This is a genomic window from Streptomyces sp. NPDC058637 (genome assembly GCF_042717325.1).
Taxonomy (GTDB): domain Bacteria; phylum Actinomycetota; class Actinomycetes; order Streptomycetales; family Streptomycetaceae; genus Streptomyces.
Genome location: NZ_JBHXRD010000010.1, coordinates 40,939 through 98,347, shown reverse-complemented (window position 1 = coordinate 98,347; position 57,409 = coordinate 40,939). Strand labels below are relative to the sequence as shown.

Sequence of the window (57,409 nt, the reverse complement as noted above, 5' to 3'; positions counted from 1 at the left end):
CAGTTCTCCCGGGCCCGGTCGATCTCGGCCTGCCACAGGGGCAGCGCCTTCTCGTACGTGTCTCCTTCGGCCGGACCGAATCCGCCGTCGTGGCCATCGGGGCCCGGGGCGTGGATCGGATCCACGTCCTCCTGGGCCAGAACCCGGCGGAACCAGGTCCGCTCGACGTCCGCCGCGTGCCGGACGAGACCGAGCAGGGTGACCTGCGACGGCGCGGCGGCGGGCGCGGAGAGCTGGTCCTCCGTCAGGCCTTCGCACTTCTGGGCGAGCGTGGTGCGGTAGAAGTCGAGCCAGCTCTCCAGGGACGTCCGCTCATCGGCGTCCAAGGGGGGCATGAGGCGTTCGGGAGAGCTCATGTCCGCCATCGTGGCACGAGGGTCCGACAGCCGGCCGAAGGAGGGGACGGGGCGACGGACCGTACCCGGGGACTGTCGGTGGCCGCCGCTAACGTGGCGGCACACCCACTCGCCGGCGCCTCGTACCGGGCGTGACGCAGCCTCAGGAGCCAAGCATGCAACCGACGTTCGCCGACTTCTCCGCCACGCCGGTCCGCGTGTCCAACGCCGGGATCAGGTACCGCGACTGCCATGAGACGTCGTCGCACCTGACGATGGGCGCCGACGCGAGCACCGAGCTGGACTTCGAGGTCGACGGCGACGAGAAGATCGTCGAGGTGACGCTCACAATGACCGCGCTGGTCTCCAAGCTGGGCGGGTCCCTGGGATACGCCCCGGTCGACGTGCTGGTGAACGGGGAGGCGCTCGTCCAGGGGCTCACCGTGCCCGGTGGCGGCGACCTCCCGCAGGACAACGTGTTCGCCGTCCCCGGCGAGCTGCTGCGGCCGGGCACCAACACGCTGGAGATACGCACGGCCGTCGGCGCGCGCAGCATGTTCTGGCTGTACCGCGTCACGCTCGACTCCGTGTACGAGCGTGGCCGCTCCGAGCGTGCGATGGCGGCGGAGGCGGCCCGCGACACGGTCTTCTCGTACAGCACGGAGCGACGCGCGCCGTTCACCGAGGCCTGGCGGCCGGGCCCCCGGCTGCTGTTCCACGTCGACCGGGGCGAGCGGTCGCTGCCCGCGCAGCTGGGGTGGCGCGGCGAGGACGGCGCGGAGTCGGCGATCAGCTTCCAGTCGAACATGTCCGACTTCCACGGGCACCACCGTGCCGCCGACGGCACGCTCGCCGAGTTCCGTGGCCGTGTCATCGGGCGCGGGGCGTTCCCGGAGGGGACCGAGGGCGTCCACACGCACCGTTTCCGTACCGAGGAGGGGTGGGGCGGCGACTGGCACGACTCCGGCGAGCTGCGGATCCTGGTGGAGGACGGCTCCGGGCCTGTGGAGCGGGTGACCTGGCGCGACCAGCGGGGCAATTCAGGTGTGGCCGCGCTGCGCGTCGCGGCCGGCCGTTCGGGCGCGGCGGACGCGCCGGACGTGACCGGGCAGGCGACGGTCGTCGAGGTCAGCGACGAGTTCGAGGAGGCCGGGGAGGTCGCGGAGAACCTGCTGCGGGACTCCCGGGCGAAGTGGCTGGCCGGCGACTGCGAAGCCACCGTGGAGTTCGGGTTCGACCGGCCCACCGCCCTCACCTGCTACACGCTGACGTCCGCCAACGACTTCCCGGACCGTGACCCCCGGGACTGGACCCTGTCGGGCTCGCAGGACGGCAGCCGCTGGACGGAGCTGGACTCCCGGACCGGGCAGGGCTTCACCGAGCGCTTCGAGAGCAGGAGGTTCCGGATCGGCGGCGCTCCCGTGGCCTACTCCCGCTACCGCCTCGACATCACCGGCAACGGGGGCGCCGACGAGATACAGCTCTCCGGTGTGAGGTTCGCCGGAATCGCCTCGGACCACTTCAGCGGCTACTACCAGCGGTACGACGAGGGCCCCATCGGATACCGGGGCACGGCCGTCGCCGCCCCGGACGACTCCGCGGAGCGCGAGCGGACGGCCCGCCTCACCGCCGAGCTTGAGCAGGCGGCCCGCAGTCTGGCCGAAGCGGCCCGGTCCGTCGGCAGGCTGGCGGAGTGGGTCCGGGACCGCTGACCGGAGGCGGCTCGTCCGGGCGCGGACGGCCGCGGGGCCTCCGGCCCGCCGGTCGCCCGGCCCGCCGGTACCCCGGCCCCCGGGCCTCGACGCTCGGTCCTGTCACCGCTCGACCCACGCCGCAAGCGGGCCGAGCGGTCCGTCACGCCTCCGGGTAGCGGCGCGGTGTCCACACGATCTGCCGGCCGTCGCCCCGCCGCACCCAACGGGTCTGTGAGGAACCCACGATCAGGATCGTCCGCATGTCGACCTCGGCCGGGTCGAGATCGGCGAGCCGCACCGTACGCACACTCTCCGCGGGGCCGCCCACATCGCGCCCGAGCACCACGGGCGTGTCCGGGGAGCGGTGCTCCAGCAGCAGGTCGCGGGCCTTGCCGACCTGCCAGGTCCGGCTGCGGGAACCGGGGTTGTACAGCGCCAGCACCAGGTCGGCCGTCGCCGCCGCGCGCAGCCGCCCCGCGATGACCTCCCAGGGCTTGAGCCGGTCCGACAGCGAGAGGGTGGCGTAGTCGTGGCCCAGCGGAGCCCCCGCGGCGGCGGCCGCGGCGTTGGCCGCGGTCACTCCGGGCAACACCCGTACCGCTATGTCCGTGTACGCGTCCTGCGAGGCCACTTCCAGCACGGCCGTCGCCATGGCGAAGACCCCGGGGTCGCCCCCGGACACGACGGCCACGCGGCGCCCCCGGCGGGCCAGGTCCAGGGCGAGTTCGGCGCGCTCCGACTCGACCTTGTTGTCGGAACCGTGGCGCTGCTGCCCCGGGCGGACCGGCACCCGGTCCAGATACGTCGTGTAGCCGACGAGGTCGTCGGCTGCGGCCAGCGCCCCGCGCGTCTCGGGCGTCAGCCACAGCGGTCCGGCGGGGCCGGTGCCGACGACGACGACCTCACCCGTGCCGGGGCCCGCGGACGGCGAGGGGCGGGGGGCGTCGATCCGGCTGGGCAGCACGGCGACCGCGAAGTACGGCACCGAGTCGGCGTCCGTGTCCGCCAGGTCCCCGGTGCGCTCCCCGGCCATCGTGGCCCGCTCGACGTACCGCGCCTCGGACAGCCGCCCGGACGCCTCGAACGCGCGGCGCACCGCGGGGAAGGTGCGGCCCAGCTTCATCACCACCGCGGAGTCCGTGGCCGCCAGACGTGCCGTCAGCTCCTCCTCCGGCAGCGTGCCGGGCAGGATCGTCAGCACCTCCTCGCCCTCGACGAGCGGGGTGCCGAGCCGGGCGGCGGCGGCGCTGACGGACGTGACACCGGGGATGACCTCGGTCTCGTAGCGGTGCGCGAGCCGTTTGTGCATGTGCTGGTACGAGCCGTAGAAGAGCGGGTCGCCCTCTGCGAGCACGGCGACGGTGCGTCCGGCGTCGAGGTGTACGGCGAGCCGGGCCGCGGCCTCGGCGTAGAACTCGTCCAGCGCGCCCCGGTAGCCGCCGGGGTGGTCCGTGGTCTCCGTCGTGAGGGGGTAGACCAGCGCCTCCTCGATGTGGTCGGCGCGGAGGTGCTGTGCCGCGATCGAGCGGGCGATGGAGCGGCCGTGACGGGCGGAGTGGTACGCGACGACATCGGCCTCGGCGATGACCTGCACGGCCCGCACGGTCATCAGGGCCGGGTCGCCGGGACCGAGCCCGACACCGTACAGCCGCCCGGCGCCTGTGGTGGTCCGCTGGCTCACGCTCACTCCTCCTCGCTGGCGATCGCGTTGAGGGCGGCGGCAGCCAGGGCGCTGCCCCCGCGCCGGCCGCGCACGATCAGGTGCTCCAGACCGGACGGGTGGACGGCCAGGGCCTCCTTGGACTCGGCTGCCCCGATGAAACCGACCGGTACACCGATGACGGCGGCGGGGCGCGGAGCGCCCTCCTCGATCATCTCCAGCAGCCGGAAGAGGGCGGTGGGCGCGTTGCCGACGGCGACGACGGCCCCCTCCATCCGGTCGCGCCACAGCTCCAGGGCGGCGGCACTGCGGGTGGTGCCGAGCTTCGCGGCCAGCTCGGGGACGGCCGGGTCGGACAGGGTGCAGATCACTTCGTTGTCCGCGGGCAGGCGCTTGCGGGTGACACCGCTGGCGACCATGGCCACGTCGCACAGGATCGGCGCACCGGAGCGCAGCGCGGCGCGGGCGTCGGCCACGGCGTTCGGCGAGAAGGCGAGATCGGTGACGAGATCGACCATGCCGCAGGCGTGGATCATGCGGACGGCGACCTGGCTCACGTCGGCGGGCAGCCCGGCCAGATCCGCCTCCGCGCGGATGGTGGCGAAGGACTGGCGGTAGATCGCCGGTCCGTCCTTCTCGTACTGATGCACAGTGCTGTCGCTTTCTTTCTTCAAGGGGTGCTACGGGTAAGGGGTGTTCAGGCGGTACGGGCGTCCCGCGCCGCCGCGACCGCGGCGGCCAGCGCGACCGGGTCGTCGTGGACCGCCGTCGCGGCGGTGGCCCGGTCCCCCCGCACGTGGGAGATCCGGTGTCCGTCGGGGGTGGCGACCACGTCGATCCACTCGCCGTGCGGATGGCCGCACCGGCGTTCGCACCCGGACCAGTACACAGGGAGCCGTCCGGCCGGTCCGACGGCGGCCCCCGCCTGGGCCCGCACGTCGGCCAGTGACTTCGCACAGCCGGGCTGCCCGATGCACGCGCCGACGCCGGCCCACGGGGAGCCGTGACCGACGATCAGGCCGGCCTCGGAGAGGCTGTGAAGCAGGCCGTCCACACGGTCGGGCGCGACGCCGGTGACGACGGCGCCGCGCCACGGGGTGAGGCGCAGCTCGCCGGAGCCCGACAGGAGCCGCCACTGTTCCCGGTCCAGCCTTCCCAGCGGTACGCCGGCACAGAGCGCGACGTCGCGGCGGCTGCCCCGGACGGGGCCGGGGGCCGGGGGCCGGGCTTCGGACGGGCGGGGGTGCGAGCCGGGGGTGACGGGGACCCGGGCGTTCCGCAGGCGCCGGACGACGTCGCCGGACAGGGGGGCCGCCGCGTCGGCGGGCAGGTCCTTCACCCGCCAGGCGCCGGATTCGCGGGCCGCGTCCAGGAACGCCTCGGCGGCGAGGAGGGCGGCGCGCGGCCCGTCGGCGGCCGGGACGAGGAGGACGGCGTCGGTGTTCCCGACGCGCAGCATCGCGTCGCCGTCGGCGCCGGCCAGCACGGTGAGGTCGGCGCCGAGGGCGTCCACATCGCCGCGTCCGTCGTCGAGCGCGAACAGGAAGCGGCCGGAGAGTGCGGTGGCGCGGTCGCTGCCGCAGACGAGACGGTCCAGTTCGGCCAGCCAGGGTCCGATGTCCGCGGACCCGAGGGAGTCGAGTCCCGAGAGGGGTGAGGCGACGACGTTGCGCACCCGCTCATGGCGTTCGGAGGGCAGCAGCCCCGCCCCGCTCAGCAGCCTTGCCAGCTCCGTACCGCAGTCCGGGGCGAGGCCGCGCAGCTGTACGTTGCCGCGCGAGGTGAGATGCAACTCACCGTCGCCCAGCCGCAGGGCGGCCTCCAGGAGGGCGTCCGCCCGAGTCGCCGTCAGCACCCCGCCGGGTATGCGGACCCGTGCCAGCGCACCGTCGTCCGCCCGGTGCAGGCGCAGTGTCCCGGGGCAGGCGTCACCACTGCTCCGGGTACACGTATCGCCCGGAGACCGGGGCGAGATGGGGGATGCGGACATGGCGGCGAGCATACCCACCGTGACCATCGCGCAGCCCTGCGGTCACTGTGAGCTGCAGGACACCCGGAACCTCCGCCCCAGGAGGGCCGGGTTCCACCGGGGGCCGTCTGGTCACCCCCACCCACCTGCGGCCTACTATGCCTAGCGGCGGTCCGTTCGGCCCGCCATCGCCAGACGGCGACATGGGAGGAAGCCCGGTGAGATTCCGGCGCGGTCCCGCCACTGTGAGCCCGGTCCACGACGACCGGGCGAGTCAGGAACTCCTTTCCCCAAGCTCTCGGCTCCGCTCGAGCAGGGGGACCCCATTCCGACACCGCCCGGGGCGTGGACACCCCGAGGAAGGCTTGACGCCGCATGATTCTGCTCCTGTCGACGTCCGACACCGACCTGCTCAGCGCCCGCGCCTCCGGCGGCCCGGTCGGCTTCCGCTACGCGAACCCGTCCCGGCTCTCCGTCGAGGACCTGCCGCGGCTCCTGGACGGCACCGACCTCGTGGTCGTCCGTCTCCTCGGTGGTGTCCGCGCCTGGCAGGAAGGGCTGGACCAGGTGCTGGCGACCGGCCGCCCGGTCGTCGTCCTCACCGGTGAACAGGCCCCCGACGCCCAGCTGATGGCCGCTTCCACCGTCCCCATCGGCATCGCCGCCGAGGCGCACGCCTACCTCGCGCACGGCGGCCCCGCCAACCTGGAACAGCTGGCACGCTTCCTCTCCGACACGGTGCTGCTCACCGGCCACGGCTTCGACCCGCCCGCCCCGGCCCCCGCGTGGGGCCCGTTGGAGCGGACGGCCCGTGAGGGTGTCACCGGGCCCACCATCGCGGTGCTCTACTACCGCGCCCACCACATGAGCGGGAACACCGCGTTCATCGAGGCGCTCTGCACGGCCGTGGAGGACGCGGGGGCCCGCGCCCTCCCGCTGTACGTCGCCTCGCTCCGCTCGCCCGAGCCCGAACTCATCGACGAACTCCGGGCGGCCGACGCCATCGTGACCACCGTCCTGGCCGCGGGCGGCACCAAGCCGGCCACCGCGTCGGCGGGCGGCGACGACGAGTCCTGGGACGCGGGCGCCCTCACCGGCCTCGACGTCCCGGTCCTCCAGGCCCTCTGCCTGACCAGCCCGCGCGCCGCCTGGGAGGAGAACGACGAGGGCGTCTCCCCGCTGGACGCAGCCACCCAGATCGCGGTGCCGGAGTTCGACGGCCGCCTGATCACGGTGCCGTTCTCCTTCAAGGAGATCGACGAGGACGGCCTGCCCGCCTACGTCGCCGACGCCGAACGTGCGGCCCGGGTCGCCGGGATCGCCGTACGGCACGCCAGGCTCCGGCACATCCCGGCGGCCGAGAAGCGGATCGCGCTCGTCCTGTCCGCGTACCCGACCAAGCACTCCCGCATCGGAAACGCGGTCGGCCTCGACACCCCCGCCAGTGCCGTCGCGCTGCTGCGCAGACTGCGCGCCGAGGGTTACGACTTCGGGCCCGGGGAGGAGATCCCGGGGCTCGTCTCCGGCGACGGCGACGAGCTGATCTACGCGCTGATCGAGGCCGGCGGCCACGACCAGGAGTGGCTCACCGAGGAGCAGCTGGCCCGCAACCCGGTCCGCATCCCCGCGGCCGACTACCGCCGCTGGTTCGCCACACTGCCCGCCGACCTCCGCGAGGCCGTCGAGCGGCACTGGGGCCCGGCCCCCGGCGAGATGTTCCTCGACCGGTCCCGCAACCCCGAGGGCGACATCGTGCTCGCGGCCCTGCGGCGCGGCAATCTGCTCATCCTCATCCAGCCGCCCCGCGGCTTCGGCGAGAACCCGATCGCGATCTACCACGACCCGGACCTGCCGCCCTCGCACCACTACCTGGCCGCCTACCGCTGGATCGCCGCGTCCGCCGACGACAACGGCTTCGGCGCCGACGCGATGATCCACCTCGGCAAGCACGGCAACCTGGAGTGGCTGCCCGGCAAGAACGCCGGCCTGTCGGCCGCCTGCGGCCCCGACGCGGCGCTGGGCGACCTGCCGCTGGTCTACCCGTTCCTGGTGAACGACCCGGGCGAGGGCACCCAGGCCAAGCGCCGGGTGCACGCCACCCTGGTCGACCACCTCGTACCGCCGATGGCGCGCGCCGACAGCTACGGCGACATCGCCCGCCTCGAACAGCTCCTGGACGAGCACGCCCAGATCGCCGCGATGGACCCGGCGAAGCTCCCGGCCGTCCGCGCCCAGATCTGGACGCTGATCCAGGCGGCGAAACTCGACCACGACCTGGGGCTGCAGGACCGGCCCGAGGACGAGGGCTTCGACGAGTTCATCATGCATCTCGACGGCTGGCTCTGTGAGATCAAGGACGTCCAGATCCGCGACGGACTGCACGTCCTGGGCGGCGCCCCGGCCGGCAAGGACCGCGTCAACCTGGTCCTCGCCATCCTGCGCGCCCGCCAGATCTGGGGCGGTACGACCTCGCTGCCCGGTCTGCGCGAGGCGCTCGGCCTCGACGAGTCCGCGGCCACCCGTACCGCCGCCGACGAGACCGAGGAGCGGGCCCGCGCCCTCGTCCAGGCGATGGAGGACGCGGACTGGGACCCGGCCGCCGTCGCCGGCGTGGCCGCCGGACAGCCGCAGGCCGTCGCCGACATCCTCGACTTCGCCGCCCGGGAGGTCGTGCCCCGCCTCGCCGCGACGACCGACGAGCTGGACCACACCGTCCACGCGCTGAACGGCGGCTTCGTCCCCGCCGGGCCGTCCGGTTCCCCGCTCCGTGGCCTGGTGAACGTCCTGCCGACCGGCCGGAACTTCTACTCCGTAGACCCGAAGGCCGTCCCGTCCCGCCTCGCCTGGGAGACCGGCCAGGCCCTCGCGGACTCGCTCCTGGAGCGCTACCGCGCCGACAACGGCGACTGGCCCACCTCCGTCGGCCTGTCCCTGTGGGGCACCAGCGCCATGCGCACGGCGGGCGACGACATCGCCGAAGCCTTCGCCCTGCTCGGCGTCCGCCCCGTCTGGGACGACGCCTCGCGCCGCGTCACGGGCCTGGAGGCGATCCCGTACGAGGAGCTGGGACGCCCCCGTATCGACGTCACCCTGCGCATCTCCGGCTTCTTCCGGGACGCCTTCCCGCACACCATCGGCCTCCTCGACGACGCCGTACGCCTGGCCGCCTCCCTCGACGAGCCCGCCGAGCGGAACTTCGTACGCGCGCACACCCAGGCCGACCTGGCCGAACACGGCGACGAGCGGCGCGCCACCACCCGTATCTTCGGCTCCCGGCCGGGAACGTACGGTGCCGGGCTGCTCCAGCTCATCGACTCACGAGACTGGCGTACGGACGCCGACCTCGCCGAGGTCTACACGGTGTGGGGCGGCTACGCCTACGGCCGCGAGCTCGACGGGCGCCCGGCCCGGGACGAGATGGAGACCGCGTACAAGCGCATCGCGGTCGCGGCGAAGAACACCGACACCCGTGAGCACGACATCGCGGACTCGGACGACTACTTCCAGTACCACGGCGGCATGGTCGCGACCGTACGCGCGCTGAAGGGCACCGCCCCCGAGGCGTACATCGGCGACTCGACCCGCCCCGAGACGGTCCGCACCCGCACCCTGGTCGAGGAGACGTCCCGGGTGTTCCGCGCCCGGGTGGTCAACCCGAAGTGGATCGAGGCGATGCGCCGCCACGGCTACAAGGGCGCCTTCGAGCTCGCCGCGACCGTCGACTACCTGTTCGGGTACGACGCGACGACGGGTGTGGTCGCGGACTGGATGTACGACAAGCTCACCGAGACGTACGTCCTGGACCCGACGAACCGCGAGTTCCTCCAGCAGGCCAACCCCTGGGCGCTCCACGGCATCGCGGAACGCCTCCTGGAGGCCGAGTCCCGCGGGATGTGGGCGAAGCCCGACCCCGCGGTGATCGAGGCGCTGCGCCAGGTCTTCCTGGAGACGGAAGGGGATCTGGAGGGCGAGGACTGAGCGGGCGCCGGGCTTCCGGTAAGGGGTGGAACCGGGAGGTATTGCCGCCCTGCGGTGCCGGGTCCAAGCTGGGGGGATGGGTGATCAGACGGGTCCCACGCCCTCGTCGGTCCGGCAGGCCTTCCGTTTGTTGGAGGCGGCGGGGGCGCACGAGGGCGGTGCGCCCGCGCAGCAGCTGGCGCGGGAGGCGGGACTCGCGCCGGACACCGCCCAGCACCTCCTGGGCGCGCTCACCGGGGACGGCTTCCTGCGAAGACTCGAGGACGGCGGGTACGTCCCGGGCGACAAGCTCTACGCCTCGCACGACGGCGGCCCGGGGCACGGGCTGATGGACCGGGTGCGACCCGTCCTGGCCTCCCTGCGGGACGAGCTGGCGTCCGCCGCGTACCTGACCTTCTACGAGGAGGGCGAGATCCGCGTCGCGGAGATCGTCGACAGCCCGGAGGCGCCGCGGGTCGACCTCTGGGTGGGCTTCGAGGACGCCGGGCACGCCACGGCGCTCGGCAAGTGCGTGCTGCGCGAACTGGACGGCGAGGCGCGTGCCGACTACCTCTCCCGGCACACGCTCCCCGACCTCACCCCCCGCACCATCACGCACCGCGAGGACCTGGTCCGGCAGCTCGAAACGGCGCCGCGCACGCCGGTCGTCATGGACCGGGAGGAGTACGCGCTGGGCACGGTCTGTGTGGCGGTGCCCGTGTACAGCGGCTCGGGGGTGGGCTCGCTCGGGGTCTCCTTCCGGTCGGACCGGATGTACCGCAGGAGCGATCTCCACCGCCGGGTGCAGGCCGCGGCGGACCGCGTGACCAGGGGACTCTCGCTCACGGACTGAGGGCCGGTGGCCCCCTGGGAGCGGGCCGCCGTTGTGGACGAGGAGGCTGCCCCGACAGGCTCACGCGGACTGTTCGGCGATCTCGGCGGAACCGCCGACGAGATCGGGCGCGAAGATCATGCGGGCAGGCCCCTGCGGCGAGACGGTACGCGGCAGCCGTGCGCGGGCGTACTCCCCGTACTTCGCACGCTTCATCGCGCCGAGCACGAGGAGCTGACCTGCACGCCGGTGCGTACCAAGGTGCGGTACGGCATGATCGTGCTCCTCCGTCGCCGGTGAAGCGTGGTAGCAATGCGTGGACTGGCCGCAGGGCCCCTGCCCCAGCATCATGAGCAAGCGGAACCTTGCTCCGTCAAAAATGCGGAGCGCTGTTCCGTTTTGGCGGGTAGTGGAGGGAGCGGCGCGGTGAACGACGGCGACGAGGGCGCGGGGCAGGCGACCCGTGCCAAGCGGGCGGACGCCCGGCGTAACAAGGAGACCCTGCTCGACGCGGCCGCCACGGTCTTCGTCGCCTCGGGCGTGGAGGCGCCGGTACGCGACATCGCGGCCGAGGCCGGGGTCGGGATGGGCACGATCTACCGCCACTTCCCGACGCGGGCGGACCTGATCATCGCCGTCTACCGCCACCAGATCGAGGCCTGCGCCGAGGCCGGGCCCGCGCTGCTGGCGAGCAGCGGGACACCGCACGCCGCGCTGGGGCGGTGGATCGACCTCTTCGTCGACTTCCTGGTCACCAAGCACGGACTCGCGGCGGTGCTGCAGTCCGACGACGCGGGGTTCGACGCCCTGCACGCGCACTTCCTGGACCGCCTGGTACCGGTGTGCACCGAACTGCTGGCCGCCGCGGCCGAGGCCGGTGAGATCCGCTCCGACGTGCGGGCCTTCGAGCTCATGCGCGGCGTCGGCAACCTCTGCATCGGCGACGACCGCGACCCCCGCTACGACCCGCGCCGGCTGGTCGGGCTCCTGATCGCCGGACTGGGCCGACCGCGCTGAGGCGGAGCCGGCGGCGAGGGGACAGGGGGTCCACCAGCCACCGGCGCGCGGCGTCGGCCACGCCCGACGGCGGTGGCGAAGTCCCCGGCGCCCTTGTCGACGCGGGCGAGGCGCCGACCGTACCTACCGCGTACGACGTCCGCGCCGGCCAGGGCCGCGCTATCGCCACATCGGCGTCGGAACCGTCGGAGCCCGCGCGCGAGTCGGTCACGCCGCGCAGGGTATCGGGTACGGACGAGGGGCCGGGGCCTACGTACCGGTGCCCTCCGACTGACGTGCTACGGGTGAATAAACGGGCATCGCGATGCGCCGGGGCCGGGCCGCCAGCACTCTGATGAAGCGGCCCCGGCGACGCCCGTGGACGTGAGCCGAAGGGGGCGCTTCCATGACATCCGGTCGAGCACGGCCGCCGTCCGATCGGACGCGTACGACGGGTGAGCCGGCCGGCGGTCTCGGCAGGCAGCCGGATGTCCCCGCCCTGCCCACGGTTCCGGTCCAGCCACTCCGCCCGCCCGTCGCGGACCGGCGGCGCCCGGTGCCCCGCCATGTCGCGTGCGTGATGGACGGGAACGGCCGGTGGGCCCAACAGCGCTCCCTGCCGCGTACGTCAGGGCACAGGGCCGCGGAGACGACGGTCATCGACGTCATCGAGGCGGCCAGGTCGGCGGGGGTCGAGTGGCTCAGCCTGTACGCCTTCTCCACCGAGAACTGGCGGCGCCCGGGTGAGGAGATCGACTTCCTCATGCGTCTGGTGCGCCGCGTGGTGCGCAAACACGCGCCGCTGCTGCACGCACGCGGCATCCGCTGCCGGTTCCTGGGGGCCGAGGACCCGAGGATTCCCGCTCCGCTGGCCCAGGACTTCGCCGACCTGATGACACTCACCGAGGCCAACCGGGGCATGACGCTGACCGTGGCGTTCGACCACGGCGGGCGCCAGGACATCGTCTCGGCGGCCCGGTCCCTGATCCGCGCCGGAGTGTCCGCCGACGCCGTCGACCAGGCGTGCTTCGCCGCGCACCTGCCGGTCCCCGACACGCCTGACGTGGACCTCGTCATCCGTACCTCCGGCGAACAGCGCATCTCCAACTTCATGCTCTGGCAGGTGGCCTACGCCGAGTGGATCTTCCCCTCGGTGCTCTGGCCCGACTTCCGTGCGCCGCACTTCCTGGAGTGCCTGCACGAATACCGGAGCCGCGACCGCCGCTTCGGCGGCGTGACACCTCAGACGAACGGGGAACCTCAAAGGTGAGGGACACGGACAGCAGCCACTCCGCACGGACCGGCCACGGCACCACGGGCCCTCACGGCGGCCCCGCCCGGGAGACCGCCGAAGCACCGGCCGAATCCCTGTTCGGGCCGGACTCGCAGTTCCACCGCTTCTTCAACGACCCACGCTGGGCGCTGGCCGTCGTCAGGGCCACGGTGCTGGAAGCCGCCCACCCGCAGATCGGTGCGGCACTGGCCGACAACTCCTCCTTCGTCGTGCACCCGTGGCGGAGGCTGGGCAACACCCTGGTGAGCCTGCAACGCATGTTCGGAGCCGACGAGGACGTACGGCAGCGGGAGGCGGCACGGCTGAACCGCCTGCACGCGCGGCTGAGTGGTACGGACGCGAGGAGCGGCCCCTACGACGCCATGGACCCGGAAGTGCGGGCGTGGGTGGTCGCGACGCTCTTCGAGAGCTCCGTCACCATGTGCCGGCTGAGCGGGCAGCCCCTGGACCAGGTCACCATGGAGCGGCTCTACGCCGAATTCCAGGCCTTCCTGGCAGCCCTGGGGGACGAGGCCGGTCATCTACCGCCCACCTTGCCCGGGTTCTGGCAGTACTACGACCGCATGGTCGCGGAGGAGCTGCAGAACACGGAGGCGCTGCGCATCATCCTCTTCAGGCTCTTCGAGCATCTGCCGGCACCGCCGCTGTTCGCGGGCCTGCCCACGGTCTGGGCGGCCGGCCGTGCGCTGGCAGGCCCGGTCATCGGTGCCATCACCGTCGCTTCCCTCCCCGAGGTCTTCCGCCGCCGGGCGGGGCTGCCCGAGGTCCCCGGTGCGCAGACCCTGATGCAGAGTGCCTACATGGCCGCACGCCTGGCCCGCGCCCTGCCCGACAACTGGATCCAGACCGAGAACGTCGTCGGTCTGCTCCAGCTGTCGCCGGACGGCGACGGCCCCTGGGCCGAGAAGCTCAGCACACTGCGCGACCGGACGAAACGGGCCGGCGCGCTGTTCCGGCTGCTCACACCGGTACCGGCACAGCAGGACGGCACGGGCGGTGCGGAGGAGGCGGGCGGTTCGAGCGGCACGGGCGGGGCCGAGAACCGGCGCGGTGCCCGGGAGTTCTTCTCCGAAGTGCTGGACCAGACCGGGGACGGCTATCTGGACTGGCCCGATCTCGCCGCCATGGCACGGGAGATCTGCTCGCGTCTCGACCTGGACGAGCCGGCGGAGACCCGGCTGTACGACGCGTTCGCCGCATGGTGGAGGGAACTCCAGGCGGCCCTGGACAGTGACGGCGACGGCCGGGTGAGCGAGGAGGAGTACGCGGCCGCGGCCCCGTCCCTGGCAGGACCGGCGCTGATCCGCGTCGCCGAGGTCCTCTTCGGGGTCACCGACGCGGACGGGGACCAGTTCATCGACGCCGAGGAGTACCGGGCCCTGTTCCGGAAAGGCTTCGGGCGATCCGTCGTGGACGCCGAAGGGCGCTGCTCCCGGAGCGCGTTCGTGCGGGACTTCCTCTCCTTCATGTCAGGCCGTCGGCGCTCGACCCTCTACGACCCGCTGCTCTCCGACGCGTAGGCATACAGGTCGGGCCGCCGTTCCCGGATGGTCGCCTCGGCCGGTGACACGGGCGCGGCAGCTCAGGCGCCGCGTGCCCGCAGGATCCCTACGACGCCCAGGAGCAGCGTCTCGGACATCATTCAAGCCCTCCGCAGTGGAGTCATCGCCGCGAAGGTCACCCCGGTGAGCTGCTCGGACGCGGTCCACAGGCGCTGCTGGACGGCCTGGTCGTGGGACTCGGGGCTGGAGGTGACCAGCTTCGGGTAGCCGCGGATCTGCCCCCGGTTGCCGGGGCCGTAGTACTGGCCGCCGGTGACGGCCGGATCGGTGGCGGCGCGCAGGGTGGGCAGGGCACCCATCTCGGCCTTCTGGGTGAGCATCGGCGCGAGCCAGCTGACGGGCCCGCGAAGCGCGGCGGGTGCGTTGCGCATGAGCTCGGTGTTGGACACGCCGGGATGGGCGGCCACCGCGACCGTGGTGCCGTGCGGTGCGAGCCGGCGCTGCAGTTCGTACGTGAACATCAGGTTGGCGAGCTTGGCCTGACCGTAGGCGGCGACGCGGCTGTACGAGCGCTCCCACTGCAGGTCGTCGAAGTGGATGGCGGCCCGGATGCGGTGACCGGTGCTGCTGACCGTCACGACGCGGGAGCCGGGCACGGGCAGGAGCCGGTCCATCAGCAGGCCGGTCAGGGCGAAGTGCCCGAGGTGGTTGGTGCCGAACTGGAGCTCGAAGCCGTCGGCGGTGGTCTGCCGGGGGGTGTACATCACGCCCGCGTTGTTGATCAGGAGGTCGATGCGCGGGTGGGCCGCGCGCAGGTCGGCCGCCGCGGCCCGGACCGAGTCCAGGGAGGTCAGGTCGAGGGCCTGGACGGTGACGTCGCCGGTGATGCGGGCGGCCGCCCGCTCGCCCTTCGCCACGTCCCGGACCGCCAGGACCACGGTCGCGCCGTGGGCCGCGAGTATCCGGGCGGTCTCGAAGCCCAGTCCGGTGTTGGCGCCGGTCACGATCGCCACCCGGCCGTGCTGATCGGGGATGTGCTGCTCGGTCCAGTTGCCGCTCATGACGTGCTCCTTAAGAACCATCGGTCTGTTAAAAGCAAACGTAAGAGACCGCCGGTCCCCTGTCAAGAGACCATCGGTCTACTATCAAGGGACCGATGGTCTCTAAGTTAGGCTGAGGGCGTGACATTCCAGCGCGCGCGAAGCGAGGAGCAGCGGGAGATCCGCCGCCGGGCAATCCTGGACACGGCGGCGGCGATGCTCGACGAGATGCCCGTGGCCGAGGTGAGCCTGAACGAGCTCAGTCGGCGGGTGGGCCTGGCCAAGTCGAACGTCCTGCGGTACTTCGAGTCGCGCGAGGCGGTGCTGCTCGAACTCCTGGACGTCTTTCTGGGGAGCTGGCTGGCCGAGCTGGCGGACGAGCTGGACGCGGGCATCGAGACGCACGCGGCACCGGAGGAGCGGGCGGTCCGGCTCGCCGAGATCCTCAGCCGGTCACTGGCAGACCGCGTGGTGCTGTGCGACCTCTTCGGTGCGCAGGGCAGCGTCCTCGAGCACAACGTCTCGGTCGAGGTGGTCAAGCGGCACAAGCGTTCCTCCCTCGCGAAGCTCGCGGCCATGGTCGAGCTCGTGCGCCGCCATGTGCCCGAACTCGGCGACGGTGCACAGCTGTTCTGCCTGATGAGCCTGATCTCGGCGGGCGCCCTGTCGGCGTACGTCCCGCCGCCGCCCAGCCTCCTTGCCGCCTATGAGGACGAGCCCGCCCTGGGCGTACTCAACCTGGACCTGCGTGACGCTCTGCGGGTCTCCTTCACCTCGGCGCTCCTGGGCGTGCTGCCGCGCGCCTGAGGGGGAACGGCTGACGAACTGCCGGGAAGTCCGTGACCGGCGGTCGGTGGCCGCCAGGTCGGCGGTCAGGCGGTCGGGGCGGGGCGTGCGCTGCCGTGGAAGACCTGCCTGGTGTGCCAGGAACGGTGGGCGGCGGCGAAGGGACGGACGCCCGGCCGAGGGCCTTCGACGTCGGTGACGGGCAGTGGCGGAGGTCACGAGCCGTCGGCCTGGGCCGGGTCGGCGGCAGGTCTGCGGTGGGCCCGGAAATGAATGAGACCAGAACTGGGGCCATCAACGTCGAAGGCCCCCGCAGCGAGCTGCGGGGGCCTTCGACGTATTGCCCGGTGAGAGCAATGGCGGAGGATACGAGATTCGAACTCGTGAGGGGTTGCCCCCAACACGCTTTCCAAGCGTGCGCCCTAGGCCACTAGGCGAATCCTCCGCCGCAAACAATACAAGACGTTGGAGGGTGCTCGCGAACACGTTCCCCGGAGATCGCTCCCGGGAGCTCCCGGGAGGTCGGGTGGGTGGACTTGAGGGGGCGGGGATCGGCTAAGGTGGGCGTCAGCCCCTCACGTGGCGCTATCTGACTGAACTCCCCCAGGGCCGGAAGGCAGCAAGGGTAGGTTGGCTCTGGCGGGTGCGTGGGGGGCCCTTGCGTGTCCGGGGTGTGGGTGTCCCGCCGGATGCCGCGCCCGGAGCGGGACCGGTTGTCGGTCCACCCCGATAACCTCGTAGATGTGTCGTCCCTTGCGCTGTACCGCCGCTATCGCCCCGAGTCCTTCGCCGAGGTCATCGGTCAGGAGCATGTCACTGACCCGCTGCAGCAGGCCCTGCGGAACAACCGGGTCAATCACGCGTACCTGTTCAGCGGGCCGCGCGGCTGCGGAAAGACGACCAGCGCGCGCATCCTCGCCCGCTGTCTGAACTGCGAGCAGGGGCCCACGCCGACGCCGTGCGGGGAGTGCCAGTCCTGCCAGGACCTGGCGCGCAACGGGCCGGGTTCGATCGACGTGATCGAGATCGACGCCGCTTCGCACGGTGGTGTGGACGATGCCCGTGACCTGCGGGAGAAGGCGTTCTTCGGGCCCGCGTCGAGCCGGTACAAGATCTACATCATCGACGAGGCGCACATGGTCACCCCGGCCGGGTTCAACGCCCTGCTGAAGGTGGTCGAGGAGCCGCCGGAGCACCTCAAGTTCATCTTCGCGACCACGGAGCCCGAGAAGGTCATCGGCACGATCCGCTCGCGTACGCACCACTACCCGTTCAGGCTGGTCCCGCCGGGGACGCTGCGCGGTTATCTCGCCGAGGTGTGCGGCAAGGAGAACAGCTTCGTCGAGGACGGTGTGCTGCCGCTCGTCGTTCGGGCCGGTGCCGGATCCGTGCGTGACTCGATGTCCGTCATGGACCAGCTGCTGGCCGGTGCGGCCGAAGGCGGTGTGACATACGCCATGGCGACCTCGCTCCTCGGGTACACGGACGGGTCCCTGCTGGACTCCATCGTGGACGCTTTCGCGGCGGGCGACGGGGCTGCGGCCTTCGAGGTCGTGGACCAGATCATCGAGGGCGGCAACGACCCCCGGCGCTTCGTAGCCGACCTGTTGGAGCGGCTGCGCGACCTGGTGATCCTGGCCGCCGTGCCGGATGCCGGGGACAAGGGGCTCATCGACGCTCCCGCCGACGTGGTCGAGCGGATGCAGGCACAGGCGGCCGTCTTCGGTGCCGCGGAGCTGAGCCGGGCGGCCGATCTGGTCAACGAGGGGCTCACGGAGATGCGCGGGGCGACCTCGCCGCGTCTTCAGGTGGAGCTGATCTGCGCCCGGGTGCTGCTGCCGGCCGCCTTCGACGACGAGCGTTCGTTCCAGGCCCGGCTGGACCGGCTGGAGCGCGGCGCGTCCTTCGCGATGGCCGGGCCGGGCCCCGCCATGGGGTACGTGCCGGGGCCCGAGGCCCACGCGGCCGGTCCCGGGGCCGTCTCCGGGCCGACGGCCGCCCGTGCGGCGGTAGGGGGCGAGGCCCGCGGCGGCGCACCGACGGGTACACCGGTCGGCGCACCGACAGGCGCACCGCAGACCGCACCCATGCCCGCCCCCGCCCCGGAAGCCCCGCCCGCCGCGCCCCACGTCCAGCAGCCCCAGGCCCAGCAACCCCAAGCCCCCCAGGCCCCACCCGAAGCCCCCGCAGCAGCCGCCCAGCGCCCCGGCGCCTGGCCTGCCGCGAGTGGGGCCGGCAGCGGCGCCGGAGGCGGCGGGGAGGCGGCGCGCCGGCCCGGTGGATGGCCGACCGCTTCCACGCCCGGCAGTCCGCCGCCCCCGCAGGCCCCCGCCCCGGCGGCGGCCCCCGCTCACGCCGCCGCCCCCGCGTCCGTCGCGCCGCCCGCCGGTGGGCAGGACATGGCGCAGGGCGCTGCCCAGGTGCGGAACATGTGGCCGGACATCCTGGAGGCCGTGAAGAACCGTCGCCGGTTCACCTGGATCCTGCTCAGCCAGAACGCCCAGGTCACCGGCTTCGACGGGGCCACCCTGCAGATCGGCTTCCTCAACGCGGGCGCCCGTGACACCTTCGCGAGCAGCGGCAGCGAGGAGGTGCTGAAGCAGGCCCTCGCCGAGCAGTTCAACGCCAAATGGCGGGTCGACGCGGTCGTCGACGCGTCGGGCGGTGGCGGTCAGCCCGCGCAGCCCGGTGGCGGCGGCCGCCCGTCATCCCCCGCCCCGTACCAGCCCGCGCCCGCCCCGCAGGCGCCGTCGTACGAGCCCCGGCCCGCCGCCCAGCAGCCACCGCCGGCCGCCCAGCAGCCCCCGGCCCAGCAGTCCCACAGGCCGGAGCCGACGGGTTACGACCGGGCCGCCCCCGAGCCGCCGCATCCGGTCGCGCCGGAGGACGACACCGCGGAGGCGGACGATCCGGACCTGATCGACTCCGCGCTCTCGGGACACGACCTGATCGTGCGCGAGCTGGGAGCCACGGTCGTCGAGGAGTTCACCAACGAGTAGGGACGAGAGGTGGGGCGGGTGGAAACGAGTAACGCACCGCGCGCCGCCCCGCCGTCCACGGAGCGGCGCCCGTCGAGGCCGCCCCGCCCCGGCGGTTAGGCTGCACCCCGTGAAGGTCCTCGTCATCGGCGGCGGCGCCCGCGAACACGCCCTGTGCCGCTCTCTTTCCCTCGACCCCGATGTCACCGCTCTGTACTGCGCTCCCGGCAACGCCGGAATCGCAGAGGTGGCCGAACTGCACCCGGTCGACGCGCTCGACGGCGACGCCGTCGCGCGCCTCGCGACCGAGCTGGGTGCCGAGCTGGTGGTCGTCGGCCCGGAGGCACCGCTTGTCGCCGGTGTCGCCGACGCCGTGCGCGCGGCCGGTATCCCCTGCTTCGGCCCCTCGGGCGAGGCGGCCCGGCTGGAGGGCTCCAAGGCGTTCGCCAAGGACGTCATGGCCGGGGCCAACGTCCCGACCGCCAGGAGTTACGTCTGCACGACGCTCGCCGAGATCGACGAGGCCCTCGACGCGTTCGGTGCCCCGTACGTCGTCAAGGACGACGGCCTCGCGGCCGGCAAGGGCGTCGTCGTCACCGACGACGTCGAGGCGGCCCGCGCCCACGCGCTGGCCTGCGACCGGGTGGTCATCGAGGAGTTCCTCGACGGCCCCGAGGTCAGCCTCTTCGCGATCACCGACGGCACCACGGTGCTGCCGCTGCAGCCCGCCCAGGACTTCAAGCGAGCCCTGGACGGCGACGAGGGTCCGAACACCGGTGGCATGGGCGCGTACTCCCCGCTCCCGTGGGCCGACCCGAAGCTGGTCGACGAGGTCATGCAGTCCGTCCTCCAGCCGACCGTCGACGAGCTCCGCCGCCGCGGCACGCCCTTCTCCGGGCTGCTGTACGCGGGCCTCGCGATCACCTCGCGCGGCGTACGGGTCATCGAGTTCAACGCCCGTTTCGGCGACCCGGAGACCCAGGTGGTCCTGGCCCGGCTGAAGACCCCGCTGGCCGGGATCCTGCTCGGTTCGGCCAACGGCACCCTGGACCTCCTACCCCCGCTGAACTGGCGTGACGAGGCCGCGGTCACCGTGGTCATCGCCTCGCACAACTACCCCGCGACCCCCCGGACGGGCGACCCGATCGAGGGCCTCGCGGACGTGGTGGCGCAGGATGCGCCGCATGCGTTCGTCCTGCACGCCGGGACCAGGCAGGACGGCGACGCGGTCGTCAGCGCCGGGGGCCGCGTGCTCTCCGTCACCGCGACCGGCAAGGACCTGAGCCAGGCCCGCGAGCGCGCCTACACGGCCGTCGGCAGGATCCGGCTCGACGGCTCCCAGCACCGTACGGACATCGCCCGCAAGGCCGCCGAGGAAGCCTGAGAAGGCCAGAAGGCCGGCAGAAGGCCTGAAAGCCCGAGAGCCGGCCGTGCACACCCGCTTCCGTGCCCGGCACCTCCCCCGAGGTACCGGGCACAGCTGTGTCCGGCGGCTCCCAGGGGCGCCCGGAAGGACGTCGGTTCGTACGCATGAACCGACGCTCACCCGTACGACGGAACCCCTCGGGGCCGTCGCGTCAGCAGCTTTGCCCAAAGCCATTCCATCGGGTGACGACTCGCCCATCCGGATGACGTCCGCCGAGGCCCCAACTAGGGTGCGGCGCAAGCGTTCCGGCACTTGGCCCACCGGCATTGCGATGTCGGTGGCCGGTGCCACAGTGGGGGAGTGACCAACACCGTCGCGGGGGCAGAGGGGGTGACGTCCGGCCGTGTCCGCTACCGGTTCGGTTGAGGAGCTGGGTGCGCTGTCGGCGCGTGCCCGTGCCCTGGCACTGCTGCGTGTCCGCGGCAGGGCCACGGCCGTGGCCATCCTGCCCGCCGCCGCAGCCGTCGTGCTGCTGGTCGCCCAGGCGCAGGGGCGGCTCGACGGCGGCGCGTGGGACACGGTGCTCCTGGCCGTGACGGCCTGCGCCGTCATCGTGCTGCTGCTCGCCGCGACGGTCACCGTCGCGGTGGCGCGGGCCAGGCCGGCGGTCAGCCCGACGGTCGCCCTCACGGAGGAGGCGGCCCCCGATCTCTACCGGCTGGTCCGGGAGCTGGCCGACCGGCTCGACGTCCCGGCGCCGTCGGCCATAGCGCTGACCCCGGACTGCGACAGCTGGCTGGAGGACCGTACGCATCCCGCTGCCCGGACCAGGGCGACGGGCCTGGCCAAGGGGCTGACGGGCGGCAGGCGCGGGCGGCGGGTGCCGGCCGCGCCCGTGCTCGTCATCGGCTCGCCCTTCCTGTGGTGGATGCGGGTCGCCGAGCTGCGGGCCGTGCTCGCCCCGGTCGTCGCGGGCACGGGGCCGTCCGCGCACCCCGACATAGCCGCCGCCCGCCGTTTCGTACGCGGCCTGGACGCCGTGGTCGCCGACGCCTCCGCGCCCGGCCAGGGCTTTCTGCGCCGCGTCCCGTCCGCCTTCGCGGGGTCGGTCGCCAGGATCCTGCTGCGCGGCTGCCGCGGTCACGCGGCGGAGATGGAGCGCTGCGTCGCCGCAGCGGCCTCGGTGCGCGCCCAGGGGGTGGACTACGGGCTGCGGATCGTCGCCCAGGAACAGGTCGGCCTCGCCTACGCGGGCTGGGACCGGCTGCTGACCCGGGTCGCGCTGCCCGCCTGGCGGATGGGCCGCTGGCCCTCCCGGCTCGACGCGGGCGTCGTCTCGGCCCTCACCGAGCTCTCCCGGCGCGACCGGCTGGCCGAGGGCTTCACCTCCCGGCTGGGGGAGCGCCCCGCCTGCGACCTCCTTGAGGAGCCGGGCGCCGCCGACGAGGCGGCCTCGCTGCTGGCCGCGCGGCTCTTCCACGGCGGCCCGGCGGAGACGGGCCCCGGCTGGTCCCCGGTCGACTGGCAGCAGTATCCGGACGAGGTCGTCGACCGGAAGTGGCGCACCGAGGCCGCCCGTCTCCACCGTGTGCTCGACGCCATGGGCGTGTCCGTCGGGGCGAGGGGGCCGGGCACACCGGCGGCCGACGGCCCCGCGGTGCCCACGCTGGCCCGCGTCATCGACCACCTCACCGCTCCGGGCGGCAAGAGCGAGGAGCTCGCCGCCGGCATCGGCGCCGCCGTGGCGCGTGACGAGGCGGGGGCGGCCACCCCGCCCGGCACGGACGGCGCGAAGGCCGAGTCGGGCGCGACGCCCGCCGTCGATCCCCTCGACGCCTGGGGGTCCGTCCCGCTCCCGCTCTTCCCGCTCCAGCCGCCGCGTACGGGCACGGAGCTGCTCGCCGACCACGTCGTGGCGATGGTCTGCTGCGCGGCCGTGGACACGGCGGGAGCGGCGCCCGGTCTCGACTGGCTCGACGGCCCGGCGCTGCTGGTCGACGGCGGACGCAGGACGGATCTCGGCGGGCCCGTTCTCAGTCTCGTCGAGGACGGTGACGCGGAGCCGCTGCGGTCCTGGCTCTCCACCGTCGGCGTCCGCGTGGACAAACCCGTACGTCTGGTCTGAACGGCCGTGCGTCCATCCGAACGCCGAGATGTCCCTCGTACGCCCCCAATAGCCGGAAGAATGCCTTCCGTTCCCGCCAATTCGCGACGAACGGTGACGGAGTGCATGCGGGATGTGATGTGCTGGGCACCGGCGTCGGCGTCCCGCGCGGCAGAGCGGACGCGGGTGGGTCGGCGCGGCCGAGCTGTCCGGGGGACGAGGGAGGGGAGCGGTATGGGGGCGGATCAGATCAGGCGATGGGAATCGGGTGCCCTCGCGCATGCCGTGAGCGACCCCTTCGGGCAGGGCCCGTTGCCCTGGCTGCGGGGCAGCGAGAACTACTTCGACGACACCGGCCAGGTGGTGCCCTGGTACGCCGACCCCGATCTGGGCCGCGGCGGGGTGGGCGGCGGCACCCGTACCGCCGACGACGTGCGCCGGCAGATCAAGGGCTTCGTGTCACCCGGTGCAGCGGCTCCCGGGGAGGCGATCGACTTCCACATCACCGTCGACCCGCCCCAGCAGTTCTCCGTCGACGTCTACCGCATCGGGCACTACGCGGGCGACGGCGCCGCCAAGATCACCACGAGCCCACGCCTCTCCGGCATCGTCCAGCCGGCGCCGCTCACCGCCGAGCGGACCGTCTCCTGCCACCACTGGTGGCTCTCCTGGCGCCTGCAGATCCCCAGCTACTGGTCGGTCGGCGCGTACGTAGCGGTCCTGACCACCGCCGACGGGTACCGCTCGCACATCCCCTTCACGGTCCGCGACGACCACCCGGCGGACCTGCTGCTCCTGCTCCCCGACATCACGTGGCAGGCGTACAACCTCTATCCGGAGGACGGCCGTACCGGCGCCAGCCTCTACCACGCCTGGGACGAGGAGGGCCGGCTGCTGGGTGAGGAGGACGCCGCCACCACCATCTCCTTCGACCGTCCCTACGCGGGCGCGGGTCTGCCCCTCCACGTGGGCCACGCCTACGACTTCATCCGCTGGGCCGAGCGCTACGGCTACGACCTCGCGTACGCGGACGCCCGCGACCTGCACGCGGGCCGGGTGGATCCCAGCCGCTACCGCGGTCTGGTCTTCCCCGGTCATGACGAGTACTGGTCGGTGCCCATGCGCCGCACCACGGAGCTCGCGCGCGACACCGGCACCTCGCTCGTCTTCCTCTCCGCCAACACCATGTACTGGCAGGTCGGCCTCTCCCCGTCGCCCTCCGGTGTCCCCGACCGCCTCCTCACCTGCCGCAAGCGCAGCGGTCCGGGCAAGTCCGCGCTGTGGCGCGAGGTCGACCGCGCCGAACAGCAGCTGCTCGGCATCCAGTACGCGGGCCGGGTCCCCGAGCCGCATCCCCTGGTCGTGCGGAACGCCGGGCACTGGCTGTGGGAGGCCACCGGGGCGGGGGAGGGCGACGAGCTCGACGGGCTGGTCGCCGGCGAGGCCGACCGCTACTTCCCGCGTACGACGCTGCCCGAGCACGAGAACCGCATGCTGCTCGCGCACTCGCCCTACCGGGACGGCGACGGCGCCACCCGGCACCAGGAGACCTCGCTCTACCGGGCCCCGTCCGGCGCGCTCGTCTTCGCCTCGGGCACCTTCGCGTGGTCGCCGGCCCTGGACCGCCCCGGTCATGTCGACTCCCGGATCCAGCGGGCCACGGCCAATCTCCTCGACCGGATCTGCAAGCGCGACTGAGTGGGCCGGGACGCCGCGGGTGACCCCTGGCGGCGCGGCCCGTGCGCATGCGGGACAATCGGACCGACTCCTGGATCAACCTACGCGGAGGCAGCGTGTCCGGTTTCGTAGAAAAGCCCGAGCCCGTGCAGGTGCCGGGGCTCACCCACCTGCACACCGGCAAGGTGCGTGACCTGTACCGGAACGAGGCGGGTGACCTCGTGATGGTCGCCAGTGACCGTATGTCCGCGTACGACTGGGTCCTGCCCACCGAGATCCCCGACAAGGGGCGGGTCCTCACCCAGCTGTCGCTGTGGTGGTTCGACCAGCTCGCCGATCTCGTCCCGAACCACGTCCTGTCGACGGAGCTCCCGGCGGGGGCACCTGCCGACTGGGCGGGCCGCACGCTGATCTGCCGGTCGCTGCGGATGGTTCCCGTCGAGTGCGTGGCACGCGGCTACCTCACGGGCTCCGGCCTGACGGAGTACGACGCGGCGCGTACGGTCTGCGGCATCGGTCTTCCCGAGGGTCTCGTCGACGGCTCCGAGCTCCCGGCCCCGATCTTCACCCCCGCGACCAAGGCCGCGGTCGGGGACCACGACGAGAACGTGTCGTACGAGGAGGTCGCCCGCGAGGTCGGCGCCGAGACGGCGGCCGTGCTGCGGCAGACGACGCTCGCCGTCTACGGCAGGGCCCGTGACATCGCCCGTGCGCGCGGGATCATCCTCGCCGACACGAAGTTCGAGTTCGGCTTCGCGCCCACCGCGGACGGCGGCGAGGAACTGATCATCGCGGACGAGGTGCTGACCCCGGACTCCTCGCGCTTCTGGCCCGCCGCCACGTGGGAGCCGGGCAAGGCGCAGCCCTCGTACGACAAGCAGTTCGTCCGCGACTGGCTGACCTCGCCGGCCTCCGGCTGGGACCGCCACGGCGAACAGCCGCCCCCTGCCCTGCCGCAGGAGATCGTCGACGCGACCCGGGCCAAGTACCTGGACGCGTACGAGCTTCTGACCGGCAACGACTGGCCGGCCGCACCGCAGGCGTAACGGCAGAAGGCCCCGGTCACGAGGACCGGGGCCTTCTTGCGTGGAGCGAACGACGAGGTTCGAACTCGCGACCTCAACCTTGGCAAGGTTGCGCTCTACCAGCTGAGCTACGTTCGCATGCGCCGCAGCGCGCTGCCTACTATACCCAACCTCTCTCGCGGGCGAGACGCACTGCCGCATGACGGTTCTCCGCACCGAGTTTGGACACCGCCGCCGACAGGTAGTTGCGCACGGTCCCCTGCGACAGCGACGCCCGCTCCGCGATCTCCGCGACCGGCGCCCCGTCCACGGCCAGCGCCAGCACCTCGGTCTCCCGCACGGTCAGCGGGGAGTTCCCCGCGGAGATGGCGTCGGCCGCCAACTCCGGGTCGACATAGCGGTTTCCCGCGTGCACCGTACGGATGATCTCGGCCAGCCGCCGGGCGCTGACCGTCTTCGGTACGAACGCCCGGACGCCCGCCGCGAGAGCCCGCTTCAGATGGCCCGGCCTGCCGTGACTCGTCACGATCATGGTCCGGCAGCCGGGCAGGCCGGTGCGCAGCGATGTGGCGACCTTCACACCGTCCGCCCCCGGCATCTCCAGGTCCAGGACGGCGACATCGGGCTTGTGCGCCAGCGCCATCGCGAGCGCCTCGGGACCGGTCGCCGCCTCGGCGACCAGGACGATGTCGTCCTCCAGCGCGAGGAGGGCGGCCAGGGCGCCCCGGATCAGATGCTCGTCGTCGGCCAGCAGGACCCGGACGGGCGGTCGCGCGGATGTCATCGTTCCTCCAGCGGGGACGGTACGGGTTCTCGGGTCGGCACGAGCAGCGGCACCGTCGCCGCCAGCCGGAAGCGGCCGTCACCCGTCGGGCCCGCCTCCAGTGAACCGTCCAGTGCGGTCAGCCGTTCCCGCAGGCCGTTCAGCCCCGAGCCGCCGGGGGCGACGGCCGTGTCCGGCGGCACCCCGTCGTTCTCCACCACCAGGCTGACCTCGCCCGGTGCCGTGCGCAGACGGATCACGCACAGCCGGGGATCGCCGTGCCGCAGCACATTGGTGGCCGCCTCCCGCACGACCCAACCGAGCGCCGACTGCACCGGGGCGGGCAGCCGCCCGACGCTCCGGGAGTCACCCTCCTCGACGGAGCAACCTATTCCCGCGGCCCGCAACACCCCCTGCGCACCCGCCAGTTCCGTGCACAGGTCGGCCTCGCGGTAGCCGCGTACGACATCGCGCACCTCCTGCTGGGAGACGCGGGCGATCCGCTGTACCTCGACCATCTGGTCCATGGCCGCGGGCTTCCCGCGCTGCGCCAGCTCCACGGCCAGCTCGCTCTTCAGCGCGATCACCGCCAGATTCCGGCCCAGCACGTCGTGCATGTCCCGGCCGAACCGCAGGCGTTCCTCGGCGACGGCCAGCCGGGTCTCCACGTCCTGGGCCTCGCGAAGTTTCGACATCACCCCCAGCGACCACGCGGACAGCCGCACGGTCAAGGCGATCAGCGCGCTGGTGAAGGCCACGCCGACGAGTGTGGCGAGCATGGAGCCGCGAGTCCCGCCGGCCAGCGCGACCCCGCCGCACACGGCCGCCGAGAGCAGCACCTGGAACGCTCCGGACGCCCACAGGGGCACGACGAGGACGAACGACGTCATGAACGGCACCACCGAGGCACCGAGGGCCAGTTGCAGCTCGGGGAACTTCTCGACGCCGGTGTACGCGCCGAGCGCCAGCAGGCCGGTCGTGTTCGCGGCCAGCAGGACGGCGCCGAGCGTGAACAGCCGCAGGTCGACGACCCGCCGGCCCAGATAACGGTCGAGGGTCCGGGTGACCAGGGGTGTTCCGACGGCGACCTGTCCGACCGCAACCAGGATCGTCCCGGCGATCAGCACGAACGGTGCGTCCGACTGCCGTACGGGCCGGGTCACCGACAGCAGCACCTGGGACAGGACGGACATCCACACCAGGGAGTGCAGGGTGCCGCGCGTATAGAGATCGATCTTGTCGTAGCCGCTGCGGTTCTTCCATCCCCGCACCCGCGCCCTCACCCACACCACGGTGCTCCCGCTCCCCTCCGCCTCTTCCGGACTCCGCCCGACCCGACGGCGACGGTGGCAACTGCTGCGACGGCGGCTGCTGCGACGGCGGGGGGAGAGTCCTCGGTGGTCATGACTCAAGACTTCCGTCGGATCACGGCCGGGAACAGTGCGCACTGTCACCACTGCCCATGACAAACGTCATGGGTCGACGACGGACACGACAAAGGCCCTGATCGATATCGATCAGGGCCTTTGAACACGAGCGGACGACCAGGTTCGAACTGGCGACCTCAACCTTGGCAAGGTTGCGCTCTACCAACTGAGCTACGTCCGCATTGCTACCACTCGGCTTTCACCGGTGGAGCGGTCACTACTGTACCTGATCCACGAAGTGGTCCGGTAAGGCAGTGCAGAGCGGGTGACAGGAATTGCACACTGCGCCTTCCCCCTGGAAGGGGGATGTTCTACTACTGAACTACACCCGCACGCTGCTTCGGACCGGGCCTTTCGGCCTTGCCCTTCGGCGTGCTCCAGACTCTAGCCGACCTGCGGGGGTGTTGTGCAAGTCGGCTCCCCGGGGTGTCGTTCCGGCGGGTGCCGGAGGCCGTAGCGGAATGGATCATTCCGGGCACGGCTCCCGGCCGACGCTCAACTGGCGGCCTGGAACGCCTCGTAGACCTTCTTGGGGATCCGGCCCCGGGCCGGCACCTCCATCCGGTGCGAGCGGGCCCAGGCGCGCACGGCCGCCGGGTCGGGGGCGAGGGACGTGTGGTGGTACGACACCGGAGCCCTGCCGTGCTTGCCGGTATTTGTCTGCTTTCGGCCGGCCGCCACGTAGGGGGCCAGGGTCTTGCGCAGTTTCTCTGCGTTGGCGGGATTGAGGTCGATCTCGTACGAGTTCCCGTCCAGGGCGAAGGTGACCGTTTCCGCCGCTTCTCCCCCGTCGATGTCGTCGGAGAGCGAAACCACTACGCGCTGAGCCACGGATATCGGTCCTTTCCTACGGCATCGTCGCGTCTGACATGCGCCGATGACGGCCTTCCGGCTGTTAGGCGGATACGGATCGACTGGTGTCGACTGTTCCGGGGCAATCGTGCTTTCCCCGGTAATCATTTGTACAGCGGCGGGAGCCGCATTGTGAAGCCCGGGCAATTGCATCCGCGTGTCCGCATGCAATCCGGGTGAAGATTTTTTCCAGGATTTTCCCTGTCCGTTGTCGCGGTCGATATCTCACCGTGATCCCTTCCGTCCGATATCTACCCGCGTAGAATTTCTGGCCAGGTACGCTGAGTGGACCCGCGGGGATCTGGGGAACCCCTCGGAGACACAGCCGCACCACACCACCGGGAGTGCCAGTGGCACGCGTCGTAGTCGACGTCATGCTCAAGCCGGAGATCCTCGACCCGCAGGGACAGGCTGTGCAGCGCGCACTGCCCCGTCTCGGCTTCGAAGGAATCGCGGACGTACGTCAGGGAAAGCGTTTCGAGCTCGAGGTCGAGGGTCCGGTCGACGCCGCGGCCCTCGCCCGTATTAACGAGATGGCCGAGACCTTCCTCGCCAACACCGTCATCGAGGACTTCACCGTCAAGATCGAGGCGGACGAGAAGGCCGAGGAGCCGAAGTGACCGCTCGTATCGGAGTCGTCACTTTCCCCGGCACGCTCGATGACCGCGACAGCCTGCGGGCCGTCCGGATCGCGGGTGCCGAACCCGTATCGCTGTGGCACCGCGACACCGACCTGCACCAGGTCGACGCGGTCGTCCTGGCGGGCGGTTTCAGTTACGGCGACTATCTGCGGGCCGGCGCCATCTCACGTTTCTCGCCGGTGATGGGGACCGTCATCGAGCAGGCGAAGGCCGGCATGCCGGTCCTCGGAATCTGCAACGGCTTCCAGATCCTGACCGAGGCGCACCTGCTGCCCGGCGCGATGCTGCGCAACAACCACCTCCACTTCATCTGCCGCGACCAGAAGCTGCGGGTGGAGAACGCGGAGACGGCCTGGACCTCGGACTACACCGCGGGCCAGGAGATCTCCGTACCGCTGAAGAACGTGGACGGCCGGTACACCGCCGACGAGCGCACGCTCGACGAGCTGGAGGCCGAGGGCCGCGTCGCGTTCCGCTACTCCGACGTGAATCCGAACGGCTCGCTCCGCGACATCGCCGGCATCACCAACGCCGCCGGCAACGTCGTCGGCCTGATGCCGCACCCGGAGCACGCCGTCGAGCCGCTGATCGGCACCGGTCGCACCGACGGACTCGGTTTCTTCACCTCGATCATCAAGAAGCTGGTCAACGCATGAGCCTGGACACGGTCGAGCACGCGGCCGAAACCCCGGACGCCGAGCAGCCCTGGAAGGACCTCGGCCTCAAGGAGGACGAGTACGCCCGGATCCGCGAGATCCTGGGCCGTCGTCCCACCGGCGCCGAGCTCGCCATGTACTCCGTGATGTGGTCCGAGCACTGCTCCTACAAGAGCAGCAAGGTCCACCTCAAGCAGTTCGGCGAGAAGGTCCCCGAGAACGACGCGATGCTCGTCGGCATCGGCGAGAACGCCGGTGTGGTCGACGTCGGGCAGGGCTACGCGGTCACCTTCAAGGTCGAGTCGCACAACCACCCCTCGTACATCGAGCCCTACCAGGGCGCGGCCACCGGCGTCGGCGGCATCGTCCGCGACATCCTGGCCATGGGTGCACGCCCGATCGCGGTCGTCGACCCGCTGCGCTTCGGTGCGGCCGACCACCCCGACACCCGGCGGGTCCTGCCCGGCATCGTCGCGGGCATCGGCGGATACGGGAACTGTCTCGGCCTGCCGAACATCGGCGGCGAGGTCGTCTTCGACGCCTGCTACCAGGGCAACCCGCTCGTCAACGCCGGCTGCATCGGCGTGATGAAGCACGAGGACATCCACCTCGCCCAGGCCTCCGGCCCCGGCAACAAGGTGATCCTGTACGGCGCCCGCACCGGCGGCGACGGCATCGGCGGCGTCTCCGTGCTGGCTTCGGAGACCTTCGACGACACCAAGCCCACCAAGCGGCCCGCCGTCCAGGTCGGCGACCCGTTCCAGGAGAAGCTCCTCATCGAGTGCACCCTGGAGATCTTCAAGGAGAAGCTCGTCGCGGGCATCCAGGACCTCGGCGGCGCCGGGCTCTCCTGCGCCACGAGCGAGCTGGCCTCCGCGGGCTCCGGCGGTATGCGCGTCGAGCTGGACACCGTGCCGCTGCGCGACTCCTCCCTCTCGCCCGAGGAGATCCTCATGAGCGAGTCGCAGGAGCGCATGTGCGCGATCGTCGAGCCGCAGCACGTGGACCGCTTCATGGAGATCTGCGAGAAGTGGGATGTCATCGCCACCGTCATCGGTGAGGTGACCGAGGGCTCGCAGCTGGAGATCTTCTGGCACGGCGAGCAGATCGTGGACGTACCGCCGCGGTCCGTGGCCCACGAGGGCCCGACGTACCACCGGCCGTTCGCGCGGCCGTCCTGGCAGGACGCGCTGCAGGCGGACGACGCCGGCAAGCTGGCCCGTCCGGCGAACGGCGCGGAGCTCCGCGAGCAGGTCCTGCGGCTGGTCTCCTCACCGAACCAGGCCTCCAAGTCCTGGATCACCGACCAGTACGACCGCTTCGTGCAGGGCAACACCGTGCTCGCGATGCCCGAGGACGCCGGCATGGTCAGGATCGACGAGGAGTCGAACCTGGGCGTGGCCATGGCGACCGACGGCAACGGCCGGTTCGCGAAGCTCGACCCCTACACGGGCGCACAGCTCGCGCTGGCGGAGTCGTACCGCAACGTCGCCGCGTCCGGCGCCAAGCCGCTCGCCATCTCGGACTGCCTGAACTTCGGCTCCCCCGAGGACCCGGACGTCATGTGGCAGTTCGCGGAGGCCACCCGTGGTCTCGCGGACGGCTGCCTGGAGCTCGGCACCCCGGTCACCGGCGGCAACGTGTCGCTGTACAACCAGACCGGTGAGACGGCGATCCACCCGACGCCGGTCGTGGCCGTCCTCGGCGTGATCGACGACGTCACCCGGCGCACCCCGGTGGCCTTCGCCGAAGAGGGCCAGCTGCTCTACCTGCTGGGTGACACGCACGAGGAGTTCGGCGGCTCGGCCTGGTCCGAGGTCGTCCACCAGCACCTCGGCGGGATGCCGCCCAAGGTCGACCTGGGCCGCGAGAAGCTGCTCGGCGAGATCCTGATCTCGGCCTCCCGCGACGGCATGATCGACGCGGCGCACGACCTCTCCGACGGCGGCCTGATCCAGGCGGTCACCGAGTCCTGCCTGCGCGGCGGGAAGGGTGCCCGGCTGGTCGTCCCGGACGGTCTGGACGCGTTCACCTTCCTGTTCTCGGAGTCGGCCGGCCGTGCGGTCGTCTCGATTCCGCGCAGCGAGGAGCTCCGCTTCAACGACATGTGCGGTGCGCGGGGTCTGCCCGTGGCCCGGATCGGTGTCGTGGACGGCGACGAGATCGAGATCCAGGGCGAGTTCAGCATCCCGCTGAGCGAGCTGAGCACGGCTCACGAGGGGACCCTGAGGGGTCTGTTCGCCTAAGTTCTGCCTGTACCGAAGCCCCCGTCCGGGTCGACCGGACGGGGGCTTCGGCGTTCTCACCGGAAACATGTTGATCGATGTTACGTAATTACGTAAGGTTGTGTTCTGTGGAGCTTGAGGAACGTGTCGCCGAGCTGGAACGCCGACTGGCGGTGCTGGAGCGGGCGGCGGACGGCGGGCCGCCGAGCCTGGGCGTCGGGGACTTCTGGGCGCTGGACGGGCTGAAGGACCAGCTCGAACAGGTCGGGGACGCGGCGGCCGACGGCGGGGTGCTGTTCACGGGCGCGGTGCGGATGCCCGCCGGGGAGCGTTACGAGTGGCAGTACGGCGCGCTCACCGCGGGGCTCCTGGGATCCGACGAGGACCGCCCCGACTGGGCGGAAGCCGCCGAACCCCTGGCCGCGCTCGGTCATCCCGTGCGGCTGCGGCTGCTCCGCGAGATCCTCGCGGGCCGTCGTACGGCCGCCGAGCTGGCCGGCCTGGACGAGACCGGGACGACCGGGCAGATCTACCACCACCTGCGCCTGCTGACCGGCGCGGGCTGGCTGCACACGACGGGCCGCGGGCGCTACGAGGTGCCGGGCCCCCGGGTCGTGCCGCTGCTGGTGGTGCTCACCGCGGCCCGGCCCTGACCGCACACGCTCGTTGCGAGGGGAACGCCATGTCCGTACGCAAAGCCGCCGTGATCCTGTACCGCTACTGCTGGATCGTCTTCGTCGCGTTGGTGCTGGTCACCGCCTTCACGGGGCCGTTGGACCCGTTCGTGCTGGTGTTCGTGCCCGCGGCGGCGGCCGTCGTCACCGGTCTCGCGCTGAGCCTCGCCGGCCGTACGGACCTGACGCGGGCCCGGCCTCCGGTGGAGGTCGGCCCGCCGGTGGCGGGGCGCTGGACCGCGCTCAACAGCCCGGCCGACAAGGTGCCGAGCCACGGCACGCACGCCTACGGACAGGCGTACGCGATCGACATCGTCGCCGAACCGGAGGAGGGCGGCCGCCCGCCGTTCCGGTGGCTGTGGCCCGTCGCCCGTCCCGGCCGCGACTTCCCGGCCTTCGACGCCACCGTCCTCGCGGTGGCGGACGGCACCGTCGTACGCGCGGGCGACCGGCAGCGCGACCACCTCAGCCGGAACTCCGGCCCGGCGCTGGCGTACCTGCTGGTGATCGAGGCCTTCGTCCGTGACATGGCCGGCGCGCGCCGGATCGTCGGCAACCATCTCGTGCTCGACCTCGGCGACGGCACGTACGCGGCGTACGCGCACCTGCGGCAGGACTCGCTCCAGGTGAGGGCGGGGGACACCGTCCGGGCCGGGCAGCAGCTCGCCCGGTGCGGGAACTCGGGCAACTCCACCGAGCCGCACCTCCACTTCCAGCTGATGGACCACCCGGACTTCGACACGGCCCGCGGAGTTCCCTTCACCTGGCGGGGCCTCGGGATCCCGGCGAACGGCGAGGCATTCGTGACCGACGAGGCCTCCGTACCGGTTGAACAGCCCGGCGCGACGTCCGGGCACCTGGGGAGGCCGGGGCCGGTGGCACAGGAGGGCGCTGTCGGACCCGCCGATTAGTCTCCCCTCATGCCACCGGCCAAGAAGCGCCCTCGCGCGTACGACTTCTCCAGGACCCGGACCGCGGTCCTCGCCCAGTTCGGCCATGTGCGGGAAGCCGTCCGGGCCCTGACGCCCGAACAGCTCACCGGCCCGGCCGGGCCGGGCGACCGGACGGTCCGGGACCTGGCGGCGCACCTCGCCATGGCGGTCGAGCGCGTCAATCTCGGTCTGGAGCTCCCGGAGCCGGCGGGCGGCCCGAAGCCGCAGCTCACGCTGCTGGAGTGGCCGTTCTCCGCAGCCGAGGCCGCCGGCCGCGTCACCGGCGACCCGGCCCCCGCTGGGCAGCGGTCCGACCTCGGCGCGCTGTACGAGGAGACCGCCACCCGGTTCGCACAGCTGGTGCCCTCCGGCGCGGGGGACCGGCTGGTGGCGACTCGGGCGGGCACCATGCGGCTGGGCGACTTCCTGGTGACCAGGGCCGTCGAGCTCGTCATCCACACGGACGACCTCCACCGGGCGACCGGACTCGACATCCCGTACGACCGTCAGGCACTCGCCGCGTGCACCCGGTTGCTCGCCGACGCGCTCGCCGACCGGGCGCCCGGCGGGTCCGTCGAGGTGCGGGTCCCGCCCTTCGCCGTCGTCCAGTGCATCGGCGGCCCGAAGCACACCCGGGGCACCCCGCCCAACGTCGTGGAGACGGACCCGCTCACATGGATCCGGCTGGCGACGGGCCGTGCGGAGTGGACGCGCGAGCTCGAGGACGCCAAGGTCAGCGCCAGTGGCGAGCGGGCCGACCTCGCCCCGCTGCTCCCGCTGACGGGCTGAGGGGAACCGGATCGACCGGTCGATCCGTCCCATGGCCATGTACAAACAACGTATGGCCGTCAGCGCCCTGGCCCTCCTCACCCTCACCGCCTGCGGTACGGAATCGGGCTCCGGATCAGGATCCGGAGACGGTAGCGGCACCGTGCGGACGGACCTCGCCCTCAGCGGTGTCCACTGGAGCGTGTCCTCCCTGACCGTCGACGGGAAGAAGACCGCCGCACCGGCCGGTGCCCATGTCGAGATCGACGCCGAGGGCGGTGCGAGCGGCAATCTGGGCTGCAACCGCTTCACCGCCGATGCCCGTGTCGAAGGCGAGAAGGTCACCGTCGGACCGGACACCACCACGGACATGGCCTGCGAGGAGGACGTCCAGCGCTTCGAGGAGGCGATGGGCCGCACGTTCAGCGGTGAGCTCGTGGCCGCCGTCGCGGGCAAGGGGGACCACAGGACCCTGACGCTGACCACGGCCGGGGGCGACACCATCGCCCTCGCCTCGCAGCCACCGGCCCCGCTCACCGGAACCACCTGGAAGGTCACCGGGCTGGTCTCCGGCGGCACCGCCTCCTCCCTGCCCCCGGGCGCGGAGGACAGGGCGCACCTGACCCTCGGCGAGGACGGGTCCGTGGAGGGCAGCCTCGGCTGCAACTCCTTCCACGGCGAGGCGACCGTCTCCGGCTCCACGATCACCTTCGGCCCGCTCGCCTCGACGCGGAAGATGTGCCCCGGCCCCGAGATGGATCTGGAGCGCGCGGTGCTCGCCGTCCTCCGGGGGAGGACGACGTACGGGATCCAGCACCGCACGCTGTCCCTCACCGCGGCGGACGGCAAGGGACTCGGAGCGTCGGCCCCGGCGGCCGGGAAGTGACCGCCCGTGCGGGTGCGGAGCGTCAGGAGGCCGTCGGATACGGCAGCAGACCGGCGTTCGTCCGCTCCCACGACGCCCGCAGCTCGGCCAGCAGCCCGGGCTCGGCCGCTGCCCTGTCGGCCTGTTCCCGCTGGTCGTCGGCCAGCTGGAACAGCTGGTCGGCACCGCCCCTGCCCCGGTAGTACTTCCAGTCACCGCGCCGCAGCGCGCGCTCCCCGCGCACCCGCCAGAACAGGTCGCGCTCCTCCGGGGCCTCGTCCCGCAGCAGGTATCCGGCGAGACTCGTCCCGTCCAGCGGATAGGCGGGATCCGGGCGGGCCCCGCCGAGCTCCAGCAGGGTCGCCGTCCAGTCGGGCGAGAACACCGGCAGGTCGCTGACCTGGTTGCCGTCGATACGGGCCGGCCAGCGCAGCACCGAGGGGACCCGGATGCCGCCCTCCTGGAGCGAGCTCTTGTTGCCGGACAGCGGCCAGCTGTACGAGAACCGCTCCCCGCCGTTGTCGCTGGCGAAGAAGACCAGGGTGTCCTCCTCCTGGCCGGAGTGCTTCAGGGCCTTCAGCACCTCGCCGACCGAGCGGTCCAGGTCCTCCACCATCTCGGTGTACTTCTCGACCGAGCCGCCGTCGGCGTTCCACAGGGCGCCCCGGTCACCGGCCTTGATCCGGCGGACGATCTCGGCGCTCTGCTCGGTGTCCCCGTCCGCGATCCACGGCCAGTGCGGGGTGGTGAAGTTCAGGTTGAGGAGCCAGGGCCGGTCGTGGTCACGCTGTACGTACTCGCTCGCGCGCTCCGTCAGGATCCGGGTGTAGTAGCGGAGGTCCTTGTACGCGGCGTCGCCCTCGTACAGGTCGTACTCACCGCCGAGGCCGAGCTTCGAGTAGTACTCCAGCGCCCCGCCGAAGTTCCCGAAGAACTCGTCCCAGCCCGACCGGGTCGGGCTGTAGTCGGGCAGGTATCCGCAGTGCCACTTGCCGATCAGCGCGGTCGAGTATCCGGCCCCTCGTAGCAGGGACGCCAGCGTGGGGTGCGTCGGTTCGAGACCCACCGACCGGTCCGCGATGGGCTCCGCGAGCCCGCCCTTCGTGCGGCCCGGATAGCGCCCGGTGTAGAGGCTGAACCGGGTGGGGGAGCAGGTGGCGGATCCGGAGTACGCGTCCGTGAACCGCACCCCCTGGCGGGCGAGCCTGTCCAGATTCGGGGTCCGGATGTGCGGAGCACCGTACGAGGAGAGGTCCGCCCAGCCGAGGTCGTCGCCGAGGACGAACAGGATGTTGGGGCGGCGCCCGTGCCTGCCGCGGGCGGCGCGGAAGGGCTGCTCGCGCGCGGCCCCGGCGGCGGCCGCTCCGGCCGGGCCGGGAGCGGCGGCTGCCGGGATTCCCGCGGCGACGGTCGCCGCGGTGGCGCCCACGGCGGTACCGAAGGCGCGGCGGGAAAGCGACGAGGGCGAAGGCTGATGTGAACTCGTGTTCGATTCAGGCGCGTGGGACGGCATGAGGTCTCCTCGGCAGGCCTCGCGCACGGGCCGGAGCGGCGGGCGCGGGCAGGGGGAAGTGGCGGGACCGTCAGGAGGGGCGCACGGGATCGCGTGCCCGAACATGGACGGGGGGAGGCGGGGGGAGCCGGAGCCGATGCCCGGATCCGGGACCTGCCGGCAGGACGCGGATCCGGGACCTGTGTCGGCAGGGCGCGGCGGTGACCGGAGCGTGCGGCGGATCAGGGGCTACGGCGTGCGACGCCCAGGAGGCCGCGAACCACGGAGTGCGGTGCTCGCGGTGCCAGGAACCACGGTGTCCGCGGTGCCAGTGGTCACGGTGCTCGCGGTGTCAGGAACCACGGTGTCCGCGGTGTCAGTGGTCACGGTGCTCGCGGTGCCGGGAACCACGGCGCGCGGCGCTCGCGGTGGCGTCAGGCGCGGCGACAGATGGCGCTCGCGACGCGACCCAGATCGACGTGGCGGCGCTCCACGAGCGTGACCGAAAGATCACCGAGGGGCTGCATGGGCCAGGAGCCTGCCAATGAGCCATGCGCCTGTCAACGCCGGTCTCGCACTGCGGACGTCTCCCCGGGCGCCCCGGCCCGGTCCACGACGGCTCCACCGAGGCCCCAGGGTGTGAGGCTCGCCACGAAACGAGCGTTCGGTCACGCGTTGCCCCCGCACCCCCGCCGGTTCACCCGGCGCCATGACCGAGTGTGCCGGTACCGGTTGCGGCCGCAGGCCGGAACCGGGCGGTAACCAGGCGCGGATCCGGGCGGGAGCGGCTTCGCGGCCCCGTCGGCACCGTCCGCCCGCCCGGTCGCGATCACTCCCCGTGACCGTTCGACGCGTTCCTGGCGGCCCCCTCGGGACCACTCCCGCGCACGTCCGCGGCGCTTCGGCGGCCCCTTCCCGGCGGCTCCCCAATTCGGACCGGTGGTCGATCTCGCCTACACTCGGTGCCGTGCCTCGTGGTGATGGACGACTCAACCACGACCTGCTCCCCGGAGAGAAAGGCCCCCAGGACGCTTGCGGCGTCTTCGGTGTCTGGGCTCCGGGCGAAGAGGTCGCCAAGCTCACCTATTTCGGACTGTATGCCCTGCAGCACCGTGGACAGGAGTCCGCGGGCATCGCAGTGAGCAACGGGTCCCAGATCCTTGTCTTCAAGGACATGGGCCTGGTCTCGCAAGTCTTCGACGAAACGTCTCTGGGATCGCTCCAGGGCCACATCGCGGTCGGCCATGCCCGCTACTCCACCACCGGTGCCTCGGTGTGGGAGAACGCGCAGCCGACCTTCCGTGCCACCGCGCACGGCTCGATCGCCCTGGGCCACAACGGCAACCTGGTCAACACGGCCCAGCTCGCCGAGATGGTCGCCGACCTCCCCCGCAGGGACGGCCGCGCCACCCAGGTCGCGGCGACCAACGACACCGATCTGGTGACCGCGCTGCTCGCCGGCCAGCGGGACGAGGACGACAAGCCGCTCACCATCGAGGAGGCCGCCGCAAAGGTGCTCCCCGAGGTCAAGGGCGCCTTCTCGCTCGTCTTCATGGATGAGCACACCCTCTACGCCGCCCGTGACCCGCAGGGCATCCGCCCCCTGGTCCTCGGCCGGCTGGAGCGCGGCTGGGTGGTGGCCTCCGAGTCCGCCGCCCTCGACATCTGCGGTGCCAGCTACGTCCGCGAGATCGAGCCGGGCGAGCTCGTCGCCATCGACGAGAACGGCCTGCGCACCTCTCGCTTCGCAGAAGCGAAGCCCAAGGGCTGTGTCTTCGAGTACGTCTACCTGGCCCGCCCCGACACCGACATCGCCGGCCGGAACGTCTACCTCTCCCGCGTGGAGATGGGCCGGAAACTGGCTGCCGAGGCTCCCGCCGAGGCCGATCTGGTCATAGCGACGCCGGAATCGGGCACCCCCGCGGCCATCGGCTACGCCGAGGCGAGCGGAATCCCGTTCGGCGCCGGACTGGTCAAGAACGCGTACGTCGGCCGGACCTTCATCCAGCCGTCCCAGACCATTCGCCAGCTGGGCATCCGCCTCAAGCTGAATCCGCTCAAGGAAGTCATCAAGGGCAAGCGCCTGGTGGTCGTCGACGACTCGATCGTCCGCGGCAACACCCAGCGCGCACTCGTCCGGATGCTCCGTGAGGCCGGTGCCGCCGAGATCCACATCCGGATCTCCTCCCCGCCGGTGAAGTGGCCCTGCTTCTTCGGCATCGACTTCGCGACCCGCGCGGAGCTGATCGCCAACGGCATGACCGTCGACGAGATCGCCACCTCCATGGGTGCCGACTCGCTCTCGTACATCTCGCTCGACGCGATGATCGAGGCGACGACGATCGCGAAGCCGAACCTGTGCCGCGCCTGCTTCGACGGTGAGTACCCGATGGAGCTCCCGGACCCGGAACTGCTCGGCAAGCAGCTGCTGGAGACCGAGCTGGCGGCCGGCCCCGCCGCGACCGCGGCGGCCGACGCGCTGCGTCGTCCGTGACCCGGACCGACCGGCGTCCCCACCAGCCCCGTATTCCCACACGAAAGATCCCGGGCAATGTCTGAGACAACAGGTGCTTCCTACGCGGCGGCGGGCGTCGACATCGAAGCCGGTGACCGCGCCGTCCAGCTGATGAAGGAGTGGGTGAAGAAGACGCGGCGTCCCGAGGTCCTTGGCGGCCTGGGCGGATTCGCCGGCCTCTTCGACGCCTCGGCGCTCAAGCGCTACGAGCGCCCGCTGCTCGCCTCCGCCACCGACGGCGTCGGCACGAAGGTCGATCTGGCCCGGCAGATGGGCGTGTACGACACCATCGGCCACGACCTCGTCGGCATGGTCGTCGACGACCTGGTCGTCTGCGGTGCCGAGCCGCTCTTCATGACCGACTACATCTGTGTCGGCAAGGTGCATCCCGAGCGTGTCGCGGCCATCGTGAAGGGCATCGCCGAAGGCTGTGTCCTCGCCGGCTGCGCACTGATCGGCGGGGAGACCGCCGAACACCCGGGACTGCTCGGCCCCGACGACTTCGACGTCGCGGGCGCGGGTACGGGCGTGGTCGAGGCCGACCGGCTGCTCGGCCCGGAGCTCATCCGTAAGGGTGACGCCGTCATCGCGATGGCGTCGTCCGGTCTTCACTCCAACGGGTACTCGCTCGTGCGCCACGTGGTCTTCGACCGGGCCGGCTGGGCCCTGGACCGCGAGGTCGAGGAGTTCGGCAGGACGCTCGGCGAGGAGCTCCTGGAGCCCACCAGGATCTACTCCCTGGACTGCCTGGCGCTGACCCGCACGACCGAGGTGCACGGCTTCAGCCACGTCACCGGCGGTGGCCTGGCCAACAACCTGGCCCGGGTCGTCCCGGACGCGCTGCACGCCACGGTCGACCGCTCCACCTGGACGCCCGGAGCGGTGTTCGACCTGGTAGGCAAGGCCGGACAGGTCGAGCAGCTGGAGCTGGAGAAGACGCTCAACATGGGTGTCGGAATGATCGCGATCGTGCCGGCCGACTCGGTGGACGCGGCCCTGACGACGCTGGCCGACCGGGGTGTCGACTCCTGGGTCGCCGGCGAGATCACCGACCGGGGCGCACACACCACGGGTGCCGCCCTGACCGGCGGTTACGCGCGGTAGGAATGGTCACGACCGTCGGTCCGGCGCCCACCGGACCGACGGTGACGTGATCGCTCACCCGTCCGGACCGGGACAGCACAGAACCCGGTCCGGGCAGGCCCGGACCGGGTTGATGTGTCAGCGCGAGGTCAAGCGCCGCGGCGCTGTGACGACGGACCGGACTGGTCGTCCTCGTCCGCGTCCTCGTCGTCGTTGTACTGATCCGCGTACTGTGCGTACGGGTCATCCTCCTCGTCGTCATCCTCGAACGGCTCGGCGTTCGGTGGTTGACTCGAAGGTGATGCGCCCAGCTCATTGGCCAGACGCGACAGATCAGTCCCGCCGCTGCTGTACTTCAGCTGACGGGCGACCTTGGTCTGCTTGGCCTTTGCCCGGCCGCGCCCCATGGCTCGACCCCCTCGGTGACGGGGCTCGACGGCCCCAGAGTCTTGACACGCGTTCATGTTTCAGGACGGACTCTCGGTTGAGAGACCGCGCCCGTGGCTTTAACGGTACCTGCTTCCTCGGCCATACGGTACGCCGCCCACGTCACGTGCCTCCGCGCAGGACCGCAGAGGAGCCCGTCCTCGCTGGTCAACCGCGATTTCAACCTCTTCCGGACGGCCGACCCGCCGACCGGCGTGAGTCTTGTCTCCCCGCTCCCGCGCGGGCCGCGGAGGCGGTGTGTCACCGGGCCGCCGCACAGTCCGGTGACGCACCGCCGACCTCGCGGTGACGTGTCAGTGCCGCCGGGCTTCGGCCATCCGCTGCTCGGCGATCCGGTCGGCCGCCGCGGCCGGCGGAATCCCGTCACTCTTCGCACGTGCGAATATGGCCAGCGTGGTGTCGAAGATCTTCGCCGCCTTCGCCCTGCACCGGTCGAAGTCGAAACCGTGGAGCTCGTCGGCGACCTGGATCACGCCACCGGCGTTCACCACGTAGTCCGGTGCGTACAGAACCGAACGGTCGGCAAGGTCCTTCTCGACGCCCGGGTGCGCGAGCTGGTTGTTGGCCGCGCCGCACACCACCTTCGCGGTGAGCACCGGGACGGTCGCGTCGTTCAGCGCTCCGCCGAGTGCGCACGGGGCGTAGATGTCGAGGCCCTCGGTGCGGATCAGCGCGTCCGTGTCCACGGCCACGGCGACCTCGGGGTGCGGATCGGTGATCCGGCGTACGGACTCCTCGCGCACATCCGTCACGACGACCTCCGCGCCGTCGCTGAGCAGGTGCTCGACCAGGTGGCGGCCCACCTTGCCGACGCCCGCCACACCGACCTTGCGGCCCCGCAGCGTCGGGTCGCCCCACAGGTGCTGGGCGGAGGCCCGCATGCCCTGGAAGACGCCGAAGGCGGTGAGGACGGAGGAGTCGCCGGCGCCGCCGTTCTCCGGGGAGCGGCCGGTGGTCCAGCGGCACTCCCGGGCGACGACGTCCATGTCGGTGACGTAGGTGCCGACATCGCACGCGGTCACGTAGCGCCCGCCCAGCGAGGCCACGAACCGGCCGTAGGCCAGGAGCAGTTCTGTCTTCCGCCCGGCCTCGATCGTGTCCGGGTCGCCGATGATGACGGCCTTGCCGCCACCGTGGTCGAGGCCGGCCATGGCGTTCTTGTACGACATGCCGCGCGACAGGTTCAGCGCGTCCGCGACGGCCTCGGCCTCGGAGGCGTACGGATAGAAGCGGGTGCCGCCGAGGGCCGGGCCCAGGGCGGTGGAGTGGAGGGCGATGACGGCCTTGAGGCCGCTGGCACGGTCCTGGCAGATCACGACCTGCTCGTGGCCACCCTGGGCGGAGTGGAACAGGGTCTGCAGTACGTCGACAGGCACGCCGGTCACATCGGTCACTGTGGTGACTCCCAAGTACGAAGCGGCGGGGAAGACCCTCCTGAAGGTGGGGAGGGTCCCGGACCGACCGGCACGGCCGGTCCGACGGGCAAGAGCGTAAGTCCTCGGGACACGCGGATCTGTTCCGGTGCCGAGGATCACCCCCTGGCGGAGTACAGGCGTGACACGATCTGCCGCATGTCGGTGGTGTCTTCAGTGCTCGTCCCTTACACGTCCTACCTGCGGGTGTACGAGCCGCTCGCCGCCTTCCGGGAGCCCGAACGCGGTCACTGGGCGCGCTACGCCCAGCGTTCCGAGCTCCCCACGGCACAGGACGAACTGCGCCGCTCGCTGGCCGACCTGGTGCCCACCCCGCCGGTCGCCGTGCCCGTCCACGAGAGCGCGGACGCCTTCGTCGCGGAGGTCGACGGCGTGGTGTGCGTCTGCCCGTGGCGTACCCGGATGCGCGGCTGGCTGGCGCTGGAGGAACTCGATGGGCTGTTTCCGGCCACTGTGCTGGACGCGGTCCTCCCCCCGGTGGTGCGGCTCCAGGCGATCGCGGACCACGAGCGGTGGGCGGAGCGGAACCCGGACGCCCGGCCCTGGATCCGGACCACGGTGTGGCATGTCCCGGTGCGCTGGTTCGTCCTGTTCGACGACGAGGAGCGCGAGTACGTCGCGGTGGGCACCGAGGGGCGGCGGCCCCTGCTGCGCTACCGGACGCCGATGGTGCAGGCGCGCCGTCGGCTGGCGAGGGCGCTCAGGACGCTGCGGGAGTCGGTCGACGAAGGGCCGCTGGCCGAGGGGCTGGTGGACGTGGGCCGCTGGCTGGAGGAATTCCATCCGCGCTCCCTGGTGGAGCTGGACTACGGCGGGCTGGTGCACGCGCTGCCGGGGGAGCGGCTCGCCGCGGACCGGTCGGCCGCGGACGTGGCCGAGGGGATCGCCGCGTTGCGGGCCGGGGACAGCGACGCGGCGGGCGTCGCGTACGCGCGTCTCGCCGAGCGGTGGCGCGCGGTACGGGACAGGCAGTCTGCCAACTAGCCCGATAGCTGTGTGAAATGACACGTACCGTCGCATAGACCCGCGATCGGCAGGGAAGAGACATCCCGTGAGGTGTCCGGCATCGGTGGGCGCCGAGGACGCCGGACGGAGGTGAGCGGGATGCGCCGAGGGGAACAGGCGGGCGTCGAGGGGAACTGACGTGCCGTGAACCTGTGTCCTGTGTGATGCGTGTGGCAGGTGAGGCGGGAGTCTCCGCTTCAAGCCCTAGGACCTACGTCCCGAACCGGGCCTTTGCCTCAAGCGTGACGGATAGCACTAACGGGGCCCTTGCGCCCTTCCCTACTCCTCATGCCAAAATAGGACAAGGAGTCCGGGGAGGGCTCCGTTCGTCCAACTATGGGCGGAATGCTCAGCATTGCACGCTATGGGGGGTCTGAGGACTTCTGATGACCCTTGAGCACTCCTGTGACTGATCGTTACTGGGGCGTGACTGTCCGCTATGGCATGGTCCATCGGCTTCCGTCGCTGATGAACACCTGGGAGGGCAATTCCATCGGTTTGGCCGACGTGGCTGGACGGATGGTGTAGTTGTAGTGCCGAGGACAAGCCGTTCGTCCTATAACCGACTCGGCCCGCGTCCGCCATTTCGGGCAACGCGGGTCAAGGTGCAGAATTTAGAGGAAAGAACCGAGATGGTTCGGTTCTCCCGAGGAGGCCGCTCATGACCGCTCGCACCCCTGATGCCGAGCCGCTGCTGACCCCGGCTGAGGTTGCCACGATGTTCCGCGTGGACCCGAAGACGGTCACCCGGTGGGCGAAGGCTGGCAAGCTCACGTCCATCCGCACGCTCGGTGGACATCGCCGGTACCGCGAGGCAGAGGTCCGCGCACTGCTTGCGGGTATTCCGCAGCAGCGCAGCGAGGCCTGACACACCCCTGTCGCCGCAGCCATAACAGGGCTACCCATGGGTCCCCCAACCCCAGGTGCCCACTCATAGCTCCACACGACGGACGCCTGCCCCAACGGGCGTCACACCTGTGCAATGCAGGGCTTGTCGTTAGATCGCGCTGGGCTCCGCCGAGTCCAGCGCGATCTTTTTGTGCCCGAAGCGCACCCGGGGCCTGCCCGTCGGCGCCCGAACAGGCCGACGGGTCGGTTTCCCGGGGGTCGGTGCGCGGCTGTGGTCGGGGCTGTTAGGGACTGTTCGTATGGGTCCCGGACGTCGTGGGGCAGCTCGGGTGGAACGGTCCGGGATGTGCTTCCGGGAGAGTGCAATTGCACATATTAAATTCGCCAGTTGTAGGAAGTGCGTAAAGTCCCCTCCGCGCAAAACTGATTCGGTGACTCCCGTCACACCGGCACGGTCTTGCCAACTACGAGCCTGCCACCGCGAGGGGGCGGATGGCTGCGGCAGATGGTCATGTCGCGGGGGGACTTTCGTCCTCACGCCGGCCCCCGTCCGCCTCCGCGGCGCCGGGAGGTCCGGGTCGCGGCCCGGCGCCCCCGTCGCGGGCGTCGGTGGATTCCTCAGGGGCGTGCGGCGGTTCGGGGGTGTCGCAGGGGCGCGGTCCGCCGTACGGCGGCTGTGGGGCCGTCAGGGGCTCCATCGCGAGCCGCAGCAGGCGGTGGCAGATCGGACAGTGGCGGGTGAGGTGGCGGTAGCCGGACGCCGCCGCCAGATGGGCGCGCAGCAGCGCGCGGGTCTCGTGCCTTGCCGTGGGCGCAGACATACGCGTGCGACCTCCCGGTGGACCCGGCCGCCCCGTGTCGAGGAACAAGGACGGTCTCTGTCCTACGGGTTACCCGCGACGGGTGCCGCCGTCAAGACGCGCGAAAGCCCGGATCCAGAGGATCCGGGCTTTCGTCTACTGCGGTCCTGACGGGATTTGAACCCGCGGCCTCCACCTTGACAGGGTGGCGAGCACTCCAAACTGCTCCACAGGACCAGAATTCGCTGCCGTTCTCTCGTCCGGCTGCGAAGACAGACTCTACAGGAGGTGCGCGGGCCAGGTCGAACTCACCCACGGTGGCGGAGCCGTTACGACCCCGGGGCGGTCCGGGTCACGGCGCCGCCGCGTCGATCGCCTTCACGATCCGCTTGTCCGAGACGGGCTGCGCGGTGCCCAGCGCGTGCGCGAAGTAGCTCACCCGCAGCTCCTCGATCATCCAGCGGATGTCGAGGACCTCCTGCGGAACGGGACGCCCCTGCGGCAGCTGCTCCAGCAGCCAGGCGTACTCGTCCTGCATCTCGTGGACCTTCTCCATGCGCGTGGTGTCGCGCTGGACGTTCGTCGGCATCTGCTGCAGCCGGCGGTCCTCGGCGACCAGGTAGCGCATCAGGTCGGGCAGCCTGCGCAGCCCGGTCATGGTGACGAACCCGGGCGGTACGAGGCGGGCGAGGTGGTCCCTTACGTCCGTGACGTTGTTGATCAGGACCAGGCTGTTCGTGGCCTTCAGCCGGCGCTCGCACGCCTGCCAGGCCGCGAGGATCTGCTGCACCTGCTTGATCGTGCGTACGGTCAGGTCCACCAGGTCCGCGCGCACCTTGTCGTACAGCCTGCGGAATGACGCCTCGTCCCAGGCCGGGCCGCCGTGCGCGGCGATCAGCCGGTCGGCCGCAGCCGTCGCGCAGTCGTCGAAGAGCGCCTGGATCGAGCCGTGCGGATTCCGGGACAGGGCGAGCTTCTGCTGGTTGGTGAGCGTGTCCGAGGCGAACTTCGCGGGGTTCACTGGGATGTTCAGCAGGATCAGCTTCCGGGTGCCGCGCCACATCGCCTGCTGCTGCTCGGCCTCGGTGTCGAAGAGCCGTACGGCGACGGCCTGGCCCTGGTCGACGAGCGCCGGGTACGCCTTGACAGGCTGGCCGGCCCTCCGCGTCTCGAAGATCTTGTCCAGCGTGCCGATCGTCCAGTCCGTGAGGCCCGAACGCTCGACGGACTCGCCCGAGGGGCCCGCGGTGGCCGCAGCGGCCTGGGAGAGGGCCTGACGGGCCTTCGGGCGCAGCTGGATCTTCAGCGCCTCCAGGTCCTTGTCCTCGGCGACCCTGCGGCGCCGCTCGTCGACGATCCGGAAGGTGATCTTCAGGTGGTCCGGGACGCGGGAGAGGTCGAAGTCCTCGGCCGTGACCGGCACGCCGACCATCCGCCGCAGTTCCCGGGCGAGCGTCAGTGGCAGGGGCTCCTGGAGCGGGACGGCCCGGTCCAGGAACTTCGCCGCGTAGTCCGGGGCCGGGACGTAGTGCCGGCGGATCGGCTTGGGCAGCGAGCGGATCAGCTCGGTGACCACTTCCTCGCGCAGGCCCGGGATCTGCCAGTCGAAGCCCTCGGAGGTGACCTGGTTGAGCACATGGAGCGGGATGTGGACCGTCACACCGTCCGCGTCCGCGCCGGGCTCGAACTGGTAGGTCACCCGGAATTTGAGCTTCCCCTGGCGCCAGGAGTCCGGATAGTCGTCCTTGGTGACGGCGGACGCCTTCTCGTTGATGAGCATCGAACGCTCGAAGTCGAGCGCGTCCGGCTCGTCACGGCGCTTGTGCTTCCACCAGGAGTCGAAGTGCGCCCCGGAGACGATGTGCTCCGGGATCCGCCGGTCGTAGAAGTCGAAGAGCGTCTCGTCGTCCACGAGGATGTCGCGGCGCCGGGCGCGGTGCTCCAACTCCTCGACCTCGCCGAGCAGTTTGCGATTGTCGTGGAAGAACTGGTGGTGCGTACGCCAGTCCCCCTCGACCAGGGCGTTCCGGATGAACAGATCGCGGGACGCCTCCTGGTCGATACGGCCGAAATTGATCTTGCGCTGGGCGACGATCGGTACCCCGTAGAGCGTGACCCGCTCGTACGCCATCACCGCCGCCTGGTCCTTCTCCCAGTGCGGCTCGCTGTAGGTGCGCTTCAGCAGGTGCTCGGCGAGCGGCTCGATCCACTCCGGCTCCACCTTGGCGTTGACCCGCGCCCAGAGCCGGGACGTCTCGACCAGCTCGGCCGACATCACGAAGCGCGGCTGCTTCTTGAACAGCGCGGACCCGGGGAAGACCGCGAACTTGGCGCTGCGGGCACCCAGGTACTCGTTCTTCTCGGTGTCCTTCAGTCCGATGTGCGACAGCAGCCCCGCGAGCAGCGAGGTGTGCACCGCCTGCTCGGGCACGCCCTCGTCGTCCCTGGGCTCCTCGACTGCGATGCCCATCTGCTTGGCCACCGTGCGCAGCTGGGCGTAGATGTCCTGCCACTCGCGGATGCGCAGGAAGTTCAGGTACTCCTGCTTGCACATCCGGCGGAAGCTGGAGGAGCCCCGCTCCTTCTGCTGCTCCCGGACGTAACGCCACAGATTCAGGTACGCCAGGAAGTCGGACGTCTCGTCCTTGAAGCGGGCGTGCTGCTGATCGGCCTGCGTCTGCTTCTCCGAGGGCCGCTCACGCGGGTCCTGGATGGAGAGCGCCGCGGCGATGACCATGACCTCGCGGGCACAGCCGTTCCGGTCGGCCTCGATGACCATGCGGGCCAGGCGCGGGTCCACGGGCAGCTGCGAGAGCTTGCGCCCGAGCGGGGTGAGCCGCTGCCCCTTCTTCCCCTCCTGGGGGGACTTCTCCTCCGGTTCAAGCGCACCCAGCTCCTGGAGCAGCTGGACACCGTCGCGGATGTTGCGGTGGTCCGGCGGGTCGATGAAGGGGAACTTCTCGATCTCGCCGAGACCCGCCGCGGTCATCTGGAGGATGACGGAGGCGAGGTTGGTCCGCAGGATCTCGGGGTCGGTGAACTCCGGACGGGTGACGAAGTCGTCCTCGGAGTACAGCCGGATGCAGATGCCGTCCGACGTACGGCCGCAGCGGCCCTTGCGCTGGTTGGCGCTGGCCTGCGAGATCCGCTCGATCGGCAGCCGCTGGACCTTGGTGCGGTGGCTGTAGCGGGAGATGCGGGCGTTGCCCGGGTCGATCACGTACTTGATGCCGGGGACGGTCAGCGACGTCTCGGCGACGTTCGTCGCCAGAACGATCCTGCGGACGATGCCGTTGGGGGTCCGCTGGAACACCCGGTGCTGCTCGGCGTGCGAGAGGCGCGCGTAGAGGGGGAGCACCTCGGTGTGCCGCAGACTCCGCTTGTTCAGCGCGTCCGCGGTGTCGCGGATCTCCCGCTCACCGGAGAGGAAGACCAGGACGTCGCCGGGGCCCTCCGACTGGAGCTCGTCGACGGCGTCGCAGATCGCGGTGATCTGGTCGCGGTCGGAGTCCTCGCCGGCCTCTTCCAGCAGCGGGCGGTAACGCACCTCGACCGGGTACGTACGCCCGCTGACCTCCACGATCGGCGCCTCGCCGAAGTGCTTGGCGAAGCGCTCCGGGTCGATGGTCGCCGAGGTGATGACGACCTTCAGATCGGGGCGCCTGGGCAGCAGCCGCGCCAGATAGCCCAGCAGGAAGTCGATGTTCAGCGACCGCTCGTGGGCCTCGTCGATGATGATCGTGTCGTACGCGAGGAGCTCGCGGTCCGTCTGGATCTCGGCCAGCAGGATGCCGTCCGTCATCAGCTTCACGAACGTCGCGTCCGGGTTCACCTGGTCGGTGAAGCGCACCTTCCAGCCGACGGCCTCGCCGAGCGGGGTCTTCAGCTCGTCGGCGACCCGCTCGGCGACCGTACGGGCCGCGATCCGGCGGGGCTGGGTGTGCCCGATCATGCCCCGGACGCCGCGCCCCAGCTCCATGCAGATCTTGGGGATCTGCGTGGTCTTGCCGGAACCCGTCTCACCCGCGACGATCACGACCTGGTGGTCGCGTATCGCCTCCAGGATCTCGTTTTTCCTCCGGCTGACCGGAAGCTGTTCCGGGTACGACAGGGCGGGCATCCGCGCGGCGCGTCCTGCGAGCCGTTCGGCTGCCTTCCCGGCCTCGGCGGCGATCTCGTCCAGCACGGACTGTCGGGCCTCGGGCTTGCGGATGCGCCGGGCACCCTCGAGACGACGGCCGAGCCGGTTCGCGTCGCGGAGCGAGAGCTGCCCGAGCTGGGACTGGAGATCGGCGAAGGAAGTAGACATACGGATCCCAGGATCTCACCCGGGCGCAAGGAGTGGCGAACCATTTCACGCGGACTCCGTCACGTGCCCCGCGCGGCCGGGTCCACGCCCCTCCGCCGTGCCCCGCGCGGCCGGGTCCACGCCCCTCCGCCGTGCCCCGCGCGGGCCGGCCCGCATCCCTCCGCCGCCACCCCGGGCACGGCCTCGGTGACCGAGCGGGCGCGGGGGATCACAGCACGTACCATTTCGGGCAGCTGATCATCCGTACCCATCGAGGCGGTCCCGTGTCCCGTGCGCAGTGGTGCTGCCTGGTGGCAGCGCTCGCCGTCGTACTGGGACTGCTCGGCGCACCCGCGGTGACCGGGGCCGTCCCGGTGTCCGGCCCCGTCGTGGCAGCCGCCGCGGACACCGGCATACCGGGCTGCGACCGGAACAGGGACCACGAGGGCTCCGATCCCGTCCTGCCGGCCCGGACCCGCGCCGCGCACGACCTGGCGCCCGGCCCCGTCGCGGCCGTCCTGCCCGCCGCCGGACGGGACCGCCCGCCGGCCGTACGGCTCGCCGTACGCGGTCCCCGGCCCGCCACACCCACACCCGTGGAGCTCTCCGTGCTGAGGGTGTAGGCGGACCCGCCTCCCCTCCTCCTTCCCGCAGACCGCACGCACCAGCACGGAGTCCCGCATGCCCACGCCCACCCGCCCGTCGTCCAAGAAGCCGCTCGTCTTCGGCGCCGTCGTCGTCCTCGCCGCAGGCCTGCTCGGCTTCGTCTCCTACCGGGCCACCGCCCCCGACAACCCGGACTCCGGTTCCGCCGTCGTCGGCACGACCGCGGAACCGGACACCGACATGTACGCGGAGCTGGCGAAGCTCGCCCGCCGCGACTCCGGCGACAAGCTGGCCCAGGGCCGCGCCGACGCCCCCGTCGTCCTCATCGAGTACGCCGACTTCAAGTGCGGCTACTGCGGCACCTTCGCCCGGGAGACCGAACCCGAGCTGGTCGAGAAGTACGTGAAGGACGGCACCCTGCGCATCGAATGGCGCAACTTCCCGATCTTCGGCAAGGAGTCCGAGGCCGCCGCCCGCGCCTCCTGGGCGGCGGGGCAGCAGGACCGCTTCTGGGCCTTCCACCGGGCCGCCTACGCGAAGGGGGCCAAGGAGAAGGGCTTCGGCCAGGACCGGCTCAAGGAGCTCGCCCGGCAGGCCGGGGTCAAGGACCTCGACCGCTTCGTACGCGACACCGACAGCGCGGCCGCCACGGAAGCGGTCGGCAAGGACCAGGAGCAGGCGTACGGCATCGGCGCCACGTCCACCCCGTCGTTCCTCATCAACGGACGCCCCGTCGCCGGAGCACAGCCGACGGCCGTCTTCACCCAGGCCGTCGAAGCCGCGGCGGCGGACGCCGCGCACGTGGGCAGCGCCGGGGACCCCGCCAAGTGACCCAGGACATCGGCTACTTCGCGGCCCTGCTCGGCGGGCTGCTCGCCCTGGTCAGCCCCTGCAGCGCCCTGCTGCTCCCGGCCTTCTTCGCGTACTCCGTCGACTCCGTCTCGCGGCTGCTGGCCCGGACCGGGATCTTCTACGCCGGACTCGCCACCACCCTCGTCCCGCTCGGCGCCGCGGGCTCGTACGCCGGACGGCTCTTCTACGGGCACCGCGACGCACTCGTCCTCGGCGCGGGCTGGCTGATCATCGGGCTCGGCATCGCCCAGATCGTGGGCCTGGGCTTCGCCTCCCGCCGGATCGCCGCCCTCAGCGGCCGTATCCGGCCCACGACCGCGCTCTCCGTCTACGCCCTGGGCTCGGTCTACGGGCTGGCCGGCTTCTGCGCGGGCCCGATCCTGGGCAGCGTCCTCACGGTGGCGGCCGTCAGCGGAAGTCCGGTCTACGGCGGGCTGCTGCTCGCCGTCTACGCGCTGGGCATGGCCGTGCCGCTGTTCGTGCTCGCGCTGCTCTGGGAACGCTTCGACCTCGGACGGCGGGCCTGGCTGCGCGGCCGGACCCTGCGCGCCGGCCGCTTCGAGCTGCACACCACGTCCCTGCTCTCCGGTCTCCTCTTCATCGGACTCGGAGTGCTCTTCCTCAGGTACGACGGGACGACCGCACTGCCCGGACCGCTGGACGCCGACACCGCGTTCGCCGTCGAGCAGTGGGCGCAGGGCGTCGGCCGGAGCGTGCCCGACGCCTTGGCGCTGGGGGCCGTGGTGGGTGTGGTGCTGCTGATCCTCGGTGTGCGGGCGTGGCGGCGGCGTACCGGACGGGAGGAGGAGGAAGTGGCCTGACAACGGCGAAGGCCCCGTCCACCGGACGGGGCCTTCGGGGTGGTGGCTGGGGCCGGGATCGAACCGGCGACCTATCGCTTTTCAGGCGATCGCTCGTACCAACTGAGCTACCCAGCCACGCAGCTCATACGGGCTGCAGCGGTCCTGACGGGATTTGAACCCGCGGCCTCCACCTTGACAGGGTGGCGAGCACTCCAAACTGCTCCACAGGACCAAGCAATGTGCGAGACAAGTCTCGCACACGTTAAAGCGTGCCCCCAACGGGATTCGAACCCGTGCTACCGCCTTGAAAGGGCGGCGTCCTGGGCCACTAGACGATGAGGGCTAAGGGCCCACCTGCGCGCTTTCCAGCGCGTCGGGGACGTGAGAAGCATATGGGATGCGGGGAGGTATCGCCAAAACGGTTTACGGGGAGGTCGCGGAGACGGTCGGGGAGGGCGACGGCTTGGCCGGGTTCTCCTCCGGCAGATGGCGGCTGACCTCGGCCGTCGTCAGGCCCAGGCCGCCCAGGGTGATCTCGTCCCAGGCCTGCAGACGCCGCGTGGCGCGGTCCAGGTAGAGCACCGAGGTGCGCACCTTCTCGGGCTTCTCGTTCTGCACGGCGCGCAGTCCGCCGCCGCCGGTGGAGCCCTCGACCTTCAGCCGCGTGCCCAGCGGCAGCAGTTCGTTCACCCGGTGGTGCACATGGCCCGCCAGCACGAGAGGAACCGTTCCGTCGGTCTGCCGTGCGGCGTTCGGGTCGTGGGCCACCGCGATGTCCACGGGGGTGCCGGCCCGCTTCTGGTCGCGGAGCGCGGAGGCGAGCCGCATGCCGGCCAGCTCCTCGGCCGCCCGGCCGCCGGTGGGGCGCGAGCGGTCCGGGGTGAACTGCGGGTCGCCGGTGCCCGCGATCCGCAGCCCGGCGACGTCCACGGCGCTGCCCCCGTCGAGGACGTGAATGTTCCTCAGGTCCTTCAGATAGGCCTGGGTGATCTTGGAGTCATGGTTGCCCCGCACCCACACGTACGGCGCCCCGAGCTCGCGGGCCGGGTCGAGGAAGCCGTTCTCGGCGGCCGTGCCGTGGTCCATGGTGTCGCCCGAGTCGATGATCACGTCGATCTCGTACTGCTCGACGAGCGAGCCGATGATGTGCCAGGCGGCGGGGTTGAGGTGGATGTCCGAGACGTGCAGCACCCGGATGGTCGCCGGGTCGGGCCGGTACACGGGGAGCGTGGACGTGGCGTCGTACAGCTTGGTGACGTTGGTGACGAGCCGGGCCAGCTCCTGCTGGTAGACGTCGAAGTCGGTGACGATCGAGCGGGCGTCGCCGACGACCGAGGGGGCGCTGGAGAGCAGCCCGGAGAATCTGGGCTCGAGGACGGACTTCGGGTTCCAGGTGGCGTACGCGCTGATGCCGGAAGCGGCCAGCAGCGCCAGGGCGAGCCCTCCGGCGGCCAGTGCGCGGCGGGGGCGGCGGTAGACGGCGAGGCCGAGCGCGGTGGCGCCGGAGACCACGGCCACGCAGGAGCGGACGGCCAGCTCCCGGGTGCCGGCGGCGACGTCCGTGGTGACCTCGTCCTGGAGGCCGGACAGCCGCTCGGGGTGCTTGACCAGGGCCTGCGAGCGTTCGGGATCCAGCTGGTCGACGTCGACGTCGAGGCGGACCGGGGCCACGTGCGAGTCCAGTTCCAGCGCGCCCAGCGGCGACACGTTGATCTTCGTACCGCCGCTCAGGGACGGCCGCAGGGTCATGGTCGTGTCCATGGGCCCCACCGGCGTACGCACGCTGCCGACGATCAGCAGCCCCAGCCAGGCCCCCAGCACGACGACCGCGAGCAGGCCGAGCACCCGCGTGTACGGATGCGGGGCCGTGGCCGGTGTGCTGACGGGTGCCGTGGTGCGGGAGCGGTGGTGGCGGCGGACTCGGAGGACTGCGGCGCGGAACGGATCGCGGGCCATTGGGCGCGTATGCCCCGATCGGGCGGCGGGCATGCGGGCGGTGCGGCGGGTGTGGGCCGGGCGGGTGGCCGCCGGGCCGGTACGGCCCCGCCCGTTCCGGCCCGGCGTACGTGACAATGGCCGGGTGCTGGAGATGACGCGCGAGGAGTTCGAAGAGCTGGTGAGCGTGGCCCTGGACCGGGTCCCGTCCGAGCTGATGCGGCTGATGGACAACGTCGCGGTGTTCGTCGAGGACGAGCCCGAGGACCCGGAGGACCGGGAACTGCTGGGGCTCTACGAGGGCACACCGCTCACGGAGCGCGGCGAGTGGTACGCGGGGGTGCTGCCGGACCGGATCACCATCTACCGGGGGCCGACGCTGCGGATGTGCGAGACGCGGGAGGACGTCGTCGCCGAGACGGAGATCACCGTGGTCCACGAGATCGCCCACCACTTCGGCATCGACGACGAGCGGCTGCACGAGCTGGGGTACGGGTGAGCTACCGGGAGCCGCCGCCCGGCCGTCCGGACGTGGGCCTCTCCGTACCGGCGCGGCGCGCCGGGGCCGAGGAGGGGGCCGGCCGGTGGCGGGTCCTGGCCGTGATCGCGGCGGGCGGCGCCCTGGGGGCCTCGGCCCGCCACGCTGCCTCCCTGGCCTGGCCGGCCGCCGAGGGGGCGTTCCCCTGGGCGGTCCTGGTGGTCAACGTGTCGGGCTGCGCGCTGATCGGGGTGCTCATGGTGCTGGTCGCCGAGCGTGGCGTGGTGAGGCATCCGCTGGTCCGGCCCTTCCTGGGCGTCGGTGTGCTCGGCGGCTTCACCACGTTCTCGACCTACGCGGCCGATGTGTCGGAGCTGCTGAACCGTCAGGAGCCGCTGGTGGCGATGGCGTACGCGTCGGGGACGGTCGTGGCGGCGCTCGGGGCGGTGTGGGCGGCGGCCGTGCTCACGCGGGCGCTCGTGGGCGGGGACCGGCGCGGGCGGACGGCGTGAACTGGCTGCTGGTCGCCCTCGGGGGCGCGGTCGGTGCGCCGCTGCGCTATCTGACGGACCATGCGGTGCGGGCGCGCCACGGGACGGGGCTGCCGTACGTGTTCCCGTGGGGGACCTTCACCGCCAACGCGGCGGGCAGCCTGCTGCTCGGGGTGCTGACCGGGGCCGCGGTGTCCGGACACACGTACGCCTTGCTGGGTACGGGGCTGTGCGGGGCGCTGACGACGTACTCGACGTTCTCCTACGAGACGTTGCGCCTCGCCGAGACGGGCCGCGGCTTCCTCGCCGCGGCCAATGTGCTGGCGTCCCTGCTGGTGGGACTCGGGGCGGTGTTCCTGGGGGTGGAGCTGGCCGGGGGCTTCGGGGGCTGACGGCCGGGCCCGGGAACGGCCGCCGTGTGCGGGTGTTGTGTCCGGGCGTGTCCCCGGCGGGGGCGGGGGAGTTGAACACCACACTTCCTCTGCTCCGCCGACTCCCCGCTCCCGGAGGTGCCACCTCGTGCGCCAGTTGTCCGCCCGCGTCCGCCGGGCAGCCGTCACCGCGCTGACGATCGCCGCGTCCACCGGCTGTATGAGCGTCGGTGGCGACGCCGGGGAGCCGGCCCCGTCACGCCCGGCCGGTCAGAAGGGGGTACAGGCCGAACCGGACGGCGACACCGTGCCCGGCACCGGACGGGCCGGCTTCGGGAGCGGCCGTGCCGAGGCGCAGTCCGACCGGGACCGCCCCCGCGAGCCGGACCCGAGAGCGTCCGGGAAGGCCCCTTCGGCGGCCCCGGGCGACCCCCGGCCGGCCCCCGGTCCCGGCACCCCCGAGCCGAGCCTGGGCGGCCACCTGCCCACTCCCGGGCCGAGCGCTCCGGGGCCGGGTGAGCCGCCGCCCCCGCCGGTCACCCCGGAGCCGCCCCCGCCCTCTCCCGATCCGGAGCCGTCGGAGCCCCCGGAGCAGCCCTCGGCCTCACCCGCGGCGCAGTTCCGGACCGATGCGATGGGGCCGTCGGAGCGGGTGGAGGTGTGGCCCACCCCGAAGGCATCACCGCAGGTCGCGCCGGTGTGAGGGGGGTCGCGGAGGAGCCGGTTTGCCGAAAGTGGGGGTGAGTGCGTATGGTAGTAGATCGTTTGATCCCATTGCCCGGCGCCGACACAGAAGAGCGCCGTGTGGCGCGTACTCTCCCTTGCCGTGGCTGGACCGCATTGAGGCGGTCGAAATTGCGAAAACACGGAGTTACGGGCGCGTGCCGAGACTCCGGAAGGTTTCGCATTTCGCATGTCAATTTCCAGTTCTGAAAACACCGTCATGTCCGAGAACGTCGAGAACAACGAGATCGTGGAGATCGCGGAGGCCGTCGTGGCCGCCGCTCCCGAGGCTCCCGTCGACACCGTCGAGACCCCCGCCCCCGCCTCCGACGAGGTCGTTGAGATCTCCGGCGAGACCGCCGAGATCTCCGGTGAGGACGCCGCCGACGTCGAGGACGCCGCCGACGCCGAGCCGACCGTCACGTTCGCCTCGCTCGGACTGCCCGACGGCATCGTCCGCAAGCTCGCGCAGAACGGTGTGACCGCGCCCTTCCCGATCCAGGCCGCGACCATCCCGGACGCCCTGGCCGGCAAGGACATCCTGGGCCGTGGCCGTACCGGCTCCGGCAAGACGCTCTCCTTCGGTCTGCCGACCCTGGCCTCGCTGGCCGGTGGCCACACCGAGCGCAAGAAGCCCCGCGCGATCATCCTCACGCCGACCCGTGAGCTCGCGATGCAGGTCGCGGACGCGCTGCAGCCCTACGGCGACGTGCTCGGCCTGAAGATGAAGGTCGTCTGCGGCGGTACGTCGATGAGCAACCAGATCTTCGCGCTGGAGCGCGGTGTCGACGTCCTCGTCGCCACCCCGGGCCGGCTGCGCGACATCATCAACCGTGGCGCCTGCTCCCTGGCGAACGTCCAGGTCGCGGTCCTCGACGAGGCCGACCAGATGTCGGACCTGGGCTTCCTGCCCGAGGTCACCGAGCTGCTCGACCAGATCCCCGGTGGCGGCCAGCGCATGCTCTTCTCCGCCACGATGGAGAACGAGATCGGGACGCTCGTCAAGCGCTACCTGAGCAACCCGGTCACCCACGAGGTCGACAGCGCCCAGGGCAACGTCTCGACCATGTCGCACCACGTCCTCGTCGTGAAGCCGAAGGACAAGGCGCCGGTCACGGCCGCGATCGCCGCCCGTAAGGGCCGCACGATCATCTTCGTCCGCACCCAGCTGGGCGCCGACCGCATCGCCGAGCAGCTCATCGAGTCCGGCGTGAAGGCGGACGCGCTGCACGGCGGCATGACGCAGGGTGCCCGTACCCGCGTGCTCGAGGACTTCAAGAAGGGCTTCGTCCACACGCTCGTCGCCACCGACGTCGCCGCCCGCGGTATCCACGTCGACGGCATCGACCTGGTCCTGAACGTGGACCCGGCCGGTGACCACAAGGACTACCTGCACCGCTCGGGCCGTACCGCCCGCGCCGGGAAGTCCGGTGTCGTCGTGTCGCTGGCGCTGCCGCACCAGCGCCGTCAGATCTTCCGCCTCATGGAGGACGCGGGCGTCGACGCCTCGCGTCACATCGTCCAGGGCGCGGGCGTCTTCGAGCCGGAGGTCGCCGAGATCACCGGCGCCCGTTCGCTGACCGAGGTGCAGGCCGACTCCGCGAACAACGCGGCCAAGCAGGCCGAGCGCGAGGCCGCCGACCTCACCAAGCAGCTGGAGCGCATCCAGCGCCGTGCCGTCGAGCTGCGCGAGGAGGCCGACCGTCTGGTCGCCCGTGCCGCCCGTGAGCGGGGCGACGACCCGGAGGCGGCGGTGGCCGAGGTGGCCGCCGAGGCCGAGGCCGCGCTCATCGCGGCATCCGTGCCGGAGCAGCCCGCGGCCCGCGAGGACCGTCGTGACGAGCGGGGCAACTACGGCCGCCGTGACGACCGTGGCGGCGACCGCGGTGGGTACCGCGGTGGCAACGACCGTGTCGGCGAGCGCAGTGGCCGTCCCACGGGTGGGAACGGCTACCGCGGCAGCAGCGACCGTCCGTCGTTCCGTGGCAGCAACGACCGTCGTGAGGACCGTCCGGTCGGTGGTGGCTTCCGCTCCGGTGGTGGCGACCGTCGTGACGACCGCGGCGGCGACCGTGGCGGCCGTCCCTTCGAGCGTCGTGACAACGACCGTCCCGCGTTCAACCGTGACCGTCGTGAGGACCGTCCGGTCGGTGGTGGCTTCCGCTCCGGTGGTGGCGACCGTCGTGACGACCGCGGCGGCGACCGTGGCGGCCGTCCCTT

General features: G+C 71.7%; 46 protein-coding genes, 8 tRNA genes, 1 other RNA gene, 3 pseudogenes and 1 riboswitch (1 of these 59 cut by a window edge). Of the genes and pseudogenes, 32 read left to right on the top strand and 26 right to left on the bottom strand.

The genetic code is table 11. The features are described from left to right. Positions 1–356: the 5' portion of a DinB family protein gene (locus ACFWVP_RS12575; RefSeq protein WP_384496006.1), read on the bottom strand. Its footprint begins 151 nt before the window's first position; the window shows 356 of its 507 coding nt (coding positions 1–356); the start codon lies at positions 354–356; its stop codon lies beyond the left edge, outside the window. Between the two features lie 155 nt (positions 357–511). Here ACFWVP_RS12575 and ACFWVP_RS12570 point away from each other — a divergent pair, with 155 nt between their 5' ends. Continuing rightward, entirely contained in the window at positions 512–2,047 is a 1,536-nt protein-coding gene (locus ACFWVP_RS12570) for an alpha-1,2-mannosidase (protein WP_384496004.1), read from the top strand. 142 nt (positions 2,048–2,189) lie between these two features. On the opposite strand, the gene cobJ is transcribed toward ACFWVP_RS12570, so the two are convergent. The 3 genes from cobJ to ACFWVP_RS12555 are packed head-to-tail and all read right to left on the bottom strand — an operon-like array spanning position 2,190 to position 5,691. Further along, the gene (gene cobJ / locus ACFWVP_RS12565; RefSeq protein ID WP_384496002.1) at positions 2,190–3,716 is read right to left on the bottom strand and encodes a precorrin-3B C(17)-methyltransferase; all 1,527 of its coding nucleotides are present in this window, start codon (positions 3,714–3,716) and stop codon (positions 2,190–2,192) included. Continuing rightward, the gene (locus ACFWVP_RS12560; RefSeq protein ID WP_384496000.1) at positions 3,713–4,339 is read right to left on the bottom strand and encodes a precorrin-8X methylmutase; all 627 of its coding nucleotides are present in this window, start codon (positions 4,337–4,339) and stop codon (positions 3,713–3,715) included. Before ACFWVP_RS12560 ends, cobJ begins: the two co-directional genes overlap by 4 nt. A 47-nt stretch (positions 4,340–4,386) precedes the next feature. Beyond that, the gene (locus ACFWVP_RS12555; RefSeq protein WP_384496206.1) at positions 4,387–5,691 is read right to left on the bottom strand and encodes a cobalamin biosynthesis protein CobG; all 1,305 of its coding nucleotides are present in this window, start codon (positions 5,689–5,691) and stop codon (positions 4,387–4,389) included. 174 nt (positions 5,692–5,865) lie between these two features. Beyond that, positions 5,866–5,942: riboswitch (cobalamin riboswitch) on the top strand. Between the two features lie 91 nt (positions 5,943–6,033). On the opposite strand from ACFWVP_RS12555, the gene cobN reads away from it, so the two are divergent. Continuing rightward, positions 6,034–9,636: a cobaltochelatase subunit CobN gene (cobN, locus tag ACFWVP_RS12550; protein WP_384495998.1), complete on the top strand. Its 3,603-nt coding sequence runs from the start codon at positions 6,034–6,036 to the stop codon at positions 9,634–9,636. Positions 9,637–9,712: 76 nt separating this feature from the next. Next, positions 9,713–10,468 (top strand): IclR family transcriptional regulator, encoded by a 756-nt coding sequence (locus ACFWVP_RS12545; RefSeq protein WP_384495996.1) that lies wholly within the window; start codon positions 9,713–9,715, stop codon positions 10,466–10,468. 69 nt (positions 10,469–10,537) lie between these two features. On the opposite strand, the pseudogene ACFWVP_RS12540 reads toward ACFWVP_RS12545, so the two are convergent. Continuing rightward, positions 10,538–10,660 (bottom strand): annotated as a pseudogene (locus ACFWVP_RS12540) (LLM class flavin-dependent oxidoreductase); the annotation flags it as partial. A 213-nt stretch (positions 10,661–10,873) separates the two neighbouring features. On the opposite strand from ACFWVP_RS12540, the gene ACFWVP_RS12535 reads away from it, so the two are divergent. Further along, a complete protein-coding gene (locus ACFWVP_RS12535) occupies positions 10,874–11,464 on the top strand; it encodes a TetR/AcrR family transcriptional regulator (protein WP_384495994.1) in 591 nt (196 codons plus the stop codon). 68 nt (positions 11,465–11,532) lie between these two features. Here the strand turns inward: ACFWVP_RS12535 and ACFWVP_RS12530 are convergent. Then, positions 11,533–11,675, bottom strand: a pseudogene (locus ACFWVP_RS12530) (phosphatase); the annotation flags it as partial. 348 nt (positions 11,676–12,023) lie between these two features. On the opposite strand from ACFWVP_RS12530, the gene uppS reads away from it, so the two are divergent. Further along, positions 12,024–12,713, top strand: a complete 690-nt coding sequence (gene uppS / locus ACFWVP_RS12525) for a polyprenyl diphosphate synthase (protein WP_384496204.1) — start codon at positions 12,024–12,026, stop codon at positions 12,711–12,713. Positions 12,714–12,811: 98 nt separating this feature from the next. Continuing rightward, positions 12,812–14,257 carry an oxygenase MpaB family protein gene (locus ACFWVP_RS12520; RefSeq protein WP_384496202.1) on the top strand — a complete coding sequence of 482 codons (1,446 nt, stop codon included), beginning with the start codon at positions 12,812–12,814 and terminating at the stop codon, positions 14,255–14,257. A 122-nt stretch (positions 14,258–14,379) separates the two neighbouring features. On the opposite strand, the gene ACFWVP_RS12515 is transcribed toward ACFWVP_RS12520, so the two are convergent. Beyond that, positions 14,380–15,300: an SDR family NAD(P)-dependent oxidoreductase gene (locus ACFWVP_RS12515; protein WP_384495992.1), complete on the bottom strand. Its 921-nt coding sequence runs from the start codon at positions 15,298–15,300 to the stop codon at positions 14,380–14,382. 120 nt (positions 15,301–15,420) lie between these two features. Here ACFWVP_RS12515 and ACFWVP_RS12510 point away from each other — a divergent pair, with 120 nt between their 5' ends. Then, the gene (locus ACFWVP_RS12510; protein WP_384495991.1) at positions 15,421–16,086 is read left to right on the top strand and encodes a TetR/AcrR family transcriptional regulator; all 666 of its coding nucleotides are present in this window, start codon (positions 15,421–15,423) and stop codon (positions 16,084–16,086) included. A 65-nt stretch (positions 16,087–16,151) separates the two neighbouring features. Here the strand turns inward: ACFWVP_RS12510 and ACFWVP_RS12505 are convergent. Together ACFWVP_RS12505 and ACFWVP_RS12500 are read right to left on the bottom strand one after the other, a co-directional pair. Continuing rightward, positions 16,152–16,250, bottom strand: a pseudogene (locus ACFWVP_RS12505) (restriction endonuclease); the annotation flags it as partial. A gap of 172 nt (positions 16,251–16,422) precedes the next feature. Beyond that, positions 16,423–16,510: transfer RNA gene (locus ACFWVP_RS12500), tRNA-Ser, on the bottom strand. 121 nt (positions 16,511–16,631) lie between these two features. On the opposite strand from ACFWVP_RS12500, the gene ffs reads away from it, so the two are divergent. From ffs to ACFWVP_RS12470, 6 genes are all read left to right on the top strand, one after another. Next, positions 16,632–16,728, top strand: an RNA gene (gene ffs / locus ACFWVP_RS12495) — signal recognition particle sRNA small type. An 80-nt stretch (positions 16,729–16,808) separates the two neighbouring features. Next, on the top strand, positions 16,809–19,064 hold the full coding sequence (locus ACFWVP_RS12490; RefSeq protein ID WP_384495989.1) for a DNA polymerase III subunit gamma and tau: 2,256 nt from the start codon (positions 16,809–16,811) through the stop codon (positions 19,062–19,064). Positions 19,065–19,173: 109 nt separating this feature from the next. Beyond that, complete coding sequence (purD, locus tag ACFWVP_RS12485) at positions 19,174–20,427, top strand: phosphoribosylamine--glycine ligase (RefSeq protein WP_384495988.1); 1,254 nt, start codon at positions 19,174–19,176, stop codon at positions 20,425–20,427. A gap of 385 nt (positions 20,428–20,812) precedes the next feature. Next, a complete protein-coding gene (locus tag ACFWVP_RS12480) occupies positions 20,813–22,534 on the top strand; it encodes a hypothetical protein (RefSeq protein WP_384495986.1) in 1,722 nt (573 codons plus the stop codon). A gap of 213 nt (positions 22,535–22,747) precedes the next feature. After that, positions 22,748–24,211 (top strand): N,N-dimethylformamidase beta subunit family domain-containing protein, encoded by a 1,464-nt coding sequence (locus ACFWVP_RS12475; protein ID WP_384495984.1) that lies wholly within the window; start codon positions 22,748–22,750, stop codon positions 24,209–24,211. A 95-nt stretch (positions 24,212–24,306) separates the two neighbouring features. After that, positions 24,307–25,236, top strand: a complete 930-nt coding sequence (locus ACFWVP_RS12470) for a phosphoribosylaminoimidazolesuccinocarboxamide synthase (RefSeq protein ID WP_384495982.1) — start codon at positions 24,307–24,309, stop codon at positions 25,234–25,236. Positions 25,237–25,277: 41 nt separating this feature from the next. Here the strand turns inward: ACFWVP_RS12470 and ACFWVP_RS12465 are convergent. The 6 genes from ACFWVP_RS12465 to ACFWVP_RS12440 form a co-directional block, all read right to left on the bottom strand. Continuing rightward, positions 25,278–25,353 (bottom strand) — tRNA-Gly (locus tag ACFWVP_RS12465). A gap of 22 nt (positions 25,354–25,375) precedes the next feature. Beyond that, on the bottom strand, positions 25,376–25,999 hold the full coding sequence (locus tag ACFWVP_RS12460; RefSeq protein WP_384495980.1) for a response regulator: 624 nt from the start codon (positions 25,997–25,999) through the stop codon (positions 25,376–25,378). Beyond that, positions 25,996–27,270: a sensor histidine kinase gene (locus ACFWVP_RS12455; RefSeq protein ID WP_384495979.1), complete on the bottom strand. Its 1,275-nt coding sequence runs from the start codon at positions 27,268–27,270 to the stop codon at positions 25,996–25,998. The genes ACFWVP_RS12460 and ACFWVP_RS12455 overlap by 4 nt, the downstream gene beginning before the upstream one ends. A 243-nt stretch (positions 27,271–27,513) precedes the next feature. Continuing rightward, a tRNA-Gly gene (locus ACFWVP_RS12450) sits at positions 27,514–27,586 on the bottom strand. A gap of 79 nt (positions 27,587–27,665) precedes the next feature. Beyond that, a tRNA-Gly gene (locus ACFWVP_RS12445) sits at positions 27,666–27,737 on the bottom strand. Positions 27,738–27,900: 163 nt separating this feature from the next. Beyond that, positions 27,901–28,236 carry an Lsr2 family protein gene (locus ACFWVP_RS12440; RefSeq protein ID WP_384495977.1) on the bottom strand — a complete coding sequence of 112 codons (336 nt, stop codon included), beginning with the start codon at positions 28,234–28,236 and terminating at the stop codon, positions 27,901–27,903. Between the two features lie 371 nt (positions 28,237–28,607). Between ACFWVP_RS12440 and purS the strand changes: the two genes are divergently transcribed. From purS to ACFWVP_RS12405, 7 genes are all read left to right on the top strand, one after another. Further along, positions 28,608–28,877: a phosphoribosylformylglycinamidine synthase subunit PurS gene (purS, locus tag ACFWVP_RS12435; protein ID WP_384495975.1), complete on the top strand. Its 270-nt coding sequence runs from the start codon at positions 28,608–28,610 to the stop codon at positions 28,875–28,877. Next, positions 28,874–29,554 (top strand): phosphoribosylformylglycinamidine synthase subunit PurQ, encoded by a 681-nt coding sequence (purQ, locus tag ACFWVP_RS12430; protein WP_384495973.1) that lies wholly within the window; start codon positions 28,874–28,876, stop codon positions 29,552–29,554. Before purS ends, purQ begins: the two co-directional genes overlap by 4 nt. Next, positions 29,551–31,800 carry a phosphoribosylformylglycinamidine synthase subunit PurL gene (purL, locus tag ACFWVP_RS12425; RefSeq protein ID WP_384495972.1) on the top strand — a complete coding sequence of 750 codons (2,250 nt, stop codon included), beginning with the start codon at positions 29,551–29,553 and terminating at the stop codon, positions 31,798–31,800. The genes purQ and purL overlap by 4 nt, the downstream gene beginning before the upstream one ends. A 107-nt stretch (positions 31,801–31,907) precedes the next feature. Then, complete coding sequence (locus tag ACFWVP_RS12420; protein WP_384495970.1) at positions 31,908–32,432, top strand: ArsR/SmtB family transcription factor; 525 nt, start codon at positions 31,908–31,910, stop codon at positions 32,430–32,432. Positions 32,433–32,461: 29 nt separating this feature from the next. Then, a complete protein-coding gene (locus ACFWVP_RS12415) occupies positions 32,462–33,364 on the top strand; it encodes a M23 family metallopeptidase (RefSeq protein WP_384495968.1) in 903 nt (300 codons plus the stop codon). A gap of 9 nt (positions 33,365–33,373) precedes the next feature. Beyond that, positions 33,374–34,174, top strand: coding sequence for a sterol carrier family protein (locus tag ACFWVP_RS12410; protein WP_384495967.1), 801 nt, complete (start codon positions 33,374–33,376; stop codon positions 34,172–34,174). Between the two features lie 52 nt (positions 34,175–34,226). Further along, on the top strand, positions 34,227–35,039 hold the full coding sequence (locus ACFWVP_RS12405; protein WP_384495965.1) for an META domain-containing protein: 813 nt from the start codon (positions 34,227–34,229) through the stop codon (positions 35,037–35,039). Positions 35,040–35,061: 22 nt separating this feature from the next. Here ACFWVP_RS12405 and ACFWVP_RS12400 read toward each other — a convergent pair whose 3' ends face one another. After that, entirely contained in the window at positions 35,062–36,531 is a 1,470-nt protein-coding gene (locus ACFWVP_RS12400) for a sulfatase (protein ID WP_384495963.1), read from the bottom strand. 413 nt (positions 36,532–36,944) lie between these two features. Further along, on the bottom strand, positions 36,945–37,037 hold the full coding sequence (locus tag ACFWVP_RS12395) for a putative leader peptide (RefSeq protein ID WP_359415444.1): 93 nt from the start codon (positions 37,035–37,037) through the stop codon (positions 36,945–36,947). A gap of 440 nt (positions 37,038–37,477) precedes the next feature. On the opposite strand from ACFWVP_RS12395, the gene purF reads away from it, so the two are divergent. Together purF and purM are read left to right on the top strand one after the other, a co-directional pair. After that, positions 37,478–39,004 (top strand): amidophosphoribosyltransferase, encoded by a 1,527-nt coding sequence (purF, locus tag ACFWVP_RS12390; RefSeq protein ID WP_384495961.1) that lies wholly within the window; start codon positions 37,478–37,480, stop codon positions 39,002–39,004. 57 nt (positions 39,005–39,061) lie between these two features. After that, positions 39,062–40,129, top strand: a complete 1,068-nt coding sequence (gene purM / locus ACFWVP_RS12385) for a phosphoribosylformylglycinamidine cyclo-ligase (RefSeq protein ID WP_384495959.1) — start codon at positions 39,062–39,064, stop codon at positions 40,127–40,129. 128 nt (positions 40,130–40,257) lie between these two features. Here purM and ACFWVP_RS12380 read toward each other — a convergent pair whose 3' ends face one another. Together ACFWVP_RS12380 and ACFWVP_RS12375 are read right to left on the bottom strand one after the other, a co-directional pair. Further along, positions 40,258–40,515 carry a DUF3073 domain-containing protein gene (locus ACFWVP_RS12380; protein WP_033296941.1) on the bottom strand — a complete coding sequence of 86 codons (258 nt, stop codon included), beginning with the start codon at positions 40,513–40,515 and terminating at the stop codon, positions 40,258–40,260. 333 nt (positions 40,516–40,848) lie between these two features. Further along, complete coding sequence (locus ACFWVP_RS12375; RefSeq protein ID WP_384495957.1) at positions 40,849–41,949, bottom strand: Leu/Phe/Val dehydrogenase; 1,101 nt, start codon at positions 41,947–41,949, stop codon at positions 40,849–40,851. Positions 41,950–42,126: 177 nt separating this feature from the next. Here ACFWVP_RS12375 and ACFWVP_RS12370 point away from each other — a divergent pair, with 177 nt between their 5' ends. Both ACFWVP_RS12370 and bldC read left to right on the top strand, forming a co-directional pair. After that, complete coding sequence (locus ACFWVP_RS12370; RefSeq protein ID WP_384495955.1) at positions 42,127–42,972, top strand: hypothetical protein; 846 nt, start codon at positions 42,127–42,129, stop codon at positions 42,970–42,972. A gap of 682 nt (positions 42,973–43,654) precedes the next feature. Further along, complete coding sequence (gene bldC / locus ACFWVP_RS12365) at positions 43,655–43,861, top strand: developmental transcriptional regulator BldC (RefSeq protein ID WP_003949541.1); 207 nt, start codon at positions 43,655–43,657, stop codon at positions 43,859–43,861. Positions 43,862–44,351: 490 nt separating this feature from the next. Here bldC and ACFWVP_RS12360 read toward each other — a convergent pair whose 3' ends face one another. The 3 genes from ACFWVP_RS12360 to hrpA all read right to left on the bottom strand — a co-directional run bounded on the left by ACFWVP_RS12360 (position 44,352) and on the right by hrpA (position 48,951). After that, positions 44,352–44,663, bottom strand: a complete 312-nt coding sequence (locus ACFWVP_RS12360) for a DUF6274 family protein (RefSeq protein ID WP_384495953.1) — start codon at positions 44,661–44,663, stop codon at positions 44,352–44,354. Between the two features lie 141 nt (positions 44,664–44,804). Next, positions 44,805–44,879, bottom strand: a tRNA-Asp gene (locus tag ACFWVP_RS12355). 115 nt (positions 44,880–44,994) lie between these two features. Beyond that, a complete protein-coding gene (gene hrpA, locus ACFWVP_RS12350; RefSeq protein ID WP_384495951.1) occupies positions 44,995–48,951 on the bottom strand; it encodes an ATP-dependent RNA helicase HrpA in 3,957 nt (1,318 codons plus the stop codon). A gap of 263 nt (positions 48,952–49,214) precedes the next feature. Here hrpA and ACFWVP_RS12345 point away from each other — a divergent pair, with 263 nt between their 5' ends. The 3 genes from ACFWVP_RS12345 to ACFWVP_RS12335 are packed head-to-tail and all read left to right on the top strand — an operon-like array spanning position 49,215 to position 51,209. Continuing rightward, the gene (locus ACFWVP_RS12345) at positions 49,215–49,553 is read left to right on the top strand and encodes a hypothetical protein (RefSeq protein WP_384495949.1); all 339 of its coding nucleotides are present in this window, start codon (positions 49,215–49,217) and stop codon (positions 49,551–49,553) included. A gap of 58 nt (positions 49,554–49,611) precedes the next feature. Next, the gene (locus tag ACFWVP_RS12340) at positions 49,612–50,367 is read left to right on the top strand and encodes a DsbA family protein (RefSeq protein WP_384495947.1); all 756 of its coding nucleotides are present in this window, start codon (positions 49,612–49,614) and stop codon (positions 50,365–50,367) included. Beyond that, positions 50,364–51,209 carry a cytochrome c biogenesis CcdA family protein gene (locus tag ACFWVP_RS12335; protein WP_384495945.1) on the top strand — a complete coding sequence of 282 codons (846 nt, stop codon included), beginning with the start codon at positions 50,364–50,366 and terminating at the stop codon, positions 51,207–51,209. Before ACFWVP_RS12340 ends, ACFWVP_RS12335 begins: the two co-directional genes overlap by 4 nt. A 40-nt stretch (positions 51,210–51,249) precedes the next feature. Here the strand turns inward: ACFWVP_RS12335 and ACFWVP_RS12330 are convergent. The 4 genes from ACFWVP_RS12330 to ACFWVP_RS12315 form a co-directional block, all read right to left on the bottom strand. Then, positions 51,250–51,326: transfer RNA gene (locus ACFWVP_RS12330), tRNA-Phe, on the bottom strand. A gap of 22 nt (positions 51,327–51,348) precedes the next feature. Beyond that, positions 51,349–51,423 (bottom strand) — tRNA-Asp (locus tag ACFWVP_RS12325). Between the two features lie 38 nt (positions 51,424–51,461). Then, a tRNA-Glu gene (locus tag ACFWVP_RS12320) sits at positions 51,462–51,534 on the bottom strand. An 80-nt stretch (positions 51,535–51,614) separates the two neighbouring features. Then, on the bottom strand, positions 51,615–53,147 hold the full coding sequence (locus ACFWVP_RS12315; RefSeq protein ID WP_384495943.1) for a metallophosphoesterase: 1,533 nt from the start codon (positions 53,145–53,147) through the stop codon (positions 51,615–51,617). A gap of 124 nt (positions 53,148–53,271) precedes the next feature. On the opposite strand from ACFWVP_RS12315, the gene ACFWVP_RS12310 reads away from it, so the two are divergent. The 5 genes from ACFWVP_RS12310 to ACFWVP_RS12290 all read left to right on the top strand — a co-directional run. Further along, positions 53,272–53,625, top strand: coding sequence for a metallopeptidase family protein (locus ACFWVP_RS12310; RefSeq protein WP_384495941.1), 354 nt, complete (start codon positions 53,272–53,274; stop codon positions 53,623–53,625). Continuing rightward, a complete protein-coding gene (locus tag ACFWVP_RS12305; RefSeq protein WP_384495939.1) occupies positions 53,622–54,116 on the top strand; it encodes a CrcB family protein in 495 nt (164 codons plus the stop codon). Before ACFWVP_RS12310 ends, ACFWVP_RS12305 begins: the two co-directional genes overlap by 4 nt. Further along, positions 54,113–54,487, top strand: a complete 375-nt coding sequence (locus tag ACFWVP_RS12300) for a fluoride efflux transporter FluC (protein WP_384495937.1) — start codon at positions 54,113–54,115, stop codon at positions 54,485–54,487. The genes ACFWVP_RS12305 and ACFWVP_RS12300 overlap by 4 nt, the downstream gene beginning before the upstream one ends. 127 nt (positions 54,488–54,614) lie before the next feature. Beyond that, positions 54,615–55,169 carry a hypothetical protein gene (locus ACFWVP_RS12295; RefSeq protein ID WP_384495935.1) on the top strand — a complete coding sequence of 185 codons (555 nt, stop codon included), beginning with the start codon at positions 54,615–54,617 and terminating at the stop codon, positions 55,167–55,169. A gap of 240 nt (positions 55,170–55,409) precedes the next feature. Further along, a partial coding sequence (locus ACFWVP_RS12290; protein ID WP_384495933.1) for a DEAD/DEAH box helicase occupies positions 55,410–57,409 on the top strand: 2,000 nt, incomplete at its 3' end.

Excerpts from the sequence above, each read along its gene's own strand:
- ACFWVP_RS12570 (WP_384496004.1), top strand. The coding sequence starts at position 512 with ATGCAACCGACGTTCGCCGACTTCTCCGCCACGCCGGTCCGCGTGTCC.
- ACFWVP_RS12555 (WP_384496206.1), bottom strand. The coding sequence starts at position 5,691 with ATGCTCGCCGCCATGTCCGCATCCCCCATCTCGCCCCGGTCTCCGGGC.
- cobN (WP_384495998.1), top strand. The coding sequence starts at position 6,034 with ATGATTCTGCTCCTGTCGACGTCCGACACCGACCTGCTCAGCGCCCGC.
- ACFWVP_RS12545 (WP_384495996.1), top strand. The coding sequence starts at position 9,713 with ATGGGTGATCAGACGGGTCCCACGCCCTCGTCGGTCCGGCAGGCCTTC.
- uppS (WP_384496204.1), top strand. The coding sequence starts at position 12,024 with ATGGACGGGAACGGCCGGTGGGCCCAACAGCGCTCCCTGCCGCGTACG.
- ACFWVP_RS12515 (WP_384495992.1), bottom strand. The coding sequence starts at position 15,300 with ATGAGCGGCAACTGGACCGAGCAGCACATCCCCGATCAGCACGGCCGG.
- ACFWVP_RS12475 (WP_384495984.1), top strand. The coding sequence starts at position 22,748 with ATGGGGGCGGATCAGATCAGGCGATGGGAATCGGGTGCCCTCGCGCAT.
- ACFWVP_RS12460 (WP_384495980.1), bottom strand. The coding sequence starts at position 25,999 with ATGACATCCGCGCGACCGCCCGTCCGGGTCCTGCTGGCCGACGACGAG.
- purL (WP_384495972.1), top strand. The coding sequence starts at position 29,551 with ATGAGCCTGGACACGGTCGAGCACGCGGCCGAAACCCCGGACGCCGAG.
- ACFWVP_RS12415 (WP_384495968.1), top strand. The coding sequence starts at position 32,462 with ATGTCCGTACGCAAAGCCGCCGTGATCCTGTACCGCTACTGCTGGATC.
- ACFWVP_RS12410 (WP_384495967.1), top strand. The coding sequence starts at position 33,374 with ATGCCACCGGCCAAGAAGCGCCCTCGCGCGTACGACTTCTCCAGGACC.
- ACFWVP_RS12405 (WP_384495965.1), top strand. The coding sequence starts at position 34,227 with ATGGCCGTCAGCGCCCTGGCCCTCCTCACCCTCACCGCCTGCGGTACG.
- ACFWVP_RS12400 (WP_384495963.1), bottom strand. The coding sequence starts at position 36,531 with ATGCCGTCCCACGCGCCTGAATCGAACACGAGTTCACATCAGCCTTCG.
- ACFWVP_RS12395 (WP_359415444.1), bottom strand. The coding sequence starts at position 37,037 with ATGCAGCCCCTCGGTGATCTTTCGGTCACGCTCGTGGAGCGCCGCCAC.
- purM (WP_384495959.1), top strand. The coding sequence starts at position 39,062 with ATGTCTGAGACAACAGGTGCTTCCTACGCGGCGGCGGGCGTCGACATC.
- ACFWVP_RS12380 (WP_033296941.1), bottom strand. The coding sequence starts at position 40,515 with ATGGGGCGCGGCCGGGCAAAGGCCAAGCAGACCAAGGTCGCCCGTCAG.
- ACFWVP_RS12370 (WP_384495955.1), top strand. The coding sequence starts at position 42,127 with ATGTCGGTGGTGTCTTCAGTGCTCGTCCCTTACACGTCCTACCTGCGG.
- bldC (WP_003949541.1), top strand. The coding sequence starts at position 43,655 with ATGACCGCTCGCACCCCTGATGCCGAGCCGCTGCTGACCCCGGCTGAG.
- ACFWVP_RS12360 (WP_384495953.1), bottom strand. The coding sequence starts at position 44,663 with ATGTCTGCGCCCACGGCAAGGCACGAGACCCGCGCGCTGCTGCGCGCC.
- hrpA (WP_384495951.1), bottom strand. The coding sequence starts at position 48,951 with ATGTCTACTTCCTTCGCCGATCTCCAGTCCCAGCTCGGGCAGCTCTCG.
- ACFWVP_RS12340 (WP_384495947.1), top strand. The coding sequence starts at position 49,612 with ATGCCCACGCCCACCCGCCCGTCGTCCAAGAAGCCGCTCGTCTTCGGC.
- ACFWVP_RS12315 (WP_384495943.1), bottom strand. The coding sequence starts at position 53,147 with ATGGCCCGCGATCCGTTCCGCGCCGCAGTCCTCCGAGTCCGCCGCCAC.